General features: G+C 67.0%; 47 protein-coding genes and 1 pseudogene (1 of these 48 only partly in view). 21 read left to right on the top strand and 27 right to left on the bottom strand.

Going from position 1 to position 57,671, the window contains the following annotated elements; all coding sequences use genetic code 11:
• A protein-coding gene (locus AC4JJG_RS13110) for an NTF2-like N-terminal transpeptidase domain-containing protein (protein WP_495401431.1) crosses the window boundary here: on the bottom strand, positions 1 to 1,021 show its 5' portion. It extends 614 nt beyond the left edge of the window; the window shows 1,021 of its 1,635 coding nt (coding positions 1–1,021); its start codon is at positions 1,019 to 1,021; the stop codon falls past the left edge of the window.
• Between the two features lie 174 nt (positions 1,022 to 1,195).
• Between AC4JJG_RS13110 and AC4JJG_RS13105 the strand changes: the two genes are divergently transcribed.
• Positions 1,196 to 2,062, top strand: coding sequence for a pirin family protein (locus tag AC4JJG_RS13105; RefSeq protein WP_495401432.1), 867 nt, complete (start codon positions 1,196 to 1,198; stop codon positions 2,060 to 2,062).
• Positions 2,063 to 2,287: 225 nt separating this feature from the next.
• On the top strand, positions 2,288 to 3,811 hold the full coding sequence (locus tag AC4JJG_RS13100; RefSeq protein WP_495401433.1) for an ATP-binding cassette domain-containing protein: 1,524 nt from the start codon (positions 2,288 to 2,290) through the stop codon (positions 3,809 to 3,811).
• A gap of 69 nt (positions 3,812 to 3,880) precedes the next feature.
• Here AC4JJG_RS13100 and AC4JJG_RS13095 read toward each other — a convergent pair whose 3' ends face one another.
• Together AC4JJG_RS13095 and AC4JJG_RS13090 are read right to left on the bottom strand one after the other, a co-directional pair.
• Positions 3,881 to 4,249 (bottom strand): hypothetical protein, encoded by a 369-nt coding sequence (locus AC4JJG_RS13095; protein WP_495401434.1) that lies wholly within the window; start codon positions 4,247 to 4,249, stop codon positions 3,881 to 3,883.
• Positions 4,250 to 4,780: 531 nt separating this feature from the next.
• Positions 4,781 to 6,247 carry a dihydrolipoyl dehydrogenase family protein gene (locus AC4JJG_RS13090; RefSeq protein WP_495401435.1) on the bottom strand — a complete coding sequence of 489 codons (1,467 nt, stop codon included), beginning with the start codon at positions 6,245 to 6,247 and terminating at the stop codon, positions 4,781 to 4,783.
• Positions 6,248 to 6,636: 389 nt separating this feature from the next.
• Here AC4JJG_RS13090 and AC4JJG_RS13085 point away from each other — a divergent pair, with 389 nt between their 5' ends.
• Positions 6,637 to 8,631: a M13 family metallopeptidase gene (locus tag AC4JJG_RS13085; protein WP_495401436.1), complete on the top strand. Its 1,995-nt coding sequence runs from the start codon at positions 6,637 to 6,639 to the stop codon at positions 8,629 to 8,631.
• Between the two features lie 207 nt (positions 8,632 to 8,838).
• Here AC4JJG_RS13085 and AC4JJG_RS13080 read toward each other — a convergent pair whose 3' ends face one another.
• Positions 8,839 to 9,966, bottom strand: coding sequence for an NDMA-dependent alcohol dehydrogenase (locus tag AC4JJG_RS13080; protein WP_495401437.1), 1,128 nt, complete (start codon positions 9,964 to 9,966; stop codon positions 8,839 to 8,841).
• Positions 9,967 to 10,133: 167 nt separating this feature from the next.
• Here AC4JJG_RS13080 and AC4JJG_RS13075 point away from each other — a divergent pair, with 167 nt between their 5' ends.
• From AC4JJG_RS13075 to AC4JJG_RS13065, 3 genes are all read left to right on the top strand, one after another.
• Entirely contained in the window at positions 10,134 to 12,224 is a 2,091-nt protein-coding gene (locus AC4JJG_RS13075; protein ID WP_495401438.1) for an MMPL family transporter, read from the top strand.
• 143 nt (positions 12,225 to 12,367) lie between these two features.
• Positions 12,368 to 13,342 (top strand): R2-like ligand-binding oxidase, encoded by a 975-nt coding sequence (locus tag AC4JJG_RS13070; protein WP_495401439.1) that lies wholly within the window; start codon positions 12,368 to 12,370, stop codon positions 13,340 to 13,342.
• 403 nt (positions 13,343 to 13,745) lie between these two features.
• A complete protein-coding gene (locus AC4JJG_RS13065; protein ID WP_495401440.1) occupies positions 13,746 to 14,606 on the top strand; it encodes an alpha/beta fold hydrolase in 861 nt (286 codons plus the stop codon).
• Positions 14,607 to 14,675: 69 nt separating this feature from the next.
• Here AC4JJG_RS13065 and AC4JJG_RS13060 read toward each other — a convergent pair whose 3' ends face one another.
• Entirely contained in the window at positions 14,676 to 15,359 is a 684-nt protein-coding gene (locus tag AC4JJG_RS13060) for a slipin family protein (RefSeq protein WP_495401441.1), read from the bottom strand.
• Between the two features lie 456 nt (positions 15,360 to 15,815).
• On the opposite strand from AC4JJG_RS13060, the pseudogene AC4JJG_RS13055 reads away from it, so the two are divergent.
• A pseudogene (locus AC4JJG_RS13055) lies at positions 15,816 to 16,316 on the top strand (type IV toxin-antitoxin system AbiEi family antitoxin); the annotation flags it as partial.
• A 172-nt stretch (positions 16,317 to 16,488) separates the two neighbouring features.
• Positions 16,489 to 16,644, top strand: coding sequence for a hypothetical protein (locus AC4JJG_RS13050; RefSeq protein ID WP_495401692.1), 156 nt, complete (start codon positions 16,489 to 16,491; stop codon positions 16,642 to 16,644).
• 127 nt (positions 16,645 to 16,771) lie between these two features.
• Here the strand turns inward: AC4JJG_RS13050 and AC4JJG_RS13045 are convergent, their stop codons facing one another.
• Positions 16,772 to 18,967: a 3-hydroxyacyl-CoA dehydrogenase NAD-binding domain-containing protein gene (locus AC4JJG_RS13045; protein ID WP_495401442.1), complete on the bottom strand. Its 2,196-nt coding sequence runs from the start codon at positions 18,965 to 18,967 to the stop codon at positions 16,772 to 16,774.
• A 38-nt stretch (positions 18,968 to 19,005) separates the two neighbouring features.
• Positions 19,006 to 20,217: an acetyl-CoA C-acetyltransferase gene (locus tag AC4JJG_RS13040; RefSeq protein ID WP_495401443.1), complete on the bottom strand. Its 1,212-nt coding sequence runs from the start codon at positions 20,215 to 20,217 to the stop codon at positions 19,006 to 19,008.
• A 128-nt stretch (positions 20,218 to 20,345) separates the two neighbouring features.
• Between AC4JJG_RS13040 and AC4JJG_RS13035 the strand changes: the two genes are divergently transcribed.
• Together AC4JJG_RS13035 and AC4JJG_RS13030 are read left to right on the top strand one after the other, a co-directional pair.
• Positions 20,346 to 21,542, top strand: coding sequence for a TetR/AcrR family transcriptional regulator (locus AC4JJG_RS13035; RefSeq protein WP_495401444.1), 1,197 nt, complete (start codon positions 20,346 to 20,348; stop codon positions 21,540 to 21,542).
• Positions 21,543 to 21,589: 47 nt separating this feature from the next.
• A complete protein-coding gene (locus AC4JJG_RS13030; protein WP_495401445.1) occupies positions 21,590 to 22,573 on the top strand; it encodes an adenylate/guanylate cyclase domain-containing protein in 984 nt (327 codons plus the stop codon).
• Here AC4JJG_RS13030 and AC4JJG_RS13025 read toward each other — a convergent pair.
• The 4 genes from AC4JJG_RS13025 to AC4JJG_RS13010 are packed head-to-tail and all read right to left on the bottom strand — an operon-like array spanning position 22,528 to position 25,601.
• The gene (locus tag AC4JJG_RS13025; protein WP_495401446.1) at positions 22,528 to 23,613 is read right to left on the bottom strand and encodes a sulfate/molybdate ABC transporter ATP-binding protein; all 1,086 of its coding nucleotides are present in this window, start codon (positions 23,611 to 23,613) and stop codon (positions 22,528 to 22,530) included. The genes AC4JJG_RS13030 and AC4JJG_RS13025 overlap by 46 nt on opposite strands.
• Entirely contained in the window at positions 23,610 to 24,389 is a 780-nt protein-coding gene (locus tag AC4JJG_RS13020) for an ABC transporter permease (protein WP_495401447.1), read from the bottom strand. The genes AC4JJG_RS13025 and AC4JJG_RS13020 overlap by 4 nt, the downstream gene beginning before the upstream one ends.
• 16 nt (positions 24,390 to 24,405) lie before the next feature.
• A complete protein-coding gene (gene modA, locus AC4JJG_RS13015) occupies positions 24,406 to 25,170 on the bottom strand; it encodes a molybdate ABC transporter substrate-binding protein (RefSeq protein WP_495401448.1) in 765 nt (254 codons plus the stop codon).
• Positions 25,167 to 25,601, bottom strand: a complete 435-nt coding sequence (locus tag AC4JJG_RS13010; RefSeq protein WP_495401449.1) for a TOBE domain-containing protein — start codon at positions 25,599 to 25,601, stop codon at positions 25,167 to 25,169. The genes modA and AC4JJG_RS13010 overlap by 4 nt, the downstream gene beginning before the upstream one ends.
• A gap of 170 nt (positions 25,602 to 25,771) precedes the next feature.
• Between AC4JJG_RS13010 and AC4JJG_RS13005 the strand changes: the two genes are divergently transcribed.
• Both AC4JJG_RS13005 and AC4JJG_RS13000 read left to right on the top strand, forming a co-directional pair.
• A complete protein-coding gene (locus AC4JJG_RS13005; RefSeq protein WP_495401450.1) occupies positions 25,772 to 26,779 on the top strand; it encodes an ATP-binding cassette domain-containing protein in 1,008 nt (335 codons plus the stop codon).
• Positions 26,776 to 27,627, top strand: a complete 852-nt coding sequence (locus tag AC4JJG_RS13000) for an ABC transporter permease (protein WP_495401451.1) — start codon at positions 26,776 to 26,778, stop codon at positions 27,625 to 27,627. Before AC4JJG_RS13005 ends, AC4JJG_RS13000 begins: the two co-directional genes overlap by 4 nt.
• 255 nt (positions 27,628 to 27,882) lie before the next feature.
• Here AC4JJG_RS13000 and AC4JJG_RS12995 read toward each other — a convergent pair whose 3' ends face one another.
• Positions 27,883 to 29,238, bottom strand: a complete 1,356-nt coding sequence (locus AC4JJG_RS12995) for an ROK family transcriptional regulator (protein WP_495401452.1) — start codon at positions 29,236 to 29,238, stop codon at positions 27,883 to 27,885.
• A 470-nt stretch (positions 29,239 to 29,708) separates the two neighbouring features.
• Here AC4JJG_RS12995 and AC4JJG_RS12990 point away from each other — a divergent pair, with 470 nt between their 5' ends.
• Positions 29,709 to 30,911 carry an LLM class flavin-dependent oxidoreductase gene (locus AC4JJG_RS12990; protein ID WP_495401453.1) on the top strand — a complete coding sequence of 401 codons (1,203 nt, stop codon included), beginning with the start codon at positions 29,709 to 29,711 and terminating at the stop codon, positions 30,909 to 30,911.
• A 143-nt stretch (positions 30,912 to 31,054) separates the two neighbouring features.
• On the top strand, positions 31,055 to 32,134 hold the full coding sequence (locus AC4JJG_RS12985) for a sigma-70 family RNA polymerase sigma factor (RefSeq protein WP_495401454.1): 1,080 nt from the start codon (positions 31,055 to 31,057) through the stop codon (positions 32,132 to 32,134).
• On the opposite strand, the gene AC4JJG_RS12980 is transcribed toward AC4JJG_RS12985, so the two are convergent.
• Positions 32,122 to 32,598, bottom strand: a complete 477-nt coding sequence (locus tag AC4JJG_RS12980) for a VOC family protein (protein ID WP_495401681.1) — start codon at positions 32,596 to 32,598, stop codon at positions 32,122 to 32,124. The two genes, AC4JJG_RS12985 and AC4JJG_RS12980, sit on opposite strands and share 13 nt — an antisense overlap.
• A 454-nt stretch (positions 32,599 to 33,052) precedes the next feature.
• On the opposite strand from AC4JJG_RS12980, the gene AC4JJG_RS12975 reads away from it, so the two are divergent.
• A complete protein-coding gene (locus AC4JJG_RS12975) occupies positions 33,053 to 33,745 on the top strand; it encodes a histidine phosphatase family protein (RefSeq protein WP_495401455.1) in 693 nt (230 codons plus the stop codon).
• A gap of 13 nt (positions 33,746 to 33,758) precedes the next feature.
• Here the strand turns inward: AC4JJG_RS12975 and AC4JJG_RS12970 are convergent, their stop codons facing one another.
• From AC4JJG_RS12970 to AC4JJG_RS12950, 5 genes are all read right to left on the bottom strand, one after another.
• Positions 33,759 to 34,502, bottom strand: a complete 744-nt coding sequence (locus tag AC4JJG_RS12970; RefSeq protein ID WP_495401456.1) for an SDR family NAD(P)-dependent oxidoreductase — start codon at positions 34,500 to 34,502, stop codon at positions 33,759 to 33,761.
• On the bottom strand, positions 34,499 to 35,539 hold the full coding sequence (locus AC4JJG_RS12965) for a phosphotransferase family protein (RefSeq protein WP_495401457.1): 1,041 nt from the start codon (positions 35,537 to 35,539) through the stop codon (positions 34,499 to 34,501). Before AC4JJG_RS12965 ends, AC4JJG_RS12970 begins: the two co-directional genes overlap by 4 nt.
• A complete protein-coding gene (locus tag AC4JJG_RS12960) occupies positions 35,536 to 36,759 on the bottom strand; it encodes an acyl-CoA dehydrogenase family protein (protein WP_495401458.1) in 1,224 nt (407 codons plus the stop codon). The genes AC4JJG_RS12965 and AC4JJG_RS12960 overlap by 4 nt, the downstream gene beginning before the upstream one ends.
• 109 nt (positions 36,760 to 36,868) lie before the next feature.
• A complete protein-coding gene (locus tag AC4JJG_RS12955) occupies positions 36,869 to 37,510 on the bottom strand; it encodes a TetR/AcrR family transcriptional regulator (RefSeq protein WP_495401459.1) in 642 nt (213 codons plus the stop codon).
• A gap of 22 nt (positions 37,511 to 37,532) precedes the next feature.
• Entirely contained in the window at positions 37,533 to 38,222 is a 690-nt protein-coding gene (locus AC4JJG_RS12950) for a TetR/AcrR family transcriptional regulator (RefSeq protein WP_495401460.1), read from the bottom strand.
• A 135-nt stretch (positions 38,223 to 38,357) separates the two neighbouring features.
• Between AC4JJG_RS12950 and AC4JJG_RS12945 the strand changes: the two genes are divergently transcribed.
• Complete coding sequence (locus AC4JJG_RS12945; RefSeq protein ID WP_495401461.1) at positions 38,358 to 39,317, top strand: oxygenase MpaB family protein; 960 nt, start codon at positions 38,358 to 38,360, stop codon at positions 39,315 to 39,317.
• A gap of 358 nt (positions 39,318 to 39,675) precedes the next feature.
• Here AC4JJG_RS12945 and AC4JJG_RS12940 read toward each other — a convergent pair whose 3' ends face one another.
• Positions 39,676 to 40,959, bottom strand: a complete 1,284-nt coding sequence (locus AC4JJG_RS12940; protein WP_495401462.1) for an alpha-hydroxy-acid oxidizing protein — start codon at positions 40,957 to 40,959, stop codon at positions 39,676 to 39,678.
• 133 nt (positions 40,960 to 41,092) lie between these two features.
• On the opposite strand from AC4JJG_RS12940, the gene AC4JJG_RS12935 reads away from it, so the two are divergent.
• A complete protein-coding gene (locus tag AC4JJG_RS12935; protein WP_495401463.1) occupies positions 41,093 to 43,348 on the top strand; it encodes an MMPL family transporter in 2,256 nt (751 codons plus the stop codon).
• 75 nt (positions 43,349 to 43,423) lie between these two features.
• On the opposite strand, the gene AC4JJG_RS12930 is transcribed toward AC4JJG_RS12935, so the two are convergent.
• Positions 43,424 to 44,056, bottom strand: a complete 633-nt coding sequence (locus AC4JJG_RS12930) for a LysE/ArgO family amino acid transporter (protein WP_495401464.1) — start codon at positions 44,054 to 44,056, stop codon at positions 43,424 to 43,426.
• Positions 44,057 to 44,159: 103 nt separating this feature from the next.
• Between AC4JJG_RS12930 and AC4JJG_RS12925 the strand changes: the two genes are divergently transcribed.
• Positions 44,160 to 45,089 carry a LysR family transcriptional regulator ArgP gene (locus AC4JJG_RS12925; RefSeq protein ID WP_495401682.1) on the top strand — a complete coding sequence of 310 codons (930 nt, stop codon included), beginning with the start codon at positions 44,160 to 44,162 and terminating at the stop codon, positions 45,087 to 45,089.
• Here AC4JJG_RS12925 and AC4JJG_RS12920 read toward each other — a convergent pair.
• Both AC4JJG_RS12920 and ku read right to left on the bottom strand, forming a co-directional pair.
• The gene (locus tag AC4JJG_RS12920; RefSeq protein WP_495401465.1) at positions 45,025 to 46,386 is read right to left on the bottom strand and encodes an MFS transporter; all 1,362 of its coding nucleotides are present in this window, start codon (positions 46,384 to 46,386) and stop codon (positions 45,025 to 45,027) included. The genes AC4JJG_RS12925 and AC4JJG_RS12920 overlap by 65 nt on opposite strands.
• Before the next feature lie 131 nt (positions 46,387 to 46,517).
• The gene (ku, locus tag AC4JJG_RS12915) at positions 46,518 to 47,471 is read right to left on the bottom strand and encodes a non-homologous end joining protein Ku (protein WP_495401466.1); all 954 of its coding nucleotides are present in this window, start codon (positions 47,469 to 47,471) and stop codon (positions 46,518 to 46,520) included.
• 85 nt (positions 47,472 to 47,556) lie between these two features.
• On the opposite strand from ku, the gene AC4JJG_RS12910 reads away from it, so the two are divergent.
• Both AC4JJG_RS12910 and AC4JJG_RS12905 read left to right on the top strand, forming a co-directional pair.
• Positions 47,557 to 49,998, top strand: a complete 2,442-nt coding sequence (locus tag AC4JJG_RS12910) for an ATP-dependent DNA ligase (protein ID WP_495401467.1) — start codon at positions 47,557 to 47,559, stop codon at positions 49,996 to 49,998.
• An 86-nt stretch (positions 49,999 to 50,084) separates the two neighbouring features.
• Positions 50,085 to 50,858 (top strand): metallophosphoesterase, encoded by a 774-nt coding sequence (locus tag AC4JJG_RS12905; RefSeq protein ID WP_495401468.1) that lies wholly within the window; start codon positions 50,085 to 50,087, stop codon positions 50,856 to 50,858.
• An 83-nt stretch (positions 50,859 to 50,941) separates the two neighbouring features.
• Here the strand turns inward: AC4JJG_RS12905 and AC4JJG_RS12900 are convergent, their stop codons facing one another.
• Positions 50,942 to 51,964, bottom strand: a complete 1,023-nt coding sequence (locus tag AC4JJG_RS12900; RefSeq protein WP_495405773.1) for an ElyC/SanA/YdcF family protein — start codon at positions 51,962 to 51,964, stop codon at positions 50,942 to 50,944.
• 156 nt (positions 51,965 to 52,120) lie between these two features.
• Here AC4JJG_RS12900 and AC4JJG_RS12895 point away from each other — a divergent pair, with 156 nt between their 5' ends.
• A complete protein-coding gene (locus AC4JJG_RS12895; protein WP_495401470.1) occupies positions 52,121 to 52,576 on the top strand; it encodes a DoxX family protein in 456 nt (151 codons plus the stop codon).
• Between the two features lie 313 nt (positions 52,577 to 52,889).
• Here the strand turns inward: AC4JJG_RS12895 and AC4JJG_RS12890 are convergent, their stop codons facing one another.
• From AC4JJG_RS12890 to AC4JJG_RS12875, 4 genes are all read right to left on the bottom strand, one after another.
• Positions 52,890 to 54,392 (bottom strand): NAD(P)(+) transhydrogenase (Re/Si-specific) subunit beta, encoded by a 1,503-nt coding sequence (locus AC4JJG_RS12890; protein ID WP_495401471.1) that lies wholly within the window; start codon positions 54,390 to 54,392, stop codon positions 52,890 to 52,892.
• Positions 54,389 to 54,694, bottom strand: a complete 306-nt coding sequence (locus AC4JJG_RS12885; RefSeq protein ID WP_495401472.1) for an NAD(P) transhydrogenase subunit alpha part 2 — start codon at positions 54,692 to 54,694, stop codon at positions 54,389 to 54,391. Before AC4JJG_RS12885 ends, AC4JJG_RS12890 begins: the two co-directional genes overlap by 4 nt.
• A complete protein-coding gene (locus AC4JJG_RS12880; protein WP_495401473.1) occupies positions 54,694 to 55,773 on the bottom strand; it encodes an NAD(P) transhydrogenase subunit alpha in 1,080 nt (359 codons plus the stop codon). The genes AC4JJG_RS12885 and AC4JJG_RS12880 overlap by 1 nt, the downstream gene beginning before the upstream one ends.
• A gap of 381 nt (positions 55,774 to 56,154) precedes the next feature.
• Positions 56,155 to 57,618 (bottom strand): FAD-binding protein, encoded by a 1,464-nt coding sequence (locus AC4JJG_RS12875; protein ID WP_495401474.1) that lies wholly within the window; start codon positions 57,616 to 57,618, stop codon positions 56,155 to 56,157.
• Positions 57,619 to 57,671: the final 53 nt, after the last annotated feature.

Here is a 57,671-nt window from a genome sequence, read left to right as displayed (position 1 = left end):
GGATTCCCCCGGTCTTGGCGTCGAGCGTGAGGATGGTCGCGGGCTGTGCGACCTCGACGGCCGCATCCCCGAGTGTCAGCTGGACGCCCTGGTCGACGGTGGTCTGCACGTCCGGTCCGGGTGGTCCCTGCTCGCCGGCGAGTGGCACCGGACGGGCGCCGGGTCCTGCCACGAGCTGGACCTGCCAGCCCGCGGTGGCGTCCCGGATGGCCTGCCAGTAGTTGGTGATCCCGGCCTCCAGCGGCGACGACAGGCGCCGGTCCACCATCACCAGGCGACCGGTCTTGCGTACCGAGACGCCCGGGATCTTGCCCGGATCGGAGGCGACGACCTCCATGTCCGTGTCGCGCAGGGTCACCGCGGTGATGGGTTTGCCCTGCGCCTCGTCCAGGTCGTCGGTGAGCACCTTGGTGGTCACCAGCGGCGCGATCGGCGCGAGGGAACGCGCGAGCGAGCGCACGGATGCGCCGATGTCGTTGGTGCGCGCCGGATCGAGGATGATCTCGTTGACCGGCTGCAGGTACATGAACGGCTTACCGGTGCGGCTGCGGACCGTGGGCGCGGGCGTCGCGTCGGTGCGGACCTCGCGCAGTGTCCCCCCGGTACGCAGATCCGGGTGGATGATGCTCGGCTCCCAGGTGACCTTCCAGCCCGAGGAGAGGTGCCGTGCGGTGCCACTGGTGGTCGTCTCGTACGTGCGGTCGGACGGCCACGCGTAGGTGGTCGTGAGGGTGAACGAGGCGGTGCCGTCGGTGTACTCGACGGGATTGCGCACCGAGACGTCGATCTTCTCCGCCCGCATCCCGCCGAGCGTGCTCGACAGTGCGTCGTTGGCCTGGGCGGGTGCCGTGGTCAGGGAGGCAGCCGCTCCGGCGTCCTGCTTGCTGAACTTCTCGGCGAACTGCTGGACGGTCGACGCGGCGTCATCGGATGAACCGGCGAGTCCGCATGCGCTCAGGGCGACGCCGCAGACAACCGTTGCGCACGCCGTGGCGGAGGCGCGTTTCACCCAGATCTTCATAGTCTCAATTTTCACTCTTGTCACAGTGGATTTCGACATCCGCAGCTTCCATTCCGGAATCGGACCGATCACGAACGGGTCTCGGGGTACCGGGGAATCCGCGGGCAGGACCAGCTTACGGGGCGCTCGGAGCAGCCCGTTCGCGGCTGCCCGGGGGCGCGCCATAATGGGGTCATGTCCTTCGAGGTGATCCGTGGCGCCGACCGCGCGGTGTCCCGGACCGATTGGCTCCTGTCCCGGCATGGCTTCTCCTTCGGAGATCACTACGATCCATCCAACACCCACCACGGTGTCCTGTTGGTGAACAACGACGAAGTGGTCGAACCGTTACAGGGCTTCGACACCCACCCGCACCGCGAGTCGGAGATCGTCACCTGGGTGCTGCGCGGATCGCTGGTGCATCAGGATTCCGAGGGACACTCGGGAATCGTGTATCCGGGCCTGGCGCAACGGATGAGCGCGGGCACCGGGGTGCTGCACTCCGAGCGCAACGACACGTGGTCACCGGCGCCGGGAGCGAAGCGAGCGGGCCAGATGTCGCCGGCGCCGGGAGCGAAGCGAGCGGGCCGCATGTCACCGGCGCCGGGAGCGGAGCGAGCGGGTACCGAACCGGTCCGGTTCGTGCAGATGTGGGTGATGCCCGACGAGTCCGGGCTGTCCCCGTCGTACGCCCAGCACGACGTCGCCGACGAACTCGTCCCCGGTTGCCTGGTGCCTGTCGCGTCGGGCGATCCGCAGGTCGATTCGGCCATCCGGATCGCGAATCGCGCGGCGACGCTGTATGCCGCCCGGCCGGCACCGGGAGCACCGGTCGCGGTGCCCGCGGCCGCGTTCACACACCTGTACGTGACGCGCGGGGCGGCGCGACTCGGCGACGACCTGCTCGTCGAGGGGGATTCGGTTCGGGCGGGGGACATCGGTGGCACGGTGCTGCGGTCGGCCGACAGTGAGAATCCTCCCGGCCCCGACGGCGGTCACCTGGAGTCCGAAGTCCTGATCTGGGCGATGAACACCTCGCTGCACGCTCTGATGGGCGCCTGACCAGGCTCGATCCGCACCGGGCCGGGAGCGCGCCCGGCCGCCCGAATCTGTGCGTCCGCACCTACCGTGTCAGTCATTCGGCGTCGTTTGACGGTTGGCTTCCACCTGGACATATATGTCGGCTACATTTCGGGTGGGGGGTTGTTGTGCCATACGGGGATGGCGTGATGACCATGGTCTTGTTTTCGAGGGCTGCGGCGCGCGGCCCGGGGGGAAGTAACTTCGGTGGTCAACTCAGAGGTGTCCGGTTCCGGGCACTCCGCATCCTCGTCGTCCGAGCCTTTGCTCCGGGTCAGCGGAATCACGAAAGCCTACGGGGCACATGCGGTCCTGCGCGGTGTCGATTTCTCCGTCGGCAACTCGGAGATCGTCGGGCTCGTCGGCGAGAACGGTGCGGGCAAGTCGTCGATCGGCCACATCATCGCGGGCACCGTCACGCCCGACGGCGGTTCGATGACCGTCGCCGGTGCGCCCTACGCGCCGACGTCACCCGACCACGCTCGCAAGCTGGGCGTGGGTGCCATCGAACAGCGCATCCGGCTCGACGATTCACTCACGGTGGCCCAGGCCATCTTCCGCGGCACCTTCCAGGAGGGGCGGCCCCACGAGGAGTTGCGCCGGCAGGCGCGCTGGATTCTCGCCGAGATGGGGGTCGACATCGAACCCGATCAGTTGATCGCCGACATCCCCCGTCCGGTCCACGGTCTCATCGAGGCCGCCCGAGTCCTCACCGACGACACACAGGTCATCATCATGGACGAGGTGTCGGCCGCGCTCACCCTGCGCGAGGTGGGCGAACTACACGACGTGGCGCGCCGCCTGGCCCGCCAGGGCCGCAGCGTCATCTACATCTCCCACCGGCTCCCCGAGGTGCTGGCGCTCGCCGATCGGGTGCTCGTGCTGCGCGACGGACTGATCGTCGAGGACGCACCGTCGTCGACGTTCAATTCCGATGTGCTGGCGGTGTCGATGCTGGGTCGCGACGTCCCGGTCGCCGAGCGCACTCGTCCGACCGCGTCCGCTCCGGAGATCATCCGGATCACGAATCTCGCTGTCCCGGAACGGGTCGACGGCGTCGATCTCTCGGTCCGCGTGGGCGAGGTCGTCGGCCTGACGGGTACCCGCACCTCCGGGGTCTTCGAGGTCGCGGGCGCCATCGTCGGCGAGACCCGCAGCACCTACGATCATCTGGAATTTCATGGGCGGCAACGGGATATCACCTCGCCCGCCGACGCGGCCGCGCTTCGGATCTCGTACTTCGCGGCGGGAGACGACGAACTCGGCATGGATCCCAGCGAGTCGATCGCCCGCAGCCTGATGACCAGTGGCTGGTCGGAGGGTTCCGACTTCGGTTCCGAGGTCGCCGCACTGCGCGAGGTGATCGCGCTGATGCAGCAACTGGACCTCAAGGCGTCGAGCATCCAGGCGCGGATCGGCAGCCTCTCGGGCGGCGAGCAGCAGAAAATCACTCTGGCACGGTGGATTTCGGTGGACAGCGACCTGATGGTGCTCAACTCGCCCACGCGTGGACTGGACGTGAAGTCACAGGCCGAGATGCGGACGCTCCTCGACGAGGCGACCAGCGGAGGTTCCGGCGCGATCGTGATCTCCAGCGACCCCAACGAATTGGCGCAGTGGTGCGACCGGGTGGGGATCATGGTCGACGGCCGGTTGGTGGAGTGGGTGGACACCGACACCACCGATCCCTCGTCGCTCAGCGATCGTCTGATGGCACTCGACGCCGGCTGACAACCGCTGTCCGCGGCTGCCATCCGGCGTCGGGTGGTCGAAAAGTCTTGTCGGGGAACGCCGCCGGTGTCAGACCGTGACCTTCGAGGCGATCGCACGCAGGCGATGGCGGGCGAGCGCGAGGTTCGCGTTGTTGCGGCTCAGGACCAGGTAGATGAAGAGTCCGGCGGTGCCGCGGTCACGCAGAACGTTGATCAGGTGATATTGGCTGTCCAGCGTGATCAGGATGTCCTCGACGGTCTCGTTGATCCCGAGATCGTTCATGGTGCGCAGCTTGGCGCGCACCACATTCGAGTTACCGGCGGCCGCGACCTCGAGGTCGAATCCGGGGTTGCCGCCGAAGGCCAGGGCCATACCGCTCTCGATGTCGACCACGGCCGCGCCGGTGGCGCCGTCGATGGCCAGCAGTTCGGCGACGAAATTGTCGAGCTGTGTCACGTGAGTACTTCCTAACTGTGTTTCGGGTGCCGATACCGTTGTGGCACGACGAATTACGGCCGGGGACTCGGATTCGGTCGAGCCCTGCTCATCACTGGACGCAGCGCTTCCGCTGGCACGCACTGCTGCGTGACGCGGCCGGTGGGCGACCCGTTCGGGAGCCACCCATTCCGATTCCGATGGCCGGCGAACAACCGGTTCCGATGACATGGGGTACCCCGAATCTGTTGACTCGTGACTGGGCGCACCGACGACATACGGCGTCGACGGCTGCTCCGTCGGGTGGACGGATGCCCACTCCCCCTCGGAGGCGACATATGCCCCATTGGGCTCGGGATACTCCGAACCATAGTGGGGCACATACCATTCGGTATTCGGAGACGCCGAGATCGAGGGTCCGCCCTCACGGCCCTCGTCCGGTGTGTCCGGAGATCGTCGCCCACGCAACGACCCCCACCAACCATCAGCCAAAATTGATCCCCCCGGATCCATGCCGCGATCGCGACCGACACAGCCTATCAAGGCCTGTGTTCAAACGGACACACCCCGTCGATTTTCGAGCAGACGCAACCACACCTCACTGACCGTCGGATATGCCGGCACCGCATGCCAAAGTCGTTGCAGCGGCACAGAGCCGACGATGGCGATGGTGGCCGAGTGAATCAGTTCGGCGGTGTTCGCGCCGACAAAGGTCGCGCCGACGACCGTGGCACGGTCCCGGTCCAGCACCAGCTTCGCGTGCCCCCGATAATCCGGGCCGAGCAGATAGGACCCCGCCACCGCGATGTCGGTCTCGGTGACCTCGACGTCGATACCCGCATCACGGGCCTGCCGCTCGGTCTTCCCGACGGCGCACGCCTCGGGCCGCGTGAAGACGACCTGCGGGACGGCATCATGGTCGGCGGTCGCGAGATATCGCGGATCGTCGAGCGACCGACCCTCCGCCCGTGCGGCGATCACGTCCCCCGCGACGCGCGCCTGATACTTGCCCATATGGGTCACCGGCGCCCGTCCGTTCGCGTCGCCGACCGCGTACAGCCAGGTCGAGCCGTCCACCCCGAGATGATCGTCGGTGGGCAGGGAACCATGGTCGTCGGTGGGCAGTTCGTATCCGTCGGCCAGGTCGTCGGTGGCCGGCCTGCGGCCCGCGGCCACCAGGATCTCGTCGACCACCAGTTCCCGATCCGCATCCCCATCGGTGGAGATGCGGACCTCCGCCGGACCGCCGTGGATGCGGCCGTAACCGGTATCGGCCGCCTCCGGCCGGGACACCGCGCTCACCTGGGCACCGAAGAGCACCTCGACACCCCGCTCACGCAACGCGTCGGCGACATGCTGTCCGGCGAAGGGTTCCATGCTTGCCAGCAGCGACGAACCGCGCACCACCATCGTCAGTTCCCGCACGCCCGCGTCGGCGAGCCAGGTGGCCGCCTCGCAGGCCACCACCCCACCGCCGACGATCACCATCCGCTCGGGCACCTCGACGAGGTTCGTCACGTCGCGCGAGGTCCACGGGATCGCGTCGCGGATCTCCGGCGGCACCTGTGCGACGCCGCCCGTCGCGATCACCACGGCATGCCGCGCCCGCACGATCTCGTCACCGACGGCGACGGCCCGCTCACCGACGATCCGGCCCCGTCCGCGCAGCACGTCGATCCCCGCCTTCTCCGCCCAGGAGACCTGCGACGCGTCGTCACGACCCCCGGTCACGGTGTCCCGCCAGGCCAGCAGCGAGGGCAGGTCGGGACCGGTGTCGCGGAGCCGCTCGCCCGCACCGGGGAGTGCGGCGGCAGCGGCGAGTGCCGCCCCCGGACCGAGCAGCGCCTTGCTCGGCATGCAGGCCCAGTACGAACATTCGCCGCCGACGAGTTCGTCCTCGATGATGACCGCGGTCCGGTCGCTCCCGGCGATCGCGTACTGGGCGGCGTTCTCGCCGGCCGGTCCACCGCCGATCACCACGACGTCGTAGGTCCGGTCGGAATCGCTGGTGGAGGTCATATGCCACGGTAACCACCGTCCGTCACCGATGGCGGTCTCGATACGCGGCGGGCTCGCTGCGCTCGCTCGTCGCTACTCGACCATCGAGAGCATCTCCGCCGATCAAGTAGCCACCGAGCCGCCCCACCCGCCGATCGAGCAACCACCCAACCACCAGACAACGAACCCCACCCGCCGATCGAGCAACCACCCAACCACCAGACGACGAACCCCACCCGCTGATCGAGTAGCCACCGAGCCGCCACGCGAGGAGCCCCACCCGCCGATCGAGTAGCCACCGAGCCGCCACGCGAGGAGCCCCACCCGCCGATCGAGTAGCCACCGAGCCGCCAGGCGAGGAGGCGTATCGAGATCAATCGCACCTGACGGATCCGGATTCCGGTGCCAGGATGGAGGTCGTGACCGCATCACCGACTGACATCCCCGCATCCTCCGGTATCGATCTCGACTGGGTCGACGACGGCGTCCGCGTCCAGGACGACCTGTTCGCCCATGTCAACGGCAAGTGGCTGGCCGATCATGTGATCCCCGACGACCGTTCGGTGGACGGCTCCTTCCTGGTCCTCCGCGACCGGGCCGAGGAGAACGTCCGCGACATCATCACCGCGGCCGCGCAGTCCGACGCCGCCAGCGGCACCGATGAGCAGAAGATCGGCGACCTGTACGCCTCCTTCATGGACACCGATCACATCGAGGCGCTCGGCATCGGACCGATCCGCGCCGAACTCGACACGATCGGGGCGATCACCTCGGCGAGCGAGTTCGCGGCCGCCCTCGGCAGGCTGGAACGCCACGGCACCAGCGGGCTCTTCGGTGTGTACGTGGACACCGACGCGCGCCGGTCCGACCGCTACCTGGTCCACCTGGTGCAGGGCGGCCTCGGGCTGCCCGACGAGTCGTACTACCGCGAGGAGAAGCACGCCGAGACCCGCGACGCCTACCGCGCGCACGTCGAGCGGATCTTCGCGCTCGCCGGGTACGAGGATGCCGCCGACCGCGCCGCCACCATTCTGGATCTGGAGACCGCACTGGCGTCTCATCACTGGGACGTGGTCCGGCGCCGCGACGCGGAACTCACCTACAACCTGCGGACGATTGACGAATTCACCTCGGAGGCAACCGGGTTCGACGTCCATGCATGGCTGGGCGGCCTGGGTACCACCGCGGACACCTTCGCCGAGCTGGTCGTCGGGCAGCCGTCCTTCGTGGAAGGAGCCTCCGCGCTCGTCGCCTCGCGCCCGCTCGACGACTGGAAGACCTGGCTGGCGTGGCAGCTCCTGCATTCGGCGGCGCCCTACCTGTCCGCCGACTTCGTCGACGAGAACTTCGACTTCTACGGGCGCACCCTGACCGGCGCCCCGAGCATCCGGGACCGCTGGAAGCGCGGGGTCGGCTTCGTGGAGGGCGCGATGGGTTTCGCCGTCGGCAAACTCTATGTGGCCAAACACTTTCCGCCGGACGCCAAGGCGCGCATGGACGAACTGATCGACAACCTGGTCGCCGCTTACCGCCGCAACATCTCCGAGCTGGAGTGGATGACTCCGGCCACCCGGGAGAAGGCACTCACCAAACTGGAGAAGTTCACGCCGAAGATCGGCTATCCGGCGACCTGGCGTGATTACGGCACGCTGACCGTCGACCGCGGGGATCTCATCGGGAACGTCGCGCGCGCGTCGGCTTTCGAGCAGGATCGGGAGTTCGCGAAGATCGGCGGACCGGTGGACCACGACGAGTGGTTCATGACCCCGCAGACCGTGAACGCCTATTACAACCCGGGCATGAACGAGATCGTGTTCCCGGCCGCGATCCTGCAGCCGCCGTTCTTCGATCCCGACGCCGACGACGCCGCCAACTACGGTGGCATCGGCGCGGTCATCGGCCACGAGATCGGCCACGGGTTCGACGATCAGGGCGCCAAGTACGACGGCGACGGCAACCTCATCGACTGGTGGACCGACGAGGACCGCACCGAATTCTCCTCGCGCACACGCAAACTGATCGACCAGTACAACGAGTTCACTCCGGTGGGCCTCGATGCCGAACACAAGGTCAACGGTGAGTTCACCATCGGCGAGAACATCGGCGACCTCGGCGGGCTGTCGATCGCGCTGGTGGCCTACGAACTGGCCCAGGCCGGCGAGGAACCGCCGGTGATCGACGGCCTCACCGGTACCCAGCGGGTCTTCTTCAGCTGGGCGCAGATCTGGCGCACCAAGACCCGTGACGCCGAGGCCATCCGCAGGCTCTCCATCGATCCGCACTCGCCGCCGGAGTTCCGCTGCAACGGCGTGGTCCGCAACGTCGACGCCTTCTACACCGCGTTCGACGTTGCCGACGGCGACGACCTGTACCTGGAACCCGCACAGCGCGTACGGATCTGGTGATCTCGATACGGCGCCTCGCTGCGCTCGGAGCCTACTCGATCAGCGGGACTTCCCCGCCGGTCGAATCGCCTCCGTTCGACCTGCTGCTGGCCGAATCCCCGCCGGTCGAGTAGCGGCGCAGGAGCGCAGCGAGTCCGCCGCGTATCGAGACCCACACTAGAATCACGTGAGAGCGCGGCCGACCGGGTCACCCGGTCGGCCGCGGGCTCAGTAATCCTCGTCGGTGTACACGATCATGCCGCGGATGTTCTTGCCCGCGAGCATGTCGTCGTAGGCTTCGTTGATCTGGTCCAGGCGGTAGGTCTTGGTCACCAGATCATCGAGGTTGAGTGTGCCGGAACGATATTCGTTGAGCAGCGTGGGCACCTGGGTGCGCGGGCTGGCACCGCCGAAGATGGCACCCTGAATGCGCTTCTGCAGCAGCGTCAACTCGAACAGGCTCACCTGTGCGTCGAGGTCGTCGAAACGACCCATGCCGACGGCCAGCACCTGTCCGCCCTTGCCGGTCAACGAGAGTGCCGGGGCGAGCATCGAGCCGTCGATCTCCCCCACGGTGATGATCGTGGTGTTGGCCATGCGGCCCCAGGTGAGTTCGCCGATCGCGGGCAGTGCCTCCTCCATCGACGAGAAGGTATGGGTCGCACCGAGTTTCTTCGCCATGTCCAGCTTGAACGGCACCGGATCGATCGCCACCACGTGGCGGGCTCCGGCCGCGGCCGCGCCCTGCACCGCATTGATGCCGACGCCGCCGATGCCCACGATGATCACGGTGTCGCCCGCGTGGGTGCCCCCGATCTCCACCGCCGAGCCCCAACCCGTCGCGACACCGCACCCGAGAAGTGCCGCGGTCTGCAGCGGTATGTCGTCCTCGATCTTGACCACCGACGCCTGATTGACGGTGATATACGGCGAGAACGTACCGAGCAGGCACATCTGGGTCAGCGGTTCGCCCTGCGCGGTCGTCGCGCGATAGGTGTCGTCGGCGATCGCCAGCCCGGTCAGCAGGCGGGCGCCCTCGTCGCAGATGTTCTGCTGTCCGCGCGAACAGGGTTCGCACACACCGCATGCCGGGATGAAGGCGGTGACGACGTGGTCGCCCTCCTTGAGCCGGGTCACCCCGGGCCCCACCTTGTGCACCACACCGGCGCCTTCGTGTCCACCGAGCATCGGGAACGGTGTGGGGCTCGCACCGGTGCGCAGGTGATGATCGGAGTGGCAGAGTCCCGAACTGACGAGTTTGACCTGAACCTCACCGGCGACCGGATCCCCGACTTCGATGTCCTCAATAAGCCAATCGCCGTTGATCTCCCGGAGAATCGCGCCCTTGGTCTTCATGCGTGATGCCTTTCCCTCGACTCGTTGCATCCACGCTCATGTTCGTCCGGGCACCCGGGTTTCGTAGTCGAATCGCAATATATCCCTGCACGGATCCGCCATCCGGTCGTTCGGTCTCCGAAGGGTCGGCCTCCGCGACGACCGGCCCGGCATGAAACGATGTCCGAATGGCGAAGTTCACCACGGAAAAGTCGGGTAAACGGCGAACCCTTCGATGGCTGGTCCCGGCGCTCCTGGTGATCGGCTGGCTCGCGCTCGGCGGTGTCACCGGCCCGTTCGCCGGCAAGCTGGCGAGCGTCTCCAGCGATGACAGCAGCACCTTCCTGCCGGCATCCGCGGAATCGACGAAGGTCGGCGACGTTCTCGGCGACTTCTCCGACACCTCGACCGTGCCCGCCATCGTGATCGCCGAGCGGACCGACGGAATCCAGGAATCCGATCTGACCTTCCTCCGCGACGCCGTGACCCCGCTGGCCGGCACACCCGGTTTCGGTGAGGCGTTCTCTCCTCCGCTGCCGTCGGAGGATCGTCAGGCCGCGCAGATGTTCGTCCCGATCTCCACCGACGGCGAACCCGGGGACAGCGTCGAGAAACTCCGCGAGGCGTTGTCCTCGCCGCCGGACGGTCTCGAGGTGAAGGTCACCGGACCGGCCGGTCAGATCGCCGATCTCGGCGAAGCGTTCGCAGGCATCGACGGCATCCTGCTACTGGTCGCCGCGCTCGTGGTGGTCATGATCCTGATCGTCGTCTACCGGAGTCCGATCCTGCCGTTCGTGGTCCTCATCTCGTCGGTCTTCGCCCTCGGGGTCGCATCCGGCCTGGTGTACTTCCTGGCGAAGAACGACGTCCTGGAACTCAACGGCCAGAGTCAGGGCATCCTGTTCATCCTGGTCTTCGGTGCCGCGACCGACTACGCGCTCCTCCTGGTCTCCCGCTTCCGCGAGGACCTCACCCGCACCGACGACAAATACGAGGCCATCCGCACGGCGTGGCGCGCGACGATCGAACCGGTGCTCGCATCGGCGGGCACAGTCATCGCCGGTGTGCTGTGTCTGCTGCTGTCCGACCTGAACTCCAACAAGAGCCTGGGACCGGTCGCGGCCATCGGCATCGTGGCGTCCTTCCTCGCCTCGATGACCTTCCTGCCGGCTGCCCTCGCCCTCATCGGCCGTAACGCGTTCTGGCCGCTGCGGCCTCCGCACCCGACGGCCGACAACCCGACCGACACCGTCGACGGTGCGCACCGCATCTGGCACGCGATCGCCGACAAGGTGGCCGCGCGGCCGCGGGCGATCTGGGTCGGCACTCTGGTGGTACTGCTCATCGGCGCGGCCTTCGCCCCGACGTTCAAGTCCGACGGCATCGCCGAGACGGACTTCTTCATGGGGACCGTCGAGTCGGTCGAGGGCGCCGACATCCAGGCCAAGCACTACGACGCCGGCACCGGTACGCCGACGTGGATCATCGCCGATGCGGATCGCGGCGAGCAGGTGCTGGCCCAGGTGTCCGGGACACCGGGCGTCGCATCCGCGGAACTGACCGAGCGTGACAACGCCCCGCTGGTCGTCGACGGCCGGGTGGCGGTGCAGGCGACCCTGTCCGACGGAGCCGACTCGCTGGCCGCCCAGGACACCGTCGAACGCATCCGGGACCGTGTCCACGGCATCGAGGGCGCCGACGCCATGGTCGGCGGCGCCACCGCCACCGACCTGGACACCCGCATCACCGCGCAGCACGACCGGAACCTGATCATCCCGGTGGTGCTGGTCGTGGTCCTGATCGCGCTGATCCTGCTGCTCCGCAGCCTCGTCGCACCGATCCTGCTGCTCGCCACCACCGTGCTGTCCTTCGGGACCACGCTCGGTATCGCCGCGCTGGTGTTCAACGGACCGTTCGACTTCCCGGGTGCCGACCCGGTGGTGCCGCTGTTCGCCTTCGTGTTCCTGGTGGCGCTGGGCATCGACTACAACATCTTCCTGATGTCGAGAGTGCGAGAGGAGGCGCTCGTCCACGGCACGCGGGCGGGCATGATCCGTGGCCTCACCGCCACCGGCGGCGTCATCACGTCCGCGGGTGTGGTGCTCGCCGCGACCTTCGCGGCGCTGGCGGTGATCCCGCTGTTGTTCCTCGCGCAGATCGCCTTCCTCGTGTCCGTCGGTGTCCTCATCGACGCACTCATCGTGCGCACCCTGCTCGTCCCGGCGCTCACCATGGACATCGGCAAACGCATTTGGTGGCCGAGTTCGTTGTCGCGCTGAGGTTTTCGCCTTTCGGGGCGTAGGTTTCCAGGCCGATCCCGACTTCCGTCTTCCTGAGAGTTCCCGCTAATTCAGGGCATTCGGCCTCACACGGGGTTAGCCTGGGCCAAAGTACCTCCGAGAGCAGTGAGCTGGTGGTCCCCATGACCCTCGCCGAAGACCGGACGCAATCCGGCAACGCCGCACACAGTCGCGCAGACTTCAGTTCGCTGCGCCCGAACGGACTCAACTGGGACTCGTTTCCGTTGCGGCTCTTCACAAAAGGCAACGCTCGATTCTGGGATCCGACCGCCATCGACTTCCGGCAGGACGCACAGGACTGGGAGGAGATCACCTCCGAGCAACGCCGCAGCGCCACCTACCTGGTGAGCCAGTTCATCGCGGGCGAGGAGGCCGTCACCCAGGACATCCAGCCATTCATGGGCGCGATGGCCGCCGAGGGCCGCTTCGGCGACGAGATGTATCTCAGCCAATTCTGTTTCGAGGAAGCCAAACACACCCAGGTGTTCCGGCTCTGGATGGACGCGGTCGGCCTCACCGACGATCTGCAGTCCTACGTCGCCGACAATCCCTACTACCGGCAGCTCTTCTACGAGGAACTGCCCGGCTCGCTGCACGCACTCGACACGGATCCGTCGCCGCGCAACCAGATACGCGCCAGCGTCACCTACAACCATGTCGTCGAGGGCAGTCTCGCGCTCACCGGCTATCACGCCTGGCAGACGGTGTGTTCGCGGTTCGGGATCTTCCCGGGCATGCAGAAACTCATCCGGTTCATCGGCAACGACGAGCGCAGGCATATGGCCTGGGGCACCTTCACCTGCCGCAGGCACGTGGCGGCCGACGACGCGCTCTGGCCTGCGGTCACCGAACGGATGGAAGAGTTGATGCCGCTCGCGCTCGGGATGATCAGCTGGGTCAACGAGCAGTTCGACGAGCAGCCCTTCGGCCTCGACAACAGCGAATTCCTCACCTATGCCGCCGATCGCGCGCAACGCAGGCTGTCCGCCATCGAATCCGCACGCGGACGGTCCGTCGCCGAGATCGACCTCGACTATTCGCCGGAGACCCTCGAGGACAAATTCGGTGAGGAGGATCTCGCGGCACTCGGCAACTGAGTCGTGCGCATCGGATCTCGATACGCTGCCTCGCTGCGCTCGGCTGCTACTCGATCAGCGGATGGTCGAGTAACCCCCGAACGCGCCATCCCGCTGGTCGAGTAACCCGCGAACGCAGCATCTCGCTGGTCGAGTAACCCCCGAACGCGCCATCCCGCTGGTCGAGTAACCCGCCAGCGTGCCGTCTCGCTGGTCGAGTAACCCCCGAACGTGCCATCTCGCTGGTCGAGTCACCCGCAAGCGTGCCATCTCGCTGGTCGAGTCACCCGCAAGCGTGCCATCTCGCTGGTCGAGTCACCCGCGAGCGCAGCATCTCGCTGGTCGAGTAGCCCGCGAGCGCAGCGAGCGCGCGTATCGAGACCGACGCTGGCACCAAAGTAGAACGCGTTCTAATATTGCGGACGTGGATGTCTCCTTCGACGCGACCAGACGCGAACTGACCACCGACAAAGGCACGCTGCGCTATCACGAGGCAGGCGATCCCGACGCCCCGCCGCTGATCCTGCTCCACGGCTCCGGCCCCGGCGTCACCGGATGGCGCAATTACCGCGGCAACCTGGGCTTCTTCGCGCAGACCCATCATTGCTACGTCCTGGAATTCCCGGGATTCGGCGTGAGCGATGCCTGGGACGGCATCCCGGTGTTGAACGCGGGCAAGTCGGTCATCGCCTTCATGGATGCGCTGGGCATCGACTCGGCACCGATGATCGGCAACTCGATGGGTGGGGTCGTCGGCATCAACCTCGCCATCAACAAACCCGACCGCGTGGCGAAACTCGTCACGATCGGCGGGGTCGGACCGAATGTCTTCAGCCCGAGCCCGAGCGAGGGTCTGCGCCTACTGCAGGAATTCGCCGATGAGCCCGATCGCGAGAAGCTGATCCGCTGGCTCAACGGCATGGTCTACAACCGCGAACTGGTCACCGACGAACTCATCGCGGAGCGTTGGGAGGCCGCGATGAATCCCGACGCGCTGGCGACCGGCCGCGCCATGTACGGGTCGGCGGCCTTCGCGATGCAGCAACAGTTCACCACCGGCCCCGATGCGCCGCCGCCCTACTGGGCGTCGATGCACAAGATCACCTGTCCGGTGCTGCTGACCTGGGGCCGCGACGACCGTGTCAGCCCACCCGACATGGCGATGGTCCCGATGCGTCTCATCCCCGATGCCGAACTGCACATCTTTCCGAAGTGCGGGCACTGGGTGATGATCGAGGCCAAGGAGGCCTTCGAGTCGACCGTCGCCGCGTTCCTCGCACGCTGATCGTCGGGCGCTCACGTTTTCCGCTCCCGCGACAGGTTTTACCCTGAGCGGGAACGGAAAACGTGTGCGTCAGTGCGCCTCGGTGGAGATGCCGGTGTCGCCCACCGCCAGCACCACCTTGGTGCCGTAGGGCGCGGCCTCGACGATGCGCAGCTGCGCCAGCGCCGGATGCGCGTCCAGCAGCCGGCCCGCATTGGCGAGCGCCCGCAGCGCGGCCGTCTCGGCGCGCGCCGCTTCCAGCTTCGCGCGTCCGCGGGTCGCGGCGGTCGCCGCCTCGACCGCGGCCGCACGCAGTTCGCCGGGCATGATGACGTCCTTCACCAGCACGTCGAACACCTCGATGCCCACTCCGTCGCCGGTCCGCGCGGCGGCATCCCGGATCGGTGCGACGTCGAGCGCGTCACCACGGCCGATCAGATCGTCGGCGGAGAGCTCGGCACACACCTTCCGCAGCGCGACCTGTGCGGCCAGGTAGACCATCGCGATGGGATCCGCGGACTTCTCGGTGAAGGCCTCCGCGTCGACGACGGCGAGGCGCATCACCATCGAGACACGCACCGGGATCACGTCGGAGGTCAGCACCTCCTGCGGCGACACCTGGATCAGGCGCTCCCGCATGTCGACGACGATCCGGCCGTCGTCGACCCGGAGCTTGTGGACGCCCGGCCGGAGTACCCGATCGAGCGAGCCGTCCCGGTACGCGAGCAACACGTGACCGGGTTCGACGACGAACTTCTGGCGGAACAGGGACATGACGGGCCTCCTTTCGTTGCGTCAATGCGCGACATGTCATTTAGGAATTTCGGTATTCGATTATGCGGCAACGGTATTCGCTGATCACTGGAACACCGCCCGCGGGCGGACCGCACGGTGGGATCGCCTCGTCGAGCGTCGGCGATCGCTGGACCGTCCGTGTCCGGGCTCCCGGGGGCGGTGTCATCAATGCAGAGAGGAGTCGAACCTCGGGCCGTAGCCGTTACCAGGAAGTGGACCGAAGTACCACGCGCAGAACATGATCGCGGTACCCCGCAACCGGCTGCTCTTCGGCCCGACGCAGAACCTTGCCACCCGCCCGAGTACCACGCAACGCATTTTCGCCTCCCGCTCACCATTTCCGTTCACGCTCATCCGGCAGGCTGAGCGTCTTCGAAACGTGTGAGCACGAACCAAGGGGGTGAACCGGTGCGGCGTGGGGTGCGTCCAATTCTCATGCGCTACCCCACCGACCATTTCGGATTGATCCGCCGCGACGCGGCACTGGCACGTGACATCTCCGACGATCACCTCGCCGCTGCTGTCCGCTCGGGCGACCTGATACGCCTGGCCCCCGGTGTCTTCGTCGCGGCGGACGACTCCTTCGGCACACCTCACGGTGCGGACGCCCTGTACCGGCTGCGTTCGATCGCTACCGCGACGTCCGAGCTCGTCGCAGGCGCCGCCATGCCGCTGAGCCACGTTTCGGCGGCAGCACTGCACGGGCTGCCGTTGCTCAAACCCGACCGATCTCGCGTGCACGTGACGACCGGCAGGGGAGGCGGTGGATCTGTTCGCGCGCAACGCCATATCCACGGTGCGGTCCTCGCGCCCGACGACATCACCATCGTCGACCATATTGCGATCACCAGTCCGGCTCGCACAGCTGTAGATGTCGCGACGATGGGCGATTTCGCGCAGGCGTTGACTGCGTTCGACGCGGCCTTGCGGTCCGGCGCCGACCGCGAGGAGATGGCCGAGATCCTGAAGATCCGGCGACGAAAGGGGATTCGGGCTGCTCTGCTGCGGCACCAAGGAGTACCACACGGACTTCGACTGGGATGGACTCCTGATCGGAGAGTTCGACGGTCTACACAAGTACGGTCGCCTCCGGCGGTCCGGCGAATCCGTGGCGGACGCGATCATTCGCGAGAAAGTCCGGGAGCACGATCTGCGCGCACTGGGACCGCTGTTCGTCCGATGGCAGTGGGGCACACTTGAGCGGCACGAACTGCCGGGCATCCTGCGCCCACGCCTGACTCAGCTGGGGCTGATCGCCGCGTGAGCCATCATGTCGCTCACCCATTTCGGAAACGCTCACCCAGACGGGTGAGCGTCACCGAATTGGGTGAGCGACAAACAGCAAACCCCCGACCGCACGGGGCGGCCGGGGGTCTGACTGGTGTTACGGGTTACTTGCCGATGGTCTCGTTGGTCAGCTTGCCACCCTTGGCGGCGAGGTCGACCAGCGACTGCGGCGGCTCGAAGTGCTTGCCGTACTTCGAGGCCAGCTCACGGGCACGGTCGACGAAGCCCTGGACGCCACCCTCGTACTGGTTGACGTACTGGGCGACACCACCGGTCCACGCAGGGAAGCCGATGCCGAAGATCGAGCCGATGTTGGCGTCCTCGACGGAGGTGAGCACACCCTCGTCGAAGCACTTCACGGTCTCGAGCGCCTCGGCGAAGAGCATGCGCTCCTGCATGTCCTCGAACGGGATCTCCGTCGAACCGGACTTGAAGTGCTCACGCAGGCCCGGCCACAGCTGGGTGCGCTTGCCGTTCTCGTCGTAGTCGTAGAAGCCCTTGCCGTCCTTCTTGGCGGTGCGTCCGTTGTCGACCATCCAGTCGACGACGGCGAAGGAACCGTGCTCCGGGTACTCCTTGCCCTCGGCCTTGGCCGCTGCCTCGGTCTCCTTGCGGATCTTCTGCGGCAGGGTCAGGGTCAGCTCGTCCATGAGCTGCAGCGGCGCGGCCGGGTAGCCGGCCTGGGTGCCCGCATGCTCGATGAACGCCGGCTCGATGCCCTCGCCGACGGCCGCGATGGCCTCGTTGACGAAGGTGCCGATGACACGGCTGGTGAAGAACCCACGGCTGTCGTTGACGACGATCGGGGTCTTGCGGATCTGCAGGGTGTAGTCGATGACCTTCGCCAGCGTGGCGTCGGAGGTCTTCTCGCCCTTGATGATCTCCACCAGCGGCATCTTGTCGACGGGGCTGAAGAAGTGGATGCCGATGAAGTCCTCGGAGCGCTTGACGCCCTCGGCGAGGATGGTGATCGGCAGCGTCGAGGTGTTCGAACCGAGGATGGCGTCGGGCTCGACGATGTCCTCGATTTCCTGGAACACCTTGTGCTTCACCTCGACCGACTCGAAGGCGGCCTCGATGACCAGGTCGACACCCTTGAAGTCGGCGGCGTCGACGGTCGGGTGGATGCGGGCGAGCAGAGCGTCGCTCTTCTCCTTGGTGGTCTTGCCACGCGAGAGGGCCTTCTCCTCGAGCTTCTCGGAGTAGGCCTTGCCCTTCTTGGCGGCGTCGAGGTCGATGTCCTTGAGGACGACCTCCATACCGGCCTTCGCCGAGACGTAGGCGATGGCCGCGCCCATCATGCCCGCGCCGATGACGCCGACCTTCTTGGCGGTGTACTTGTCGTAGCCCTCGGGCCGCGAGCCGCCACCGTTGATGTGCTGCAGGTCGAAGAAGAACGCCTTGATCATGTTCTGCGCGACCTGACCGGTCACCAGCGACACGAAGTAGCGGGTCTCGACGATGTCGGCGGTGTCGACGTCGACGTAGGCGCCCTCGACGGCCGCGGCCAGGATGGCGCGCGGTGCGGGCATGTTGGCACCCTTGATCTGCTTGCGCAGGATCGCGGGCAGCGCAGGCAGATTCGCCGCGAACGCCGGGTTGGTGGGTGCGCCGCCGGGGATCTTGTAGCCCTTGACGTCCCACGGCTGCTGCGCCTCGGGGTTGGCCTTGATCCACGCCTTGGCGGCCGGTACCAGTTCCTCGACCGAGCCGACGACCTCATCGACGACGCCGGTCTCCTTGGCCTTGGTCGGGTTCATCCGCTGGCCCTGCAGCAGCACGTTCATCAGAGCGTTCTGGATGCCGAGCAGGCGGACGGTACGCACCACGCCGCCGCCACCGGGCAGCAGGCCGAGGGTGACCTCGGGCAGACCGATCTGGCTGCCCTTCACGTCCGCGGCGATGCGGTGATGGGTGTGCAGCGCGATCTCCAGGCCACCGCCGAGGGCGGCACCGTTGATGGCCGCGACGACCGGCTTGCCGAGGGTCTCCAGACGGCGCAGCACGGCCTTCATGCCGTTGGCGCTGTTGGTGATCTCGGTGGCGATCTCTTCCTTGGACTTGTCGCCGGCACCGCTGGTCATGTCCTTGAGGTCACCACCGGCGAAGAAGGTCTTCTTCGCGGAGGTCAGCACGACACCGGTGATGTCGTCCTTCTCGGCCTCCAGGCGGTCGACGGTGGCCTCCATCGACGTGCGGTAGAGGTCGTTCATGGTGTTGGCGCCCTGGTTGGGGTCGTCCATGGTGAGAACGACGATCCCGTCGCCGTCCTTCTCCCAGTTGATCATGTTGTCGCTCATGGTCTTTGTGCGAATTCTTTCTGTGAGGACGAAGGGGGTCAGAGACGTTCGATGACGGTCGCGACGCCCATGCCGCCACCGATACACAGGGTGACCAGGCCGTAGCGGCCACCGGTGCGCTCGAGCTCGTCGAGGGCGGTGCCGAAGATCATCGCGCCGGTCGCACCCAGCGGGTGGCCCATGGCGATGGCGCCACCGTTGATGTTGACCTTCTCGTGCGGGATGTTCAGGTCCTTCATCCACTTCATGACGACCGACGCGAACGCCTCGTTCAGCTCGAAGACGTCGATGTCGTCGACGGTCAGACCGGCCTTCTTGAGCGCCAGCTCGGTGGCCGGGGTCGGACCGGTGAGCATGATGGTGGGCTCGGAACCGATCTCGGCGAAGCTCACGATGCGGCCGCGCGGGGTCAGGCCGTTACGCTTGCCCGCCTCCTCGCTGCCGATGAGCACCAGGCCGGAGCCGTCCACGATGCCGGAGCTGTTGCCGCCGGTGTGCACGTGGTTGATCTTCTCGACCGAGTGGTACTTCTGCAGCGCGACGTCGTCGAAGCCGGCCATCTCGGCCATCGCGGCGAACGCGGGCTTCAGCTTGCCGAGGCCCTCGACGGTGCTGCCCGGACGACGGTGCTCGTCGTGGTCGAGCACGATGACGCCGTTGATGTCGCGGACCGGGACCACGGACTTGGTGAAATAGCCGGAGGTCCAGGCCTTCTCGGCACGGTTCTGTGACTCGACGGCGTAGGCGTCGACGTCCTCGCGGGAGAAGCCCTCCATGGTGGCGATCAGGTCGGCACCGATGCCCTGCGGGACGATGTAGTTGTCGTAGGCGGTTGCCGGGTCGGTGAAGAGCGCACCGCCGTCGCTGCCCATCGGCACGCGCGACATGGACTCGACACCACCGGCGAGCACCAGGTCGTCGAAGCCGGACGCGACCTTGGCCGCAGCCAGGTTGGTGGCCTCCAGACCGGACGCGCAGAAACGGTTGATCTGGGTACCGGGGACGCTCTCGGGCAGTCCGCTGTTGAGAGCCGCGGTGCGGGCGATGACCGCACCCTGCTCACCCACGGGCGACACGACGCCGAGAACCACGTCGTTGATGTCGGCCGGGTCGAGGCCGCCGTGACGGGCCAGGACCTCGTCGATCAGACCCGAGACCAGGTCGACCGGCTTGACGCTGTGCAGCGCTCCGCCGCGCTGCTTGCCACGAGGCGTACGGATCGCCTCGTAGATGAATGCTTGATCAGCCACCTTGGGTGTTCCTTTCGCATGAACCACTACGGTTACCCCACGAGGCTAACGCGGAATAACTTGTTTGGCCATACCCGGAGGTCAACCAATGTCGACAAGTGTGAAATATGCGCTATCGTCGGTTCACCATGCCTGCCTCGAAGCCATCTCGGCGCTCTCGCCCGGCCGACCGTAAGGGTCAGCTGGTGACGCATGCCGCCGGGCTGTTCGCCGACCGCGGATATCCCCAGGTCTCGGTGGCCGATATCGCACGCGCGGCCGGGGTCACGGCCCCCTCGGTGTACCGCCATTTCGCCGACAAGCAGTCCCTGCTGTCGGCCGCGGTCCTCGCGGCCGTCGACGACCTCGAAACGTGCACCGACCGTGCGCTGGGCGACGCCGACGCGCCCGCCGACGCGGCCGGACGCCCGCCGAACACCGATCTGATCGCGGAACTGTGCGCGCTGGGTGTTTATCGCCCGCAATCGACCTCGCTCTGGCGATGGGCCAGCCAGCATCTGAGTCCCGAGCAGAACCGGGAGGTGGTCCTGCGGACCCGGCAGATCCTGCACCGCTGGGCCCACGCCCTGGCCTTGGGCACCGACCTCAGCGAACGGGAGGCCGTCCAGTTGGCGTGGGCGGTGATGAGCGTGGTGGGCAGTCTGTCGGTGCACAACACGCGGATCTCCACCGCCCGCGCGCTCGAGGAGATGGAGGTCCTGATCCGGCGGGTGATCGCCCTGCACCCGCTGTCGGCTCCCCCGCTGCCGCCGACTCCGGCCACACTGACCGGGTCGCCGTCCCGGCGGGACGAGATCCTCGACGCCGCATCGACGTTGTTCGCGGCCCGCGGGTATTCGGGGGTCGGCATGGACGACATCGGCGCCGCGGTCGGCATCACCGGCCCCAGCGTCTACAAACACTTCGCGTCCAAGCAGGCCATCCTCGCCGGCATCAGCCAGCGCAGTGGCACACGTCTGGAGGCCGGGGTGATGGCCGTCTACGCGACGACCAGCGATCCGGCGAAACTTCTTGCCCTGCTGGTGGATTCGTATGTACACATCATCACCGCGACGCCCGACCTTTCGGTCGCGTTCAACAACGCCTATGCCCTTGCGGGACAGGATGTCTCGACCGGACTGCTCGACGTCCAGCGCCGCTATGTCGCCCGCTGGATCGACCTCCTCATGCAGGTGCATCCCACACAGAGCCGGGAGAGCGCGGCCGTCACGGTCCACGCGGCGTTGAGCGTCGTCAACGACGCGGTGCGCATGGGCCGCGGTTCCACCCGTCCCGACTTCTCGGCGCGGATGGCCTATCTGATGAAGGGCGTCCTGGGCATCTGACCGGACCACTATGCTTGGGCCGGAAGTTCTTCGACGGAGCGGAGCCCATGACCGAATCCCCCCAGAGCGACTCCGGGGTCGCCACGGGTGAAGCCGACACCAGCGACGAGCCGCGCTACACCCGCGACGAACTGATCGCCGAACTCGGACTCTCCCAGGAGTTCGCCCAGAAGATCTGGAACGCTTTCGGTTTCGCGCGCCGCACCACCGGCGAGAAGATCTTCACCGAGGCCGACCTCGCAGCACTGCGGGTCTTCGCGGCGGCGGAGTTGACCCTCCCGGAGGGCGCACAGGTGGCCACGGCGCGTGCCATCGGACAGAGCATCGGCAAACTCGCGGAATGGCAGGCCGATCAGCTGCGTGCGCTGGCCGCCGACCCGGACGTGCCGTGGACCGTCGACCAGATGAGTTCCGCTCTGGGGCAGGTACAGCAGCTCATCTGGCGCCGCCACCTTCATCTCGCGCTGGCCAAGGACGTGGTGCAGGACTCCGACGAACGCATGGAACTCGTCGTCGGATTCGCCGACATCGTCGGGTACACCAGCCTGTCGCGTTCCATCGCGCTCGACGAATTGGAGGCGCTGCTCGAGGAATTCGAGGACTCGACCTTCGACATCGTCACACAAGCGGGCGGTCAGGTGATCAAGACGCTCGGCGACGGCGTCCTGTTCACCTTCCGCGATGCTGGCGCCGCCGCGGCCGCCGCCATCGAGATGCATCAGCTGACCGAACAGGGACGGATCCCCGCGATCCGGGTCGGCCTCGCGCGGGGACCGATCCTCAGTCGTCTCGGGGACGTCTTCGGCGAACCGGTGAACATCGCCGCGCGATTGGCGGGTTCGGCCCGCTCCGGCACCACGCTCGTCGACGACGTGGTGGCCGACCAACTCTCCGACGACGACCGCTTCTATCTGAAATCCATTCCGCCGCTGCATGTCCGGGGCTATCGCCGACTCCGGGGACGCGCCCTCGAACCGAACCGTCGTCACGACCCCGACGAGTCGGTGTCCGACGACTCACCGACACCGTAGATCCGCACCTCACTCGCTTTCACCGAGAGCCACACCGGCTGTCCGGCCGCGAGTTCCAGGTCTGTAACCGCCGACCAGGTCACCTCCGCATCGACGGTATGACCCGCGCATGCGGTACGCACGACGGCGCCGTCGCCACGCGGCACGACGTCGGTGATCAGCGCAGGCAGCGTGGTTCGGGGACTTCCGTGCGGCACCTCGCGATACACACCGACAGCGCGTGGCGAGAACGCGGCGGCGGCCGCGCCGTGCGCCGCGTCGTCCACCACCCGGCCGGTGATCCGTTGTCCCTCAACGACAACGGCGTCTCCGTCCCGCACACCGATCACGAGATTCAGTCCGGACAGCGAGGCGGTGAACGAATGCGCCGGCGAGGTGAGCACCTCGCGGGTGCTGCCGCGATCGACCACGCGGCCGTCGGCCAGCACGACCATGCGGCCGGCCAGACTCACGGCGTCGATCGGGTCGTGGGTGACAAGCACCGTGATACCGTCCCGCTGCGTGATGAGTTCCCGCAACATCGACCGAATCTGCTGGGCCACAGTGACATCCAGTGATGAGAAGGGTTCGTCGAGCAGCAGTACCTCGGGTTCGGCGGCCAGGGCACGGGCAATCGCCACCCGTTGCGCCTGACCGCCGGAGAGACGACCGGGCATCTCGTCGGCCAATTCCGTCGTTCGGGTCGCCTCCAGCCACCGTTTGGTCCGAGCGTCCACCTCGGCCCGTCCGAGCCGCGCGGCCGATGGTCCGTAGGCGACGTTGCGGCGCACCGTCAGATGCGGGAAGAGCCGGGGCTGCTGGGTGAGCAGCGCCACGGATCGTCGGTGCGGTGGCAGATACCGGCGACCATCCTGAAGTACCCTGTCGCCCAGAATGATTCGCGATCCCTCGGTGCGCCGAAGTCCCGCGAGGACGGCGAGCGTCGAACTCTTGCCCGCGCCGTTCGGTCCGAGCAGCGCCAGCGTCTGCCCGGGCGCCACATCGAGATCGACATCGAGGGCGGGGTCCTCGCATCGCACCTGCGCCACCAGACCGGTCATAGGGCGGACCGTCCCGCCCGGACATGCACCGCGACGACCACCAGCAGCGCGAACACCATCAACACCAGGGCCAGTGGCAACGCCCGGGTGGGATCACTGATGGCGTCGAGATAAATGCGCAGCGGCGCTGTCTGGGTGGTCCCCGGCAGGTTGCCCGCGAAGGTGATGGTGGCGCCGAATTCGCCCAGGGCGCGGGCGAACGCGAGCACCACGCCCGCGAGCAATGCGGGACGGACGAGCGGCAGGGTGACGGTCCACAGCGTCCGGCCGGGTCCGGCCCCGAGAGTGGCCGCGACGTGTTCGTAGTCATCCCCCGCCGACTGCAGCGCCCCCTCCACCGCGATCACCAGGAACGGCAGCGCCACAAAGGTTTGCGCGACCACCACCGCAGCGGTGGTGAACCCGAGCGTGATGCCCACATCGTCGAGGTACCGCCCGACGATGCCGTACCGGCCGAGCGCGTAGAGCAGTGCCAGCCCGCCGACGACCGGCGGCAGCACCAGCGGCAGCAGCACCAGAGCGCGCAACACCCGGATCACCACGGAGTTCCACCGCGCGAAGACCACGGCCATCGGGACGCCGAACAGCACACACAGCAGTGTGCTGATGACGGCGGTGATCACACTCAGCCGCAACGCATCCAGTGACTCCGGCGAGGTGACGCCCGACCATAAGTCCGGCCACGGCATCCGGACGACGATCGCGAGCGGACCGATCAGGATGAAGGCGACACCGAATGCCGCGGGCAGATACAGGAGCGGCGGTATCCGGCGCATCGTCACCCTCGCCCGGTCAGGACGCCGGCGGGGTGAAGCCGGCGTTTCCGAGAATCTCGCTGCCCGTCTGACCGGTGACCATGCCGACGAACATCGCCGCGTCGTCGCGGTGCGACGATTTCCTCAGCGCGGCAATCGGATACCGATTGACCACGGTCGCGAAGGCCGGGTCGCCGACGACCGAGATCTTCGGCCCCGCGGACTTCGCATCCGTGACGTAGACGAGCCCGGCGTCGGCCTCCCCGGAGGTCACCTTCGAGAGCACCGCCGTCACCGATGGTTCCTCGCTCACCGGCTCGAGCCGGACACCGGTCTTCTTCTCGACGCTTTCGGTGGCCGCACCACAGGGCACCTCTACGGCGCACACCACCGTGCGCACACCGGGAGTGCGCAGATCGGCGAAACGCTGAATGTCCTTGGGATTCCCCTCGGCGGTCACGATGACCAAGGTGTTGGTGGCGAAGACCTTCGGGTCGACGACGGCGTCGCCGAGGGTGTCCATCGTCTTCTCGTCGGCGGTCGCGATGACGTCGGCGTCGGCGCCCTGCCGGATCTGGTTCACCAGAGCCGACGAGCCGCCGAAGTTCAGTGTCACGTCGACATCCGAGTGCGCCGCCTCGTAGCGGTCGGCGATCTCGGTGAACGTCTTCGTCAGCGAGGCAGCGGCATAGACGTTCAGCGTCGTCCGGCCCGACGAGTCGTCCCCCGAACATGCCACCAGCGATCCGGCCAGCACCACCCCGGCCGTCACGGCCGCCCGGATTCTCGCGTTCGTCCTCATCGCTCCCCCTCGGTGTCGGTCTCCGTCCGGACGGGCCCCGGCCGTTCGACGATGACGGTGGTGGCCTTCACGACCGCCGAGGCGATCACCCCGGGCTTCAGGTCCAGTTCGCGCGCGGCGTCGGCACTCATCAGGGAGGTCACCTCGAAGGGTCCGCACTGCAGGGTCACCTGCGCCATGACCGTGTCGGCGACGACATCGGTGACGAGTCCCGTGAAGCGGTTGCGCGCCGATCGGAGTACTCCGGTGCCGTCATCGGCCGGCGTCGCGGCCCGATCCCGCGCCATTGTTGCCAGCGCTTCGCCATCGACGGTGGTCACGCCACTGCCCGGCGTGGACGCGGGCAGTCGGCCTGCGACGATCCAGCGGCGAATGGTGTCGTCGCTGACGCCGAGCACCGCTGCGGCGTCCCGGATCCGAATCTGCCCCACCCGGTGATGGTAACCGCATGCTCGGAGATAACGCCGCCAAGAGTCCGAGTTCGCGGAATAATCACTGCATCCGTGCACTCCCGATGAATTCTGCGGACCGTCGAAGTCCATTCCTCTGACGGCCGAAAATCCGTCGCCAAATGTCACATCTCATCGTTAGCGTGGAGAACATGACCCCAACCCCCGTCCCGGCCTCCGATCAGGACATCGCCATCGAGGCCATCGACCTCGTCAAACGCTTCGGCGACTTCACCGCCGTCGACGGCGTCAGTTTCCAGGTACCACGTGGTTCGGTGCTCGGCATGCTCGGACCGAACGGCGCGGGCAAGACCACCACCGTCCGCATGATGACCACCTTGTCGCCGCCCACCAGCGGTACCGCCCGGATCGCCGGCTTCGACGTCACCGAGCAGCCGGAGATGGTGCGCCGCAACATGGGCCTCACCGGCCAGGCGGCGACCGTCGACGAGATTCTCACCGGCCGCGAGAACCTGCGGATGATCGGCGGGCTCTACGGCATCGGCAGGCGCGCACTCAAGGAGCGCAGCGAGCAACTGCTCTCGCAGTTCTCCCTCACCGAGGCGGGCGACAAGCAGGTCAAGGCCTACTCCGGCGGCATGCGCAGGCGTCTCGACCTCGCGGTCAGTCTGCTGGCCGCGCCGCCGGTGCTGTTCCTCGACGAACCCACCACCGGGCTCGACCCGCGGAGCCGCTCCGAGCTCTGGGATGTGTTGCGGGACCTGGTATCCGACGGCACCACCCTGCTGCTGACGACCCAGTATCTCGAGGAGGCCGATCAACTGGCCGACGACATCGTGGTGATCGACAAGGGCCGCGTCATCGCGCACGGCACCCCCCTACAGCTCAAGGAGCAGGCAGGCGCGGCCAGTCTGGTCGTCACCGTCTCCGACGACGCCGACATCTCGGCGGCGGAGGCGTTGCTGCGCAAGGCCGGTACCGAGGTCTACGTCGACCGCGGCGCCCGCAGGCTCACCGCACCCGCCGAAGGGCTCGGCGACCTGACGCGCGCCGCTGGCTGGTTCACCGAGTCCAACATCGCCATCGACGATCTCGGACTGGCACGCCCCAGTCTCGATGACGTCTTCCTCTCGCTGACCGGGCACCGCGCCGAGGACAGCACCGAATCCGAGTCCGAACTCGAGGAGCAGAGCGCATGACCACCACCATCAACGCCGACGGCGCGGTGGCCTCCCACCGTCCGGCGATCAAACAGACCTCACTCTGGCAACAAGCATGGATCATGGTGAAACGCAACATGATCCACACCAAACGCATGCCCGAGATGCTGTCCGACGTGACGATTCAGCCGATCATGTTCGTGGTGCTCTTCGCGTACGTCTTCGGCGCCTCGATCACCAACACGGGCGCCGGGTCGTACAAGGAGTTCCTGCTCCCCGGCATCATGGGGCAGACCATCGTGTTCACCGCGTTCATCGTGGCCACCGGCATCACCAACGACCTCGACAAGGGCATCATCGACCGATTCCGGTCCCTGCCCATCGACCGGTCGGCGGTGCTCATCGGCCGCAGTATCGCGAGCCTGCTGCACTCCTCGATCGGCATCGTGGTGATGGCCCTGACCGGTCTGGCGATCGGGTGGCGCATCCGCACCTCCTTCGTCGACGCCGTGCTGGCCTTCGCGCTGGTGCTGCTCTTCGGCTTCGGGATGATCTGGTTCGGCATCCTGATCGGATCGTGGCTGAAGTCGGTGGAGGCGGTGAACGGTTTCATGTTCACCACGCTGTTCCCGCTCACCTTCCTGTCCAACGCCTTCGTACCGACCGCACCGATGCCCGCGTGGCTGCGCGCCATCGCGGAATGGAATCCGATCAGTTCACTCGTGCAGGCACTCCGTGTGCTGTGGGGCAACGGGCCCGCGGCACCCGCCGACGCACCGTGGCCGCTGCGTCATCCGGAGCTCTCCACGCTGATCTGGTCGATCGTCCTCACGCTGGTCTTCGCACCGTTCGCGTTGCGGGCGTACAACAAGCGCACCTCGAACTGAGCGATACCACCGGCTGATCGAATAGCAGTGATCTCGATACGCCGACTCGCTGCGCTCGCCGCCTACTCGATCAGCGAGGGGCACCTTCGCCGACCGAACCGCTGATCGAGTAGGCCGAGGCGCCAACGCCTCTCGCTGATCGAGTAGGCCGAGGCGCCAGCCGAGGCCGTATCGAGATCCCGGCGATCTCGATACGGCGGCTCGCTACACTCGCGCCTACTCGATCAGCGCTTGTCGTGCCGGGGATCGTCGCGTTCAGGCCGTCTGGGCGAGCGCCTCGATCGGATCGGAGTAGATCGCGTCGAGGGAGACCGCGCCGGCCGCCTGCTGCTGCACGGTGGTACCCGAATGCGACACCCGCACATCACGATTGGCGATGACCGAGGTCGACTTCACGGCCTTGGCGACGGTGGGCAGAGTGGCCGGGAAGTCGGTGAAGGCCTGTCCGCCGAGCACCACGTGATCCGGGTTGAAGATGTCGGAGATGAGTGCGACGGTGCGCCCGAGCACCTCGGCGCGCTCCTCGAGCAGCGCCCGTGCCGTGACGTCGCCACCGCGCGCCAGGTCGTAGACCGCATCGATATCCGACACCGAAAAGCCCAGTGCCCGAGCGGCTTCCACGACGCCGGTGTCACTGACGGCGGACTCCAGGCGACCGGTGCCCGCCGGGTCAAGAAGCTTCGTCTCGCCGGTCGGGAAATGACCGACGACGGGCGGACCCGCGGTCGGTGTGTGGACGGACCCGTCCATCGTGAAGGCGATACCGACCATCTCACGGGCATAGAAGTACAGGAAGCTGGACTTCTTGTGGTCGGGGTTGACCAGCAGTTCGGCCGCCGCCATCGACTCCACGTGGGAGGCCACCGACACGGGCAGACCGACGGTCTGGGCGATGACCCGGCCCACCGGGGCGGCCGACCAGGCCAGCCGCGGATGATCGACGAAACCGCCCGGAGCGACCCGGCCGCCGATCGCGACGCCCGCCCACAGCACGCGCCGGCCCGCCCAGCGGCCCAGGAACCGGCGGGCACTCACACCGATCTCGGTGAGCGTCTGCTCCGGGGTGTCGGCCTGCGGGGTGGGGATCTGGATCGCCCCGACGACGCGGTGCAGCAGATCGTGGGTGGTGATCGAGGTGACCTTGTAGCCGATATGGATACCCAGTGTCAGGAAGTCGGTGACGTTCAGTTCGAAGGGCAGGCGCGGGCGGCCGATGGCACCGGCGGGTGCGAGATCGGCGCGCTCACGGATCAGTCCGGCCTTCAGCAGTGCGCCGACCTGGCGGTTGACGGTGGAGATGCTCAATCCGGTCTGCTCCGCGGCATCGTCGCGGAAGACCGGCCCGGACAGTCGCGCGGTGCGCAGGACCAGCGCGGCGGGTTTGTCGGACAGCTGCAGCTGCGGGGTTGCGACGTGAATTTTCGTGGCTCCCTTCCGCGGTGTCCCATAGGCGAGGGCGCGGGGCGAGCGGAGGCCGGTCCGGTTACGGTTCGCGGTCTGCGAGGGCGCAGGCCGTGGGGTCGTGCGCGGAGCCGGCTGCCGGGTGGTGGTCGTGGTGGCGGCGGCGCCGGCCGTCTCGGAGTCGAAACGGCGGTCGAGCGTGGCGGTCATATCGTGTCCTCATCGAATGTGCCACATCAGCGCGCGGGCCTGAAGGCGGCGCAGCCTGATGGGCGGGAAGATCGGGTCGTCGTCGACCCGGAAAAAGAGCAAACCTCGCAGCCAGTGAGCGGGCGCGGGTGTGAGCGCGGGTGGGTCAGCGCATTCGACGACAACAGAGAACACGGGCCAGCGGCAGACGGCAGCCCAGAGCAGTCGTCACATAGGTGACGTCCGGGACATACGACTGGTGGCTCGGCATGGCGACCAAATTAGCAACGCCGATCCGCGCAGGCAACCCGGGCATCGCGGGCGGATCCGGCCGCACGCCGCCTCGGATATGGGCGCTCACCGGCGACTATAGGGACTCCCCGGGGCCTCCGGAGGGGTTCTGCGCACGGTGATTCCAAGATGCGCACACTCCGTGCGGGGTGACGTTCACTGGAGGTCTGTCCGATACGTACGTCGCAAGGAGTTGTCGAGTGTCCGCCCGCTTTCACTGGTTCCTGCCCACCTACGGGGATTCCCGCAATCTGATCGCCGGTGGACACGGCAGCAACATGGAGGGTGACCGGCCCGCCGACCTCAAGTACCTCAACCAGCTCGCCGCGGCCGCCGAGGTCAACGGCTTCGACGCGGTCCTCACGCCCACCGGCCTGTGGTGCGAGGACGCCTGGCTGACGACCGCGATGCTGGTCGAGACCACCGATACGCTCCGCTTCCTGGTGGCACTGCGCCCCGGCCTGACCAGCCCGACCCTGGCCGCACAGATGGCGACGACCTTCCAGTGGCAGTCCAAGGGACGCCTGCTGCTGAACGTGGTGACCGGTGGCGAATCGTCGGAGCAGCGGGCCTTCGGCGACTTCCTCAGCAAGGAGGCCCGGTACGAGCGTTGCGGCGAATACCTCGAGATCATTCGCCGCCTGTGGGCCGGCGGCGGCCCGGTGGACTTCACCGGCACCCACCTGCGGGTCGACGGCGCCCAGCTCGCACGCATTCCGAATCCGTTGCCGCCCATCTTCTTCGGCGGATCGTCGGCGGCCGCGGGCGACGTCGCGGCCCGGCACGCCGACACGTACCTCACCTGGGGTGAGCCGCCGGCACAGGTCGCCGAGAAGCTCGACTGGGTCCGTGGGCTCGCCGCCGCGCAGGGACGTTCACTGACCTACGGCATCCGGCTCCACGTCATCAGCCGTGACACGTCCGAACAGGCCTGGGCCGAGGCCGACCGGCTGCTGAAGGGATTGGATCCGTCGGTCGTCGAGACCGCGCAGCGAAACCTCGCCCGCTCCGAGAGCGAGGGACAGAAGCGCATGCTCGCCCTGCACGGCTCCGGCAACGCCTTCGATTCCGCGGGCGATGCCCGTGCACTGGAGATCTACCCGAATCTGTGGACCGGGGTCGGCCTGGTGCGCGGCGGTGCGGGTACCGCGATCGTCGGCTCGCACGAGGAGGTCGCCGATCGCCTCGCCGAGTACGCGGGTCTGGGCATCGATCACTTCATCCTGTCCGGGTACCCGCATCTGGAAGAGGCCTATCACTTCGGTGAGGGCGTCCGGCCGCATCTGGTGCGGCGCGGACTCGTCGACGGCGACGAGATCGTCCGCGAGCCGGTGCGGGGCGCTTTCCTGTCCTCGGTGCCCGGCGGAGAGAACGACTCCACTCGCTCCGTCAGCGCGAGCTGAGCGTCCGCGTCCACACATCCGCGTCCACAGCGGACACCGTTCGGCGTCGTCGGTTGCATCACGCGGTCGACGGCGACGAGCGGTGTATGCCATGGACGGTTTTCCTTCCGCCGTTGTCGGCGGTGTCCCGTAATCTTGATCACATGTCCACAACTACCGCCGAGGCGGGCTCCGACGCCGACTTCCTGGAGGTCACGGAGCCGTTCCGCCGCGAGATCGTCGCGCACTGTTATCGGATGATGGGCTCCCACCATGACGCCGAGGACCTGACACAGGAAACCTATCTGCGTGCATGGCGCGGATACGACAAATTCGACGGCCGGGCATCGGTCCGCACCTGGCTGCACAAGATCGCCACCAACACCTGCCTGACCGCATTGCAGAGCCGGCAGCGCAGGCCGATGCCGTCGGGGCTCGGCGGCGACGCCTTCGACCCGACCGACGATCTGCTCCAGGACCACGAGGTGCCGTGGCTGGAGCCCTTCGCGGGCACGGTCGACGACGTGGCACCGTCCGACGACGCCGACCCCGCCTTTGTCATCGGGGCGCGCGAATCGATCCGGCTCGCCTTCGTCGCCGCGCTGCAGCATCTGCCCGAACGTCAGCGTGCCGTGCTGATCCTGCGCGATGTGCTGCAGTGGCGGGCCGCCGAGGTGGCCGACACCATCGGCGTCACGACCGCCACCGTGAACAGCCTCCTCCAACGGGCCCGCGAACAGGTGAAAGACGTCACCCCGCAATCGGATTCGACGGACGCGATCGGCTCACGTGAGGCCGACCTCGACCCGACTCAGCAGGCGCTGCTCGCCCGGTACGTCGCCGCGTTCGAGCAGTACGACGTCGACGCGATCGTTGATTTGTTCACCGCGTCCTCGATCTGGGAGATGCCGCCCTTCACCGGTTGGTACCGGGGCGGCGAACAGATCGGCACCCTCATTCGCGGCAACTGTCCCGCCGAGAAGGCGGGCGATCAGATCATGCTGCCGACCACGGCGAACGGTCAGCCGGCCTTCGGCCTGTACATGCGCGAACCGGGCGACGGCGTGCATCGTCCGTTTCAGCTGCATGTGCTCGACCCGGACCCGGCCCACCCGGACAAGATCGGGCACGTCGTGGCGTTCATGAGCGATTCGATGGAGGAGTACTTCGCACGCTTCGGCCTACCGCCCACGCCTTACGACGCCCCCGCGCGGTCCGCGCCGTCGCCCTATCACCAGGGCTGATCGCCGGATCCCTGAACGTCGGACCCCTGATCGTCAGACCCAGGACACTCATCGCGCCGCACAGCCACGGCCGGATCCAGCCAGACGAGCTCCCACGCGTGGCCGTCCGGATCGATGAATGCGCGCGTGTAGATCCCCGTGAGGTCGAGCGGCGCCCGCAACTCGCGACCACCGTGCGCGAGGGCGGCCGCCAGCCGTCGATCGACTTCGGGACGGGATTCCGCGGAGACCGCAACCACCGCTTCGCGCGGGCGGTCGTGCGCGGCTTCGGCGAGGGCGATCGGGCAGGACGCCGCATATCCGGCGAAGCGGCGGAGCTGATGAAGGAGAATCCGCGCACCGGAGTTCACGGCCAGACACAGGGTCCCGGCATCACAGAACGCATCCTCGAATCGGAAGCCCACCGCGGCGAAGAACTCGCGGGACCGGGTCACGTCGGCCACCGGCAGACTGACGAACAACATCGTCGACACGTCGCATCTCCATCTCACTTCATCGCCCGACGCTCACCTTCGTGACCCGATATAGGGGCAGACTCGACGTCCACAGCGAAATCATCGGTCCGCGAAGCGATCCGGGCAAAGAAATAGCGAGGCGCCATCCTCTGGGGGGTCGGATGGCGCCTCGCTTGGGGGGAACCGCCAAGGGTCGGCACTGGGGGGACAGCTCGCCTTGGCGGGAGCACCTCGGAAGGGCTACAAATCCACTGTAGCACTTATCTGCAACATGACAATATGCAAATTAAAGAAAACAGATAGGCGTCTAAGCGACGGATGTGTGTGCGATTGCACATAAATAGGCCTGGCCGAACAGGCTCCGACACTGATGTCCAGTATGCCTCGCATTTGATTGTGCCCTCAATGTGACGATGACCGCCAGCGTCGTACATACGAAAAGACAAGCATTAATCTGAACGCCATGGGCGTCATTTATCTCGTGCGGCACGGTCAGGCCGACCCGAATGCGTACGGCATCATCGGCACCGAGCAGGACGCTCCACACGGGCCGGGCGGTCTCACCGAAACAGGGGTGGAGCAGGCTCGGCTCACCGGCACCGTACTCGCCGGCCTGACCGACCGCGTGACGACCGCCGTCAGCGGCGATCTGCCCCGACAGACCCAGACGCTCGCCACCGCTCTCGGCCAGGTCTCCGACAGCCCGGCGCCGGGTATCGACATCGATTGGAATGAATACGCACTGCCCGCGATCGTCGGCTCCGCGACCGCCGAGGAGTACCTCGACGGACGTGGATATCAGCAGCGACTCGATGCCGGCCTGCAGCAATGGATTCAGGCGGGTGATCGGTCCGACGGTCCGGGCGGCGAAACCTATCCGCAGTTTGCCGCCCGTGTCGCCGATGCCGCGAAACGCGTGCAATCCCAGGCGGGGTCGGGCGAGACCGTCGTGGTGGTCTCGTCGGCAGGGACCATCACGCAGTGGCTCGCCCAGCTCTGGGGCATTCCGGACGAGAACTGGCCTGCACTCGCACGCACGATGGTCAACGCGTCGATCTCGAAACTGGTCGTCGGACGCAGCGGCGTGACCGTGGTGTCCTTCAACGAACACCTGCACCTGTCCGACCGCGACGGCGGGATCGCCACCTACCGCTGATGCCGGATGCCGGTCAGGCGCGATGCAGATTCGTGCCGGGCCTGGTCAGTACGACGTTGGGCAGTACGGCATATCTGGAGAGCGCCGCCGCCGTGTAGGCGATGGATGCGACGTCGTCGACGGTGATCATCTCCTCGGCCGGAATCCGGTCCTTGAGCCAGTCCGTCATATCGGTGTTCACGTAGCCCGGCGCAATGGTGGTGGCGCTCACGCCATTCGGGGATTCCTCGAGATTGAACGTCTCGCACAGCGAGATCAGAGCGGCCTTGGTGGCACCGTAGGCGGACAGTTCCGGCTCGGGATAGACACCGGTGATGGACGCGACCGCGACAACCTTGGCCTTTCCGGCATTCTCGGCGGTGGCACGCATCAGCGGGATCAGGGCCTGCAGGAGAATGAAGGGCGCCCGGACGTTCACCTGGTACAGACGATCGAATCGTCGGACCGGCAGGTCCGCTACCGCCCCTTTCTGTCCCATTCCCGCGTTGATGATCAGCGCATCGCACCGGCCGAACGCATCGGCGTGAGCCGAGGCCAGCTCTGCGAGCCCGTCGTCGTCGGTCATATCGGCGGGGACCACCTCGACCCGGCCCGCACCGAGCTTGCGCAGTTCGTCGGCGCGCTCGTCGAGCGCTTCGCGACCCCGCGCGCTGATGGTGAGATTCCAACCCTCGGCGGCGAATCGGCGTGCGATGGCAGCCCCGATGCCGCGGGACGCACCCGTGACAAGCGCGACCCGCCCGTCGGATCCGGTCACTGAGTTCCTCCTGAGTTGCGGGCCGGTGCGCTCAACTGAGCAAGTCCGGCGGCGATGAATTCGGCGGTGGCCTCGGCGGCGCGCTCGGCACCGTCGGACGCGGCACCGGACCTCGCCCGGTGCGTGATGCCCTCGGCGATCACGCCGAGCTTCAGGTTGGCCAGCGCCAGATAGAAGTCCCAGTCCCCCAGGTCGCGACCCACGCGTGTGGCGTACGCCTGGGCGATCGCATCGGCCGACGGATATCGGTCACTGGTCCAGGCCGCTTCGAAGCCGAGCACACGATCGAAGACCGGACGGCGGTACACACACATCAACGCGATGTCGGTGAGCGGGTCACCGAGTGTGGACAGCTCCCAATCCACCACGGCCCGAACAACTCCCGGATCGTCGGCGGACAGAATCGTGTTGTCGACGCGATAATCGCCGTGCACGACGGTGTTGCGCGTATCGGCCGGAATGCGTTCCGAGAGAGCCGCAACCAGTCGTTCGACGTCATCGAGTTCGCGGGTTTTCACATGCCCCCACTGACGAGCCCACAGCTTGACCTGCCGTGCGGCGAAGCCGTCCGGCCGCCCGAATTCGCCGAGACCCACCGCTGCGTAATCCACCTCGTGCAGCAGCGCGAGGGTTTCCACCAGGCCGTCGATGTTGCGCCGGATGTCGTCGTCGGACAGATCGGTCAGGTCGCCGGCGGAACGGATGACCCGCCCGTCGACGAACTCGACGACCGTGAACGGCACCCCGATGACGTCGCCGTCCGCATCGTGGGCCACGGTGCGGGCGACCGGCACGCCGGTGTCCTGCAGCGCGCTGGTGACCGCCCATTCGCGATTCATGTCGTGTGCGGACGGTGTGAGGCCGCCCGTCGGTGGGCGCCGTACGACCCACACGGTGCGGCCGTCGGTGACGCGGAAGGTCAGATTCGATTTACCACCACTGATCAGGTCGACGGTCAACTCGCCGGCGACCTCGACTCCGTTGCGCTCCAGGAAGTCTCGCAGCAGCGCGGCGTCCAGCGCCGGGTGCCCGCTCACGCGTCCGCCCGGTCCGCAGCCGCCTGGCGCGCCTTGGTGGCGCGGCCGATGGCCCGGCGCGCAAGTGCCCACCGGTGCACCTCGGAGGGACCGTCGTAGATGCGGAACGGGCGTAGTTCGCGCTGCAGCCGGGCGAGTGGCAGGTCGTCGGAGACGCCCATGCCGCCGCACATCTGGATGCATCGATCGACGATCCGCGTATACGCCTCGGCGGCAAAGGTTTTCGCGATCGATGTCTCGTTGGAGGCGTGATTTCCCAGATCCAGTTCGTGACAGGCGGTCACGAGCAGCGACATGCTCGCCGCGAGGTCGATCTCGTTGTCGGCGACCATCTGCTGGATCATGCCGAGATCGCCCAGTCGGCCGCCGAATCCCTCGCGCTGCGACACATAGTCGACGGCGACATCCTGTGCGCGACGGGCCGAACCGAACCAACGCATCACATGGGTCATGCGCGCCGGTCCGAGCCGCACCTGCGCGTAGCGGTAGCCCTGATCGACCTCGCCCAGGATGTCCTCGTCCGGCACGAAGACGTCGGTGAAGTCGACCTCGCAGTGGCCGCCGATCATCGACCGGTCGGTGGTGTGGATATGCCTGCCGACGGTGATGCCCGGGGTCTCGGCGGGCGCGAGGAACATCGTCGCGCCACCGCGATCGCCGGGCGCACCCGAGGTCCGCGCCATGATGATGAAGAATGCGGCGCCGTCGGCACCGGTGATGAAGTGCTTGCGGCCGTTGATCCGCCAGCCACCGTCCACCTTGGTCGCGGCGGTGCGCAGGGCGTTGGGGTCGGCCCCCGCGCCGGGTGGCGGCTCGGTCATCGCGAAGGCCGAGCGCACGTCGCCCGCGGCGAGGGGTGCGAGGAACTTGTGTTTCTGCTCGTCGGAGGCGATGTGCGCGAGCATGTGGATGTTGCCCTCGTCGGGTGCGCCGATATGCAGCGCGACCGGACCGAAGGTCGAATATCCGGCGGCCGCGAAGACCGGCACACGATCGGACATGTTCAGGCCGAGGCCACCGAATTCGACCGGCGCGTGGGGCGCGAAGATGCCCGCCTCACGGGCCTTGGCGTTCATCTCCCGACGCAGGTCGTCGCCGCCGGCCGCGGTGATGTCGCCGTCGTTCGCGTTCTCGATCGGCAGGACGTAATCCCGGACGAACGCCTCGGTGCGGGCGACGATGTCGGTCACCTCGGCGTCGTATCGCAGGTTTACGGACATCGGCTCTCCTCGTCGATCGGGGCATACGGTCCACAGCGTTGCCGACCGATCGATCGTTCGGCGTCCGTCACCTTGCCAAACCGGGAGCGCCCGGTCAAGTGCCGGGGCGTCAGTTCGTCCGCGGGCGGTATCCGACGAGCGCGCGGGCGAGCTGGAGATTCCGTGCGATCAGTTCGTCGGCGTCGAGTTCGCCGTCGAGCTTGAACCAGGTGGAGACACCGACGCACATGGTGGCGACGGCCCGGCTCGCATCCTTCGGGTATTCGGTGGCGAAATCGCCGGCCTCGACGCCCGCGAAGACGATCTCGTCGACCATGCGCTGCTGGCGGTCCCGGTGACCGATGTAGGTGGGCCGGTAGTCGTCGTCGAGGCTGCGGATCTCCGTCGATCCGACGAAGGCCTGCTCGCGCCGATACATGTGGAATCGCAGAAGGGATTCGACGATCGCGTCGAACTGGTCGACCGGCGCATCCCCCGCCTCCGCGACAGCGGTCTCGGTCCGCTGCAGCAGATCGGTCATCGTCCGTTCCAGAAGCCCTTGCAGGAGAGACTGTTTCGACGGGTAGTGGTGGTACAGCCCAGGGACGGACAGGTGCGCCCGGGCGGCGATCTCCCGCACGGATGTCCCGTGATACCCGTGCTCGGTGAAGGCCGCGAGCGCCGCGGCCAGTGGCACCGGCAGTTCGGCCTCGCCGTAATCGCGCCACTGACCGAACGACTGTGGATGCCCCTCGTCCGTCGCGCTGCTCATGGATCCAAAGATAGCCTGGTGGTCACGGGGTCCCGGAGGTGGTGGGGTCGCCGACCGGCCCGAAGACCCCGTCACGCACCCCGTCGGCCAGAGTCATCATCAACGCGACGCTGACCTCGACGACCCCGTCCCGGTCGAGTTCCAGATCGCCGTCGAGCCACGCCGCGAGGACCCGGCCGAGTCCGCCGACCTGGAAGTTGGCGGCGGCCAGCGCGGGTGGCCCGGCAGCGACGTCGAGGACTCCCGACGCCGTCTGCAGCGTCAGCCCGGCGAAGAGTCCGGTCGACTCCGCACGCTTGTCGGCGATGGTCGGACTCAACAGCTTGGGCGAGAACAGCAACCGTCCCTTGCGCCGGTCGGCGTCGATGACGTCGACGATCGCGGCGACCGCACCCGCCACCATCGCCCGCATGTCGCCACCCGCGGCGAAGGCCTTGAGGGCCGCCTCCGAGATATCGGCGATGACCTCGTCGAACGCGGCGCCGACCAGGCTCTCGATCGAATCGAAGCTCTCGTAGAAGTACCGGGTGGTGAGCCCGGCCTGCCGACAGACCCCGCGCACGCTGATCGATCCGCCCTCGGGACCACCCAGCGAATCCAGCGCCGCGTCGATCAACGTCGCACGGCGACGGGCCACCCGGCGCTCGCCGTTCTCGCCCCCGTACGCGCGCAGCGGCTCGGTGCCGCCGGTCTCGCTGGTTGTCGCTGCCACGTCCCCATACTGACATCTGGCACAGGTCGTCGTCAGAACCTTGACAGCACCGGCGGATCAGGACTTCAATAAAAGAGAGAACGGACGTAGTCAGAATCGGTTCGGGTAGCCCGGCCGCAGAACATGGGAGCACCGATGACCTCGGAAGCCATCTCCACCCCGGCCATCTCCACCCCGGCCACCTCCACCCCGGCCGCCGCCACCTCGGATATCACCGATGTCACGGCGATCAATCCCGGCGCCGACACCGAATTGCTTCCCTCAGGCGCCCGGATGACCCGCGGTGAACTCGACGCCCTGCCGTCGTCGCAGCTCGAGATGCTCGGGATCTCGGCGCTCGCCGGACCCGCGAACGTCATCATGCAGCTGGCACTGCCGGCTGTCGGTTACGGCGTCTACGAGAGCAAGGTCGACAGCGGCAATCTGTTCAAGCATCCGCTCAAGCGCACCAGGACCACGCTGAGCTATCTCTCGGTCGCCACGATGGGCAGCCCGAAGGACCGGAAGGCGTACCGCAAGGCCGTCGGCCGCGCACACGCGTATGTCCGGTCCGATGCCGCGAGCCCGGTGGCCTACAACGCCTTTGATCCCACGCTGCAGCTCTGGGTGGCGGCCTGTCTGTACAAGGGCTGGGAGGACATGCAGACGATCTACGGCGATCCGTCGGCGATCACCGAGGAGGCCTATCAGAACGGCGCGGTCCTCGGCACCACGCTGCAGGTGCCGCGCGAGATGTGGCCCGCGACCCGTGCCGACTTCCAGAAGTATTGGGACGACACGGTTGCCGGACTCGAGATCGACGCCACCATCCGCAAGCACCTCATGTCGATCGTCCATGCCGAATTCGGGCCGCGCTGGCTGAGCCGCATCTACGGCTGGTGGTTCCAGCTGCTCACCACCGGCTATCTGCCGCAGGAATTCCGCGACAAGATGGATCTGCCCTTCCCCACCTGGCAGCGGCTGATCTTCGACGCGCACAACCGGCTCGCGCGGTTCGTCCTGCGGTATATGCCCACGTGGGTTCGTCAGTTCCCGTTCAACGCCCTGCTGCTGGATGTGCGCTGGCGTATCCGCACCAATCGGCCACTCGTCTGAGGCGCATCCGGGATCTCGATACGCGTACTCGCTGCGCTCGCACGCTACTCGATCAACGAAGTTCGCCGGCCGAGTCGCACCCGCACGCCACTCGATCAACGAAGTTCGCCGGCCGAGTCGCACTCGAGCGCTACTCGATCAGTAGAGTTCGCTGGTCGAGTCGCACCCGCACGCCACTCGATCAGTAAAGTTCACCGGTCGAGCCGCACCCGCACGCCACTCGCTCAACGAGGTTCGCCGGCCGAGTTGCGCTCCAGTGCTGCTCAATCAAAAAGGTTCGCTACTCGATCAGTAGAGTTCGCTGGTCGAGTAGGCCACGAGCGCAGCGAGTCGCCGTATCGAGACCTCCGGGCCACCCTCAGATGCGTTGCAGCGCATCCTGATCGAGGCCGGTGACATCGGTGTGGCCGGACAATCCGAGGGTGAGGTCGAGTTCGCCGATGATGTTCGCGACCGCATCACGCGCACCATCGGCACCGGCCAGCGCGAGACCGTACATGTGCGGACGGCCGATGCACGCCGCGTCGGCGCCGAGTGCCAGGGCCTTGAAAACATCTGCACCGGTATAGATCCCGGAGTCGATGAGCACCTTGATCCGGCCGTCGACGACCGGCGCGATGGCGGCCAGCGCATCGACCGACGAGATGGCCCCGTCGACCTGCCGGCCGCCGTGATTGGACACGATGATGCCGTCCACCCCGGCGTCGACGGCCTGCCGCGCGTCATCGGGATGCAGGACACCCTTGAGGACGATGGGCAGCTCGGTGCGCGCACGCAGACGTTCGATGTCCTTCCAGGACAGGGAGGGTCGCGAGTAGATGTCCAGGAAGGTCTGCACCGACGCCCGCGGTTCCGGTGCGGTGAGATTGCGCAGTAGCGAGCCCGGTACGTTGCGTGCGATCCGGAACAGTGTGCGGATCGCGCCGAGCGACACCTCCGGACGTTCCGCGTCGCCGTCTCCGTTCACCCGTTCCGCGACGATCTCCCGGAACCGCGGGTCCGAGGTGTACTGGTCGATACCCTCGGCCCGTGCGAAGGGCAGCGACCCGAGGTTCAGATCCTGCGGCCGCCAGCCGAGCATCGTCGTGTCCAGGGTGAGCGCGACGGCCGAGGCTCCCGCGGCAGCGGCCCGTTCCAGCAGGCTGTCCACCAGATCGTCGTCGGTCGACCAGTACAGCTGGAACCAGCGCGGCGCTCCCGGCCGCACCCTATCCATTTCCGCCGCAACATCTTCCATCGGCGCGCTGCCCTGGTTGGAGAAGATGTAGGGCACGCCGAGTTCGGCGGCGGCATGCCCGATGTGCACGTCCGCGCGGTCGGCCGCCAGCGCGCCCGCGCCCACCGGCGAGAACAACACGGGTGCGGGCAACCGGTCACCGAAGAGGTCGATCTCCAGATTCCGCTCCGACACGTCGCGCAGCACCCGCGGCACAATGGCCCAGCGGTCGAGCGCGGCCCGGTTCGCGGACATCGTGCGGCCCTCCCCCGCGCCGCCCGCGATGTACGCCCAGGCCCGGTCCGACATCTCGCGCCGGGCCCGTCGTTCCAATTCGGCGAAGTCCGTGGGGATTCGGGGTGTTCGTCCGTGGACGCCCTGTGTGTAGATCTCGTTCTGCCGGGCGCGACCGTATCCGGTTGTCATGGCGACATCATAGGGTTCGGCCACGCGCGTGAGTCGATTGGCCGAAATGCCGGATACGGACCAGGTCATCGCACCGAACACGCTCTTCGCACCGTAGGCTTTTGGGGGCATAACACCGACACGGAGGTCTGACGTGGCACTGTCGCTGTACCGACTCGGCCGATTCGCGTTCCGTCACAAGTGGTGGTTCATCGGCGTGTGGGTTGCGACGCTCGTCGTCCTCGGTTCTCTCACCAGCGCCCTGGCGCCCAAGTTCGCCACGGACTTCGAACTGCCGGGTACCGATTCGGATCGCGCCATGTCGGTGATGAAGAACGACTTCCCGGCGCAGAACGATCAGCTGATGAAGGCGTCGACCAGCATCGTGATCTTCGCCGACGACGGTCTCGCGAAACATTCCGCCCAGATCGACAAACTCGTCGAGGCCGCACGAGAACTGCCGAAGGTGACCGCACCGGACACCATCGCGAATCCGGTCACCGTGGCCGCGGCCGATCCGGCGCTGGCCCCGCGGGTTCTCGGCGCCGACGGCACCGTCGGCCTCATCCAGGTCCAGCAGGACATCCCGCGGGAAAGCCTCGACGGGACGAACAAGGCCGAGTTCGAGGATCTGCTCGCCGAATTCCGTGGCAACGGTCTGCAGGTCGAGGGCACCGGCGCACTGATGCAGGTCTTCGAGGCGGGCGGGCCGGCCGAATTCCTCGGTTTCGCGCTGGCCTTCATCATCATGATCGTCGCGTTCGGCGCGCTGATCGCGGCGTTCATCCCGATCGTCACCGGCGCCCTGGGCGTCGGCATCACCATGCTCCTGGTCCTGTTGAGCGCCAAGGTCATCGACGTCCAGCAGAGCGCCACCATGATCATCACCATGCTCGGCATCGCGGTCTCCATCGACTACGCGCTGTTCATCGTGTCCCGCTACCGATCCGAGCTGAATCTCGGCGGCACCCGGGAGGCGGCGGCCGGTCGCGCCGTCGGGACCGCGGGCGCCGCCGTATGTTTCGCCGGACTGACCGTCGTCATCGCGGTGGCCGCGCTCGCGGTGGTCGGCATCCCGTTCGTGACCCAGATGGGTGTCGCGGCCGCCGGTGCAGTGGTCATCGCGGTGCTCGGCGCGATCACGCTCATCCCGGCGCTCCTCGGCGCCTTCGGTCGCCGCGTGTTCACACCGCAGATCCCGGGGCTCCGGCACGGCGACGAACCGGATTCCCAGCCGTCGAACGGTCTGCGCTTCGTCCGCATCCTGACCCGCTACCCGTTGCCCATCGCGCTGATCTTCCTGATCCTGCTGGCGGTGGCCGCCATCCCGATGACCAAGATGGAACTCGGCATGCCGTCGACCACCGACAGCGAGCACGCAGCCGTGCAGTTGCTCAAGAAGGGCTTCGGCGAGGGTGTCAACGGGGAGTTGCTCGTCGTGGTGAGCAAACCCGCCAACGGCGACGTCGCGACCGCGGCCGACGACGTCGTCGCCCATGTCAAGAAGCTCCCCAACATCGCCAACCCCGAACAGATCATGTGGATCGGCAACGGCGCCGACATCAAGAATCCGCAGGCCGGCGCCGACGCGGCCTTGATCACTGTGACGCCGGAGCTGTCGCCGAACGGCCCGGAAACACATGATCTGATGAACGCGATCCGCGATTACGCGAAGACCTCACCCGACGGTGCGACGGTCAACGTCGGCGGTCAGACCGCGATCATGGCGGATATCTCGGACAAGCTGTCGGCCGCCCTGATCCCATTCCTCATCGTGGTGGTGGGCTTGGCGTTCATCATCCTGATCATCGTGTTCCGGTCGCTGCTGGTGCCGCTGATCGCGACCATCGGCTTCCTGTTCTCGGTGCTCGCCACCTTCGGTCTGACCGTGTGGATCTTCCAGGAAGGGCACCTCGGTATCGCGACCTATCCCCAGCCGATCATCGCGTTCCTCCCGATCTTCCTGATCGGCGTGGTCTTCGGTCTGGCGATGGACTACCAGGTGTTCCTGGTCTCCCGTATGCGGGAGGAGTACGTCCACGGACTGTCTGCCAAGGACGCCGTGATCGTCGGCTATCAGCACGGCGCCCGGGTCGTCGCCTCGGCGGCCATCATCATGATCGCGGTGTTCGCGTCCTTCACACTGGTGGACGACACGACCACCAGGATGATGGGCTTCGCGATGGCGGGCGCGGTGTTCTTCGACGCCTTCATCATTCGCATGATCGTGGTGCCCGCCATCATCACGATGCTGGGCAATGCCGCGTGGTGGCTGCCGGGCTGGCTGAACCGCATCCTGCCGAATGTCGACATCGAGGGCACGGCCATCCGTCGCATCCCGATCAACGAGGCGGACCCGGCTCTCTGGACACCGCCCCCGGCCCCGGCATCGTCGAGCGCTTCCGCCTGACGCTCCCGCGACCTCGACTCGCTGCTGCGACTTCGGCCGAGGTCGCGAGAACGAGGTGAGGTCGCGGCAGGAGGGCTAGAGACCGCTCAGGAGCAGAGCACCCATCGCGAACATGACGGCGGCGACCAAACCGTCGAGCATGCGCCACGCTCTCGGGGTGGCGAAGACCGGCGCGAGTCGTCCGGCGCCGACGCCGAGCAGCACGAACCACAGCAGGCTGGCGACACAGGCACCGATCGCGAAGGCCCACTTGCCATTTCCGTGACTGTTGGCGATGGCGCCCATGGTCAGCACGGTGTCGAGGTAGACGTGCGGGTTGAGCCAGGTCAGCGCGACGGCCGCGCCGACGGCCGACCATCGGCCGACCGATCGCGTCCCGGCACTCGTGCTGATCACGTCGTCGCTGCGCAGACAACGACGAACGGCGAAGAGTCCCAACACGATCACGTATGCGGCACCGGCGATGCGGGCCACGGTCACGGCACCGGGGTGCGACGTGACAATCGCCCCGAGACCCGCGACCCCGGCGACGATCAGCACGATGTCGGAGACGACGCACACCACGATCACCGGTCCCACATGCGCACGGGCCACACCTTGACGCAGCACGAACACGTTCTGCGGACCGATGGCGACGATCAGCCCGGCACCGGTCAGCAGGCCGGCGAGTGCCGGCAGCAGCGAGGCGAGGAGGCCGGAGGAAGTCATATCCGCCACGCTAAGCAGCCACGCACCGACAATCCAGCGAATGTTTCTGATGAATCATGAAACGAACTAATGTCGACGGTACGCTCGGGATGTGGACAGGCGCGTGGAGATCACCCAGGAGGGACTCGCGACACTGAGCGCGGTGCTCCAGCACGGCACCTTCGACGCGGCGGCCGCGGCGCTGCACATCACACCGTCCGCGGTGAGCCAGCGCATCAAGGCTTTGGAGACCTCTGTCGGCCGAATCGTCTTGCGGCGCACCAAACCTGCCACCGCGACGCCGGACGGCGAGACTCTGGTCCGCCTCGCCGCCCAGTGGCGACTGCTCACCGACGAGGCGAGTGCCGAACTCATCGGCACCCGGCATCCCGAGTCCGGCGATCCGCGCATCCACCTGCCCATCGCCGCGAACGCCGACTCGCTGGCCACCTGGCTGCTGCCGGTGCTCGCCGAGATGCACCACGCCCACCCGGTCGCCATCGAGGTGCTTCGCGACGACGAGAGCCAGAGCTCCCGCTTCCTACGGTCCGGAGAAGTGTTGGGCGCCATCACCTCCGACCCCGTCGGCATCCGCGGGTGCACGGCGCGACCACTCGGCGCGATGCGCTACCTTCCGGTCGCCACACCCGAATTCGTGGAGCGCTGGCTACCCGACGGTCCCACCGCCGCGGCGATGGCGCGCGCACCGATGGTGTTCTTCGACCGCAACGACTACATCCAGCTATCGGTACTGGCGATGCTGACCGACGAACCGTCCGGACCGGATGATCCGCCACCGATCACCTACATCCCCGCGTCCACCGAGTATCACCGCGCGGTGGAGTTGGGGATGGGCTGGGGAGCCGTGCCGCATGTGCAGATCGACGAGGCCCTCGCCGCGGGCCGCGTGGTGCAGATCGTTGATCGTCACATCGACGTCGAATTGTTCTGGCAGTACTGGAAACTCAGCTCGCCGGTACTGGACGCGCTCACCGATCTGGTGGTGTCCGCGGCGGCGGACCATCTGGTGAAGACGAGTCGTCGAGATCGGTGACATTGATCCGCAAGGGATTCTCGATCTCGTCCCGCCACAGCCGTGCGGCCAGGTAGAAGGCCACGGCGACGGGCACCGGCAACGCACCGGCGAGGAAGAACGTCCAGGTCAGTCCGATCAGTTGGCTGACGGGCGCGGCGATCGCCATGGACACCGGCATCAGCGCCACGGAGACGAAGAAGTCCAGGCTCGCGATGCGACCCAGCATCTCCGGTGGCACCCGCCGCTGTAACAGCGTGCCCCACAACACCATCGGGCCGTCGAACAGCACGCCCATCACGAATCCGGCGAGTACGAACAGCCAGGTGCTGTTCGCGAAGGCCATGATCACCAGCGGCAGGCTGCCGAGCCCGAACATCCCGAAGATCACCGTCAGGTAGCGGCGCGGCATGGGCACCGAGGCGAATCCCAGCGAGACCAGCGCGGCACCGACACCGAAGGCGGCCAGCACCAGCGCATGGTCACCTGCGTCACCGTCGGCCCGCTCCCGCAGGGCGAAGGGCACCAGCACCTCGATCGGCCCCATCGTGGCCAGCACGAGCAGGCAGGCGAAGAACAGTGTGGCCCAGAGCCACGGTGTGCGTCGCAGATAGCGGAACGCGTCCAGCAGATCGGTGACGACGGCCCCCGCCGGGTGAGCGGCGTTCTCGTCGGACTCGCGCCGCACCGGCACCGGCCGCATCGCCACGTACGCCAGACCCGCACAGGCACTGGCGATTCCGGCGAGCACGATCGCCACGCCCGGTGACGCGATGGAGATGGCCGCGCCGGCCGCCATCGGTCCGACGGCCTGCAGGATCACCGGACGCAGGAAACCCTCGATCCCGTTGGCGGCCTGCAGGCGATCGGCGGCCACGATCGACGGCAGCAACGCGGAGTAGGCCGGGTAATACATACCGGTGGTGACTCCGCCGACCAGCGCCGCCGCGACCAGCATCGGCATCCCCAGCAGGCCGAGCAGCGAAGCCGCACCGACGATCGCGAAGGCCGCGACCTTCACGACCTCGAGCGCGATGATGATCGAACGCTGGGAGATCCGATCGGCCAGCACGCCACCCGCGAGTGTGGACACCACCATGCCCACCGAGGCCGCACCGGTCACCAGCGCCACCTGTCCGGGACCGCCACCGAGGGCGATGACCTGCCACACCACACCGACGGTCCACACACCGTCGGCGAACATGGCCAGCACCAGGCCGAGTGCGAGCAGCCGATACTGCCGGCCCGCGAACGGTTTCAGCGCGGTCGGCAGTCGGTGGCCGGAGGTATCCGGGCCGTGTTCGGCCAGGTTATGCACTCTGTGAGCGTGCATGACCGGCCGGCGTGACGCCATCGAGTTTTCGGATGCCCTGCGAAAAACATCGCCGTGAGCAACCACCGAGGGCAATATGCCCTCGAACACCGCTCAGGACGACGTTTTCAGCAGCCTCAGGCGGTCTTCTTCGTCGCGGCCTTCTTGGCGGGAGCCTTCTTCGCCGCGGCCTTCTTCGCCGGAGCCTTCTTGGCGGCGGCCTTCTTGGCGGGAGCCTTTGTGGCGGGCTTCTTCTCGTCGGAGTCCGCGCTTCCGGAATCCGCGCTTCCGGAGTTTGCGCCGCCGGACGCGCTGTCCTTGTCCTTGACGGAGGCGCGCAGCGCGGCGAGCAGGTCGGCGACCTCCGAGTCGGCATCGTCGTCGGTGGCGTCGTCGCTTTCCGGGAACGCTTCGGCCCCTTCGGATTTCGCTGCGATGAGCTTCTGCAGCTCCATCTGATAGGTGTCCTCGAACTCGTCGGGATCGAAGTCCTTGGCCATCGTGTCGATGAGGGAGGACGCCATGGCGAGTTCCTGCTCGCGGATCTCCGGTTCGTCGCCGAGGAACTCGAAATCCGGCTTGCGCACCTCATCCGGCCACAGCAGCGTCTGCAGGGTCATCACACCGTCCACCACCCGCAGCGCGGCCAGGCGCGTCCGGTTGCGGAGGGTGAAGGTAGCGATCGCGAGACGGTCGGTCCGTTCGAGCGCCTTCGCCAGCAACGCGTAGGCCTTCGGCGACTTGGAGGCCGGCTCCAGGTAGTAGGGCTTGTCGAAGTAGATCGGATCGACCTGGTCGGTCGGCACGAATTCGAGGATCGAGATCTCCGGACTCTTCTGCACCGGCAGTGTCGCCAGATCCTCCTTCGTGAGGATCACCGGGTCACCGGAATCCGTCTCGTAGGCGTTGGCGATGTCGGAGTAGTCGACCTCGGTGTCGGTCCCCTCGCGCACCCGTCGGTAGCGGATACGGGTCCCGTCCTTGGCGTCGACCTGATACGACTTGCGGTCGTGACTCTCGGTGGCCGAATACACCTTGACCGGCACGTTGACCAGGCCAAAGCTGACGTCACCTTTCCAGATCGAGCGCATGGCGCCCATTGTGCCACCATGTACGCCGCGCGAAGGACCTCCGCGTGCACAATTGTGATCATGGGTGCCGACAGGGGTGATACGCATGGCGGCCGGTGACAGCGTCGAGGTCGACGGCCACCGTATCTCCATCACCAACCTCGGCAAGGTGCTGTATCCGGCGACCGGCACGCGAAAGTTCGAGGTCATCGACTATTACACGCGTATCGCCGACGTCATGCTCCCGCATCTCGCGGGGCGGCCGATCACCCGCAAACGCTGGCCCAACGGGGTCGATTCGATGCCGTTCTTCGAGAAGGCGCTGCCCGAGTCGGCGCCCGACTGGATCGAGCGTTTCGACGAGCCGCACAGCAAGCGGGTGATCACCTATCCGGTCGCCAACCAGCGGGCCGACCTGGTGTGGTTCGGTCAGATGGCGGCACTGGAACTGCACACCCCGCAGTGGCGGATTCCCGGCTTCGACGGCACCGACGACTCCGCCCCGCTCGCCGACCGCCTCGTTCTCGACCTCGATCCCGGCCCCGACGTGCCGTTGCACCGCTGTGCCGAGGTGGCCCTGCTGATCCGCGACATGCTGGCCGGCGCCGGACTCACCGCCTATCCGGTGACCAGCGGCGGCAAGGGCATTCACGTGTACGCACGGTTCCCGGCGCCGGTGTCGCCGAACGCGGCGCGCACGGTCGCCAAACAGATCGCCACGAGTCTGGCGGCGGCACATCCCGACGAGATCACCGCGTCGATGGCGAAGTCGGTGCGCGATCACCGCGTCTTCATCGACTGGAGTCAGAACAGCGCGTCGAAGACCACTCTCGCCCCGTACTCGATGCGCGGGCGCGAGGAACCGTGGGTCGCCGCACCGCGGACCTGGGCCGAACTGTCCGAACCGGATCTGCGTCAGCTGCTCTTCGGCGAGGTGCTCGAACGCGTCGACGCCGACGGGGATCTGATCGCCGGACTGGACGGACCGGCCGGTGACGAGGGTGCCGAGATTGACGAAGCCGACCTCGGCGAAGCCGGCACCCACGCCGCCGACGAGATCGTCGACGAGATCCGGCATGACCTCGACGATTCCTCCGGACAACCCGACTCGCGCGCAGCCGGGGAGGTCGTGAACCTGCGCGAGTACCGCCGCAAGCGCGACGAGCGCCGCACACCTGAGCCCTTCGGCGACGATGAACACCGTAAAACCGTTGCGATGCAAGGTGAATCCCAGCCCATCTTCGTCATCCAGGAACACCACGCACGGCGGCTGCACTACGACTTCCGGCTGGAGCGCGACGGCGTGCTGGTCAGCTGGGCCGTCCCCAAGAACCTGCCGACCGACCCCGACCAGAATCGGCTCGCCATCCACACCGAAGATCACCCGATGGACTACGCCGACTTCGCCGGCGACATCCCGGCGGGCGAATACGGCGGTGGCCATGTCGAGATCTGGGACCGGGGCACCTACGAGACCGAGAAGTGGCGCGACGACGAGGTCATCGTGCGTCTGCACGGCGATCGCATCCAGGGGCGTTACGCACTCATCCGGACCGGCGACAAGAACTGGCTGGTCCACCTGATGACGGATGAGCCCCGGCCGATCATGCCGGACAGCCTGAAGGATCCGCGGCCGATGCTCGCCACCGAGGAGACCATCGACAACCTCGACGGCCGCGACTGGGCTTTCGAAGGTAAATGGGACGGCTACCGCATCCTGGTGCGCTGGATCGACGGACAGTACCGGCTCACCTCGCGGTCGGGTGTCGACATGACCGCGGATTTCCCCGAATTGCAGTCCATCACCGACGATCTCGGCCTCCTCGACGTCGTGCTCGACGGTGAGGTGGTGGCCGTCGACAGCAGTGGGCGCACCAACTTCACGTTGCTCGCCGGCCGCAATACGGCCGAGGAGCCGTATCACCTCAAGCTGCTGCTGTTCGACATCCTGTACCTGAACGGATCGTCGCTGCTGCGGGTGCCGTGGTCGCAGCGTCGGGAACTGCTCGAGGAGCTGGCACCACTGTTCCGGGATTCGCCCTACGTCGAGATCCCGCCGCTGCTGCCGGGTCCCGGCAGCGCCGCGATGGAGTACAGCCGCGATCACGACCTCGAGGGTGTGGTCGCCAAGCGGCGCTCGTCGACGTATCAGCAGGGCCGCCGCTCCGCGCAATGGCGGAAGCACAAGAACTGGAGCGACATCGAGGTCGTCATCGGCGGCTATCGGCCCGGCCGTGGCAACCGCGCCGACACCATCGGATCACTTCTCCTCGGACTCCCCGAGGAGACCGGGCTGCGCTACGTCGGGCGGGTCGGCACCGGCTTCACCGACGCCCAGTTGCGCGCCCTCGCCGAAGAACTCGCGCCTCTCGAGATCCGGACCTGTCCCTTCGTCGACAAACTCGACCGGCCGGTCGCGAACAGCGCGGTGTGGGTGCTGCCCAAGCTCGTGGGCGAGGTCCGCTTCATGGACTGGACCAGCACCGGCCATCTGCGCCATCCGAGCTGGCGCGGCATCCGTCGCGACAAACTGCCCGGCGACCTCTGAACCGGTCACCGTTGCGCACCCCCACCCCGGCGCACCCACCAGCCCCGACTAGCCTCAGCACAGGTGCCCCCGAACGAGGAGCGTGTGTGTTCGTCATCGCGCACATCAGCGATCTGCATTTCGATGGGACGCGGTATCACCGCGACCGGATCGAGGCAGCGCTCCGCTATGTCAACGAGCGGGCCGAGGGCATCGACGCCTTGCTGGTCACGGGCGATATCACCGAATCCGGCCAACCGGAGCAGTACCGCGAGGCAGCCGAGGTCCTCTCCAGCCCCGTCCCGATGATCGTCACCGCGGGCAACCATGACCGTCGCGAGACGCTCAGTGCCGCACTCCTGGGGCGGGAATCGGACCGGCCGGTCAATCGGACCGAACGCATCGGGGACGTCCTGCTGATCGTCGCGGACAGTTCGGTACCCGGCCGCAACGACGGGTATCTGAGCGACGAGACGCTGGCGTGGATGTCCGGTGCCATCGTCGCCGCGGGCGAGCAGACGCCGGTGGTGATCGCGTTCCACCATCCGCCCGCGACGCTCGCGATGACGTACATGGACAGCATCCGGCAGACCGGCGAGGACCGGCTCGCCGCACTCGTCGACCAGCATCCGAACATCGTCGGCTTCGTCTGCGGGCACGTGCATTCGCCGTCGGTGACGATCTTCGCCGGACGCCCCCTCGCGATGGCGCCGGGTGTCGCGTCGACGCTCAATCTGCCGTTCGAGGGCAGCGAGATCCTCGCCGAAGGTCAGCCTCCCGGCGTGGCCTTCCATGTGCTGATCGACGACGCCACGCCCGCGACCGCCGTGGGGTCGGGCCCCTGGCGGATGATCACGCACTTCCGCGCGGCCGTCGACTGACCAGACCGGTTGCCACGCTCACCTTTTCCGCTCCCGCGGCACCAATACCCCTGAGCGGGAACGGAGAACGTGAGCGCGGGTCGTCAGCCCTGCGCCGACGACCCGGAACCGAGCAGCGTCTCCAGCAGCTTGCCGCCGATCTCCGGGATCAGACCGGGTCCGGTCTCCGGGAGTTGCTGCGGGAGCGGCAGACCCGTCTGGCGGGTGGTGGGGATCTTTGCGGCACGGGTGGCCTCGAGGCGGATCCCCTTCTGCTGATCCAGCGTCAGCGGCTTCGCGTACTTCGCGAGGTCGGTCTCGGTGGTGACGGTGGCGACCGTCCGCAGTCCGACGGCGGCGAAATCGGCTGCCGCCCGGCGGATATGGTTCGGCGACGTGATGAGCACGACGTCGGCGATGCCCCGTCCCCGCAGGATCTCGGCGGTGTTCTGGGCGTTGGCGACCGTCGAGCCCGACCGGTCCTCGGCGGTGATACGCGCCGCGTCGACTCCTTTGCCGACGAGCCACTTCTTCATCGCGACGGCTTCGGTGACACCGGATTTCGGTGCGCCACCGGTCACCACGATGGGGGCGGTGGTCGACGTCTGCGCCTGCTGCAGACCGGCGGTCACCCGGCGCACGAGTTCCGGCGCCATCGCGCCGTTGCGGTTGAGGCCGTATCCGAGAACCACGATCGCAGTGCGTCCGCCGACGGCCTTCGGCGCGGTGTCCGGGACGATCTTCGCGGCCGCGTCGACGCCGTTGATGATGTTGCGGGCCGTACTCGCGAGCGCTGGATTCAGCCGTCCGAGACGGTTCAGTGCCGCCTGGCCGGTCGCCGCGTCCCCACCTTGGACACCCCAGATCGCCTGGAGCGCAAGGGCATCGGCATCGATCGGGGCGACAGTCAGATACTGCTTCAGTTGTTCGAGTCCGGCGGCCACGTCGCCCGCGGCGAACTTCTGCTGGGCGGTGTTGTACATCGTCGCCGGATCGACAGCCGTCGCGGACGGACGGATCGTCGGTGACGAATGATCCACGAGCGGCAGGGTGCCCACGACCCCGCCGATGGCGGCGCTCGCCGCGATCGTCACGACGGCAAGCCGGGCACGCTTAACTTTCGTCACACGAGTCACTCGCGTAACAGTACGGTCGGTGCGCAACGTGCACATACCCGTCCGATAGCAACTCGATAACGGGGAGCGCCGATGAGTTCTGCCGGCCGCCGTTGTCCATATCGGCATCAGGACATCCTGAACCGACATCCCACACCGGAGGACACCATGAACACAGAAGGAACGTTGCACGCGGGAACCGATTCACTCGGCGGCCGCACCGGCACCGACGCGGACGCGCGGCCGTCGAACCGACTCCGGATCGCCGGTGTGGTCATCAGCGTCCTGGTCGGCGCATTCCTGGTGTTCGACATCGTCGGCAAGTTCACGCGGCCGCAGGCGGTTCTCGACAGCATGGCCGACCTCGGATTCCCCGCAAACCAGAGCTACGTGATGGGTGCGGTCCTGCTCGTCGGCCTCATCCTCTTCGCCATCCCGCGCACCGCCGTGCTCGGCGCCATCGCCGTCAGTGCCTACCTCGGCGGTGCGGTCACCGCGAACATGCGCATCGAATCCCCACTCTTCAGCACCACGCTCTCCGCGGTGTACGTCGGTGTGCTGCTCTGGATCGGACTGATCCTGCGACGGCCGGAACTGTTGCGCACCCTGGGTCTTCGCCGCTGACCCCCGCCGGATCTCGATACGCCCTCGGCTGGCGCCTCGTGCTACTCGATCAGCGAGAACAGGGTGCCGACACTCGCTGGTCGAGTAGCAGCGGCGCGGCACTCGCCTGGCGACACTCGCCGGTCGAGTACCAGCGGCGCGACACTCGCTGGTCGAGTAGCAGGGGCCGCGACACTCGCCTGGCGACACTCGCTGGTCGAGTAGCAACGAGCGAGCGCAGCGAGCCCGGTGCGTATCGAGACCACCTGCTACAGCAGGGATCTCGATACGCCGACTCGCTGCGCTCGGCGGCTACTCGATCAACGGACGAGGATTACAGAGCCTTCAGCTCTTCGATGACACCCTCGACGGACTTCTTGGCATCGCCGAACAGCATCGACGTGCCCTCACCGAAGAACAGCGGGTTCTCGATGCCGGCGTAACCCGAGGACATACCGCGCTTGAGCACGATCACGCTGCGGGCCTCGTCCACGTTGAGGATCGGCATGCCGTGGATCGGGCTCGACGGGTCATTGCGGGCCGCCGGGTTGGTGACGTCGTTGGCGCCGATGACGATCGCGACGTCGGTGCGCGCGAACTCACCGTTGATGTCGTCCATCTCCTTCATGGCGTCATACGGCACATCCGCTTCGGCGAGAAGCACATTCATGTGTCCGGGCATGCGGCCGGCGACCGGATGGATCGCGTACTTGACCTCGACGCCCTTCTCCTCGAGCAACGACGCCATCTCCTTGACGGCATGCTGCGCCTGAGCGACCGCGAGGCCGTAACCGGGCACCACGATGACCTGGTTGGCGTACGCCATCTGGATCGCGGCATCCGCGTTCGAGGTGGCCTTGACCGTGCCACCGGCGGCGCCCGCAGGACCACCGGCACCGTCGTCGCCACCGAAGGACCCGAACACGATGGCCGGAATCGACCGGTTCATGGCCTTGGCCATCAGATTGGTGAGGATGGTGCCGGACGCGCCGACGATCATGCCGGCGACGATCATCGCCTGGTTGTTCAGCGCGAGACCCGCTGCGGCAGCGGACAAACCGGTGAGCGCGTTCAGCAGCGAGATGACGACCGGCATATCCGCGCCGCCGATCGGGAACACCACGAACAGACCCATCACGCCCGCGACGACCAGCAGGGCCACGATCGACCACCACGGGGTCGCCTCGGCGGAATCCGCATTCAGTCCGATGTAGACGGCGAGCGCGATGGAGGCGATGGCCAGCACGATGTTCGCCAGCTGGAAGACCTTCGCCGCCTTGACGAATGCCTTCTCCAGGTTCTTGTTCAGCAGTTCCTGCAGCTTCGCGAAGGCGACCAGCGAACCCCAGAACGACACCGAACCGATGATCGCGGCGAACAGCGAGCCGACGATCACGTGGACGTCCGGGGTCTCGTGGACCGCGGTGAATCCGTCGGTCTCGAGGAACTCGGCCCAGGCGATCAGCGCGACCGTGCCGCCGCCGACGCCGTTGAACAGCGCCACCAGCTGCGGCATGGCGGTCATCTTGGTCTTCAGCGCAGGCGGAATGCCCAGCACCACACCGACGATCAGGCCTGCCGCGATGAGCACCCAGTTGATCGTCGGCACGCCGGCGTCGCCCGCGTTGTTGTAGACGGCCAGCAGGGTTGCGACGATCGCGATACCCATGCCGACGGCGGCGATCCAGTTGCCGCGCACCGCGGTCTTCGGACCGGTGAGGCCCATGAGGCCGTAGATGAACATGCCGAACGCCACGATGTAGAGCGCCGTGACGCCGTAGCCGAGGCCCTCGGAGACCTGAGCCGACTCGGCCAGATTCAGGACAGACGCGCTCACTTGGCGGCCTCCTTCTTACCCTTGAACATCCCCAGCATGCGGTCGGTCACCGCGAAACCGCCGACCACGTTGAGCGTGCCGAACACCAGCGCGACGAAGGCGATGATGCGGACACCCCAGTTGGCATCGGCGGGCAGCGAACCCAGCACCACCAGGGCGCCGAGCACGACGATGCCGTGGATGGCGTTCGTGCCGGACATGAGCGGGGTGTGCAAGGTGTTGGGCACCTTGGAAATCACCGCGAAGCCCACGAACCCGGCCAACACCAGGATCGCGATATTCGCCAACAATCCCGTGTACATCAGGCAACCGCCTCTCGGGTCACGCATGAGGCAGCGATGACCTCATCGTCGAAATCGGGTGCGAACGCACCATTGTCGTCGAGCATCAGCTCGATCAGTGCGAGCAGGTTCTTGGAGTACAGCTCACTGGCATGCTCGGGCATCGTCGCCGGCAGGTTCAGCGGCGAGGTGATGGTCACGTCGTGCTTGACGACGGTCTGCCCGGGTTCGGTCAGCTCGCAGTTGCCGCCGGTCTCCCCCGCGAGGTCGACCACGACCGAACCGGCCTTCATACCCTCCACCGCGGCCGCGGTGACCAGACGCGGCGCCGGACGACCCGGCACCAGGGCGGTCGTGATCACGACGTCGAAGCCCTTGATCGCGTCCTCGAGCGCCTTCTGCTGCTGTGCGCGTTCGTCATCGGTGAGTTCACGCGCGTAGCCGCCCTCACCGGCCGCGTCGATGCCGAGGTCGAGCCACTGCGCACCGACGGACCGCACCTGCTCGGCGACCTCGGGACGCACGTCGTAGCCCGTGGTGCGGCCGCCCAGACGCTTGGCGGTGGCCAGCGCCTGCAGGCCGGCGACACCGACACCGAGAACCAGCACGGTCGCCGGCTTCACGGTGCCCGCGGCCGTGGTCAGCATCGGGAAGAAGCGGGTGGCGAGATCCGCGGCGACGATCACCGACTTGTAACCGGAGACGTTGCCCTGCGAGCTCAGCGCATCCATCACCTGCGCGCGCGAGATACGCGGGATGGCCTCCACCGCATAGGCCTCCACACCCGCCGACTTCAGCGCACCGATCTGATTGTCGGCGTTGCGCGGGGCCAGGAACCCGATCAGCTTCTGTCCGCTGCGCAGCTTCGCGATCTCGGTATCGGTCGGCGGCGCGACCCGCACCACCACATCGGCCGAATACGGATCGCCGATGGTCGCACCGGCGTCCACGTAGTGCTCGTCGGGGATCAGGGCGCCGAGACCGGCCCCCGACTCCACGATCACCGGCACGCCTTTGCCGACCAGCGATGCCACGACTTTGGGGACAAGCGCCACTCGGCGCTCGCCCGGGGCCGACTCACGCACGACACCCACACTCATAGTTCTCACCTGTCAGGTTCACATCTGGGGAAGCGACCGGCGTTGACGACGATCGGCGTACCCGGTCCACCATTGGGTCGTGAGTTTCCGGGCAGACGTATACCTGTCACCCGGCTCACAAAATGTCCGACGAACATAACATGCCCTCAGCCGGGCACAGGAGCACAGTCGGATTGGTCACTTTGGGCTTGACTACGACCGGCAAATCGGACTCGCCGATCACCGGGCACCGACTGCTCGTTTCGGGATCTCGATACGTTCTCGGCCAGCGCCTCGAACTACTCGATCAGCAGGCACCGCCCGCGCCCCCGGACCACTCGACCTACGACCGCTGATCGAGTAGCCGGCGAGCGCAGCGAGCCGGCGTATCGAGATCCACCATCACCGGCCCGATCGGGCGGCGGCATGCCGTCCGGCACGGCGCCCGAAATAGGAGCCCTCACCGAGCTGGGTGCCGCTGGCGTAGCCCTTGCCGTCCTGCGCGATATTGGCGGCGCAGGCGCCCGCCGCGTACAACCCCGGGATCGGCGCGCCCTGCTCGTCGAGCACCTCGGCGTCCACGGAGGTGGCCATGCCGCCGATGGTGAAGCAGGAGTACATCGCCTTGCCCAGGCTCAGATCGTAGGCGGCCCACGGTCCCTGATCCTGCGGCGCAAGGAATTCCGCCGACTTGTGGAACTCGGGATCGTCGCCGTCGGCCGCATGCTTGTTGTAATTGGCGAGCGTCGTCTGCAGCCGGCCCGCCGGGATACCGAGATCGGACTCCATCTCCTCGACGGTCTCCCACCCGTCGATGAACTTGATCAGCGGCACCTCGGGGCGTTGCAGGTGCGCTTCGTCGACGATCAGGTAGGCAACCGAGTCCGGCTGCTCCATCACGAAACCCGAAGTGCGCGAATGATAGGAGTCCTCGGCGACGAACCGGTCGCCGTTCTTGTTGACCACGATGCCGGTCAGCAGGACGCTGGGCGGATAGATGGGTGCGGTGACGAACGCCTGATCCATATGCTTCAGCGCGGCCCCCACCGACTCCCCCAGCCGGATGCCGAGGCCGTCGTCGTAGGTGCTGCCGAGTGTGAAGGGTTTCTCCGCGACGTGCGGCACGTAGCGGGCGACCATGTCCTCGTTCATCACGAAGCCGCCTGCTGCGATGATCACCGACCGCGCCTTGATGAATCCCTCCTCGCCGGGGCGACGCCACTGCACTCCGACGACCGCGCCGGTCTCGTCCACGACGAGTTGCCGAGCGCCTGTCTCGTAACGGATTTCGGCTCCGAGTTCGCCGAGACGCTTGACCAGCAACTCGACCACCATGGACGCGCCGCCGGTGTCGCCGGGCACCGGAACCTTGTGGCCGCGCGGCGCGGGCTTCGCCATGTTCTTAAAGGGCCACACCTTCTCGTTGCCGGTGTACATCAGTCCCTGCGTCTGCGGCTGGATGACCGCCTTCTCCGGGTAGAAGCTGCGTTCGAAGGCCACGCCGAGTTCTTCGAGCCAGTTGAAATGGTCGACGCTGTCGAAGCAGTACGCGTGGATCTTCTCCGGCTCCGGGTCGCGTGACACCGCGGTGATGTACTTCTCCATCTCCTCCGGGCTGTCCTCGTGCCCGGTCGCCTTCTGCACGGCCGTTCCACCACCGAGATAGAAGTGGCCACCGGCCATGCAGCTCGTACCGCCCGCCTCGGCAGCGCGTTCGAGAACGAGCACCGTCGCGCCGTTGGACGCCGCCTCGACGGCCGCGCTGCCGCCCGCGACGCCACACCCGATCACCAGCACGTCGACCTCGTCGGTGAAGGACTCCACGGTGTCGACTGCGATGGTGTCCGGGATCTGCACGTCTGCCATGCCGACAGACTAGACGACAAACTAGAACTCGTTCTAGTTACTGTCCGGAAACG

It is taken from the genome of Gordonia sp. B8661-1 (assembly GCF_059427765.1).
Note: the sequence above shows the minus strand (reverse complement) of the source record. Positions and strands in the feature narration are given on the sequence as shown.

Excerpts from the sequence above, each read along its gene's own strand:
- AC4JJG_RS13105 (WP_495401432.1), top strand. The coding sequence starts at position 1,196 with ATGTCCTTCGAGGTGATCCGTGGCGCCGACCGCGCGGTGTCCCGGACC.
- AC4JJG_RS13090 (WP_495401435.1), bottom strand. The coding sequence starts at position 6,247 with ATGACCTCCACCAGCGATTCCGACCGGACCTACGACGTCGTGGTGATC.
- AC4JJG_RS13085 (WP_495401436.1), top strand. The coding sequence starts at position 6,637 with ATGGAGGTCGTGACCGCATCACCGACTGACATCCCCGCATCCTCCGGT.
- AC4JJG_RS13080 (WP_495401437.1), bottom strand. The coding sequence starts at position 9,966 with ATGAAGACCAAGGGCGCGATTCTCCGGGAGATCAACGGCGATTGGCTT.
- AC4JJG_RS13075 (WP_495401438.1), top strand. The coding sequence starts at position 10,134 with ATGGCGAAGTTCACCACGGAAAAGTCGGGTAAACGGCGAACCCTTCGA.
- AC4JJG_RS13070 (WP_495401439.1), top strand. The coding sequence starts at position 12,368 with ATGACCCTCGCCGAAGACCGGACGCAATCCGGCAACGCCGCACACAGT.
- AC4JJG_RS13060 (WP_495401441.1), bottom strand. The coding sequence starts at position 15,359 with ATGTCCCTGTTCCGCCAGAAGTTCGTCGTCGAACCCGGTCACGTGTTG.
- AC4JJG_RS13045 (WP_495401442.1), bottom strand. The coding sequence starts at position 18,967 with ATGAGCGACAACATGATCAACTGGGAGAAGGACGGCGACGGGATCGTC.
- AC4JJG_RS13035 (WP_495401444.1), top strand. The coding sequence starts at position 20,346 with ATGCCTGCCTCGAAGCCATCTCGGCGCTCTCGCCCGGCCGACCGTAAG.
- AC4JJG_RS13030 (WP_495401445.1), top strand. The coding sequence starts at position 21,590 with ATGACCGAATCCCCCCAGAGCGACTCCGGGGTCGCCACGGGTGAAGCC.
- AC4JJG_RS13025 (WP_495401446.1), bottom strand. The coding sequence starts at position 23,613 with ATGACCGGTCTGGTGGCGCAGGTGCGATGCGAGGACCCCGCCCTCGAT.
- AC4JJG_RS13020 (WP_495401447.1), bottom strand. The coding sequence starts at position 24,389 with ATGCGCCGGATACCGCCGCTCCTGTATCTGCCCGCGGCATTCGGTGTC.
- modA (WP_495401448.1), bottom strand. The coding sequence starts at position 25,170 with ATGAGGACGAACGCGAGAATCCGGGCGGCCGTGACGGCCGGGGTGGTG.
- AC4JJG_RS13005 (WP_495401450.1), top strand. The coding sequence starts at position 25,772 with ATGACCCCAACCCCCGTCCCGGCCTCCGATCAGGACATCGCCATCGAG.
- AC4JJG_RS13000 (WP_495401451.1), top strand. The coding sequence starts at position 26,776 with ATGACCACCACCATCAACGCCGACGGCGCGGTGGCCTCCCACCGTCCG.
- AC4JJG_RS12995 (WP_495401452.1), bottom strand. The coding sequence starts at position 29,238 with ATGACCGCCACGCTCGACCGCCGTTTCGACTCCGAGACGGCCGGCGCC.
- AC4JJG_RS12985 (WP_495401454.1), top strand. The coding sequence starts at position 31,055 with ATGTCCACAACTACCGCCGAGGCGGGCTCCGACGCCGACTTCCTGGAG.
- AC4JJG_RS12980 (WP_495401681.1), bottom strand. The coding sequence starts at position 32,598 with ATGTTGTTCGTCAGTCTGCCGGTGGCCGACGTGACCCGGTCCCGCGAG.
- AC4JJG_RS12975 (WP_495401455.1), top strand. The coding sequence starts at position 33,053 with ATGGGCGTCATTTATCTCGTGCGGCACGGTCAGGCCGACCCGAATGCG.
- AC4JJG_RS12960 (WP_495401458.1), bottom strand. The coding sequence starts at position 36,759 with ATGTCCGTAAACCTGCGATACGACGCCGAGGTGACCGACATCGTCGCC.
- AC4JJG_RS12955 (WP_495401459.1), bottom strand. The coding sequence starts at position 37,510 with ATGAGCAGCGCGACGGACGAGGGGCATCCACAGTCGTTCGGTCAGTGG.
- AC4JJG_RS12945 (WP_495401461.1), top strand. The coding sequence starts at position 38,358 with ATGACCTCGGAAGCCATCTCCACCCCGGCCATCTCCACCCCGGCCACC.
- AC4JJG_RS12940 (WP_495401462.1), bottom strand. The coding sequence starts at position 40,959 with ATGACAACCGGATACGGTCGCGCCCGGCAGAACGAGATCTACACACAG.
- AC4JJG_RS12930 (WP_495401464.1), bottom strand. The coding sequence starts at position 44,056 with ATGACTTCCTCCGGCCTCCTCGCCTCGCTGCTGCCGGCACTCGCCGGC.
- ku (WP_495401466.1), bottom strand. The coding sequence starts at position 47,471 with ATGCGCTCGATCTGGAAAGGTGACGTCAGCTTTGGCCTGGTCAACGTG.
- AC4JJG_RS12910 (WP_495401467.1), top strand. The coding sequence starts at position 47,557 with ATGGCGGCCGGTGACAGCGTCGAGGTCGACGGCCACCGTATCTCCATC.
- AC4JJG_RS12895 (WP_495401470.1), top strand. The coding sequence starts at position 52,121 with ATGAACACAGAAGGAACGTTGCACGCGGGAACCGATTCACTCGGCGGC.
- AC4JJG_RS12885 (WP_495401472.1), bottom strand. The coding sequence starts at position 54,694 with ATGTACACGGGATTGTTGGCGAATATCGCGATCCTGGTGTTGGCCGGG.
- AC4JJG_RS12880 (WP_495401473.1), bottom strand. The coding sequence starts at position 55,773 with ATGAGTGTGGGTGTCGTGCGTGAGTCGGCCCCGGGCGAGCGCCGAGTG.
- AC4JJG_RS12875 (WP_495401474.1), bottom strand. The coding sequence starts at position 57,618 with ATGGCAGACGTGCAGATCCCGGACACCATCGCAGTCGACACCGTGGAG.